Genomic DNA, 57671 nt, shown 5'->3' on the forward strand with positions numbered 1-57671 from the left:
ACAAGGTACTGATTTAATTACCTATCACCGAAAGAATATGAAATCTGTGCAACTCTCAATATCAGATGAATATCACTTAAAGCAGCGTAATAAAATAGAGACTTTATTCAGCCTGTTAAAAGGGAAATATCATTTGGTGACGAGTAAAGCGAGAAGCATTGAAGGATACTTAGCTGGAATTTATGCATCTTTATGTGCTTACCCGTTATGCCATCAAAACAAGCCAGTTATTCGAGTAATGGAATTATCGGCTTAAGCAGGATTCAGGTTATTCTATTCAACACTAGAAGTCATGGTTTCTTTATCTGAGTCCGATCATCAACTGATATTACAAATTCAGGATAATGGCATCAGTTTTGACCCGGCAACGGTTGAGCAAGGCCTGCACGTTGGTCTTCATAGTATGTGCACCCGAATTTCCCGTATTGGCGGTGAATTTAAAATTGATTCGGAACCTGGTCACACAACAATCCAGGTGGTTCTCCCCTTAACGGAAAGCAAGCAGATGACAGCCATGGATAGCGTATGCTTACTGCATGAATCAATGCATCATTACAGTATGTCAGCTCTGATTTTCTTTAGCCGTTCAGATAAATCCAGTTTTTTGATTTTCAACAAAACCTGTCAAAAGTTGTGATTGATCTGTGTAATGTCTATATATGGGCTATAGCCTTCGTGCATATGCTAAACCATGTGGTACTGCAATTTTAAAGCTCAGCATATTGAGGTTGCCGGTTTAAATGAAGCAAGCCAGACTTATTGATTGCTATAATCCGCTGTAACTTTGAATTAAAATAAGCATGAGATTATCGCGGCTATCGTTTCTATCTCCCTCTTACGATAGCCAGCTAAAACTAAAAAAATCATAGGCAGCTATATGAATACGAATCACTGGTTGATGTGGGCGATATTATCGGCTTGCTTCGCAGCCTTAACCGCTATTTTTGCTAAAGTCGGTTTGCGCCAGGTAGATTCTGACCTCGCCACATTAATTCGTACCGTGATTATTGTCTTGGTATTAAGTTTAATGGTGTGGGGATTAGGCAAATGGCAGAATCCCTTATTGCTTTCAGGCAAAACCTGGTTGTTTTTGACTTTGTCGGCTTTAGCGACCGGTGCATCATGGCTGTGCTACTTTCGAGCGCTACAACTGGGGCAAGCATCGCAAGTCGCACCGATTGATAAGTTCAGCGTAGTTCTGGTGACGGTATTTGCTGTTATTTTTTTAGGTGAGCGGCCAAGCGTGCAGGAATATCTGGGTATTGTCCTGATTGCTGTTGGCGTACTCACCATTGCTTTAAAATAAGGTATTTTCTGACCCGCGTCGCTTCCATATTTTCTAAGCCAATATTTTACAAAACACACATTACTCTTAATTAAGTCAAAATATCCTTCCACAGCAGAAATTCTTACAGATTGGTACTTCTTACAATAAATAAGGGCACAACAGCTACAAGACACTACTGTCTTTGTTGCATCTTAAAAATGAAAAAGTTTGACTTGTCAGGCTCAGGACTTAAAATACCGCATTCGAATTTTTTACATTTGCCAAAGTTATGTCGAACGATCAATTAGACCAGCAAGTCGTAGAGCTGGACAACTTGAATGAACATCGTGAAATTGTCACTTTTATGCGTCGTTCATCTCCGCTGAATACCTCTCAACGTACTGCGCTTGAACAATATGGTCACCTAATTTTGGAATATCCGGTGGGTGACTTACGTCAGCAGTTTGAGCACCCTGAACGTCCACTCACCGTTGAAATTGGTTTTGGTATGGGTCGCTCTCTGGTACTCATGGCAAAAGCCAACCCTGAGCGTAACTATGTCGGTATTGAAGTACACGTACCCGGTATTGCGCAATGTGTGTATGAAGCCGGTATGGCGGGTCTAACCAACTTACGCTTGCTTGATGCTGATGCCATTCAGGTACTTCGCGAAATGCCAGATAACAGCATTAATGCCGTACAGCTGTATTTCCCTGATCCTTGGCAAAAGAAACGCCATTTCAAACGTCGCTTTGTATCACACGATCGTATGCCACTGGTTGAACAAAAACTGGAAATGGGCGGTACTTTCCACTCGGCGACCGATTGGGAACCGTATGCTGAATGGATGCTCGACGTTTTAGACAATCGTCCAAAGCTTGAAAATATGGCAGGCAAAGGCAACAGCTACCCTCGCCCGGACTGGCGTCCGCAAACCAAATTTGAGCGTCGTGGCTTAGAGGAAGGTCATAAAATTAATGACTTCCTGTTTAAAAAAATTGGCTGATTTCGCCTAGACTAGAAATATTACAACCAAAAAAAGCGCTCAACTGAGCGCTTTTTTATTGGGTCATTAGCGTATAAATAAGCAATAAATCAGCTGTTGAATCCACGTTCTATAAGGTGGATAAATCAATTTCATCAAGCTGAATTTTGGCCGAACAAAAACCGACTTGGCATGACTAAAGGTCTTAAAGCCTTCATGACCATGATAATGCCCCATGCCTGAAGCGCCAATGCCGCCAAATGGCATATCTTCCATTCCGGCGGTCATGAGGGTTTCATTCAAACAGACACCGCCACTATGGGTTTCATGCAGCACTTTCTGCTGTTCAGCCTTGTTATAGCCAAAGTAATACAAAGCCAACGGACGCTCACGTGCATTGATATACTCAATCGCTTCATCTATATGCTCATAGCAGACTATCGGCAAAATAGGCCCAAAGATTTCATTCTGCATCAATTGCATATCGTCATTTACATCTGTAACGATTGCATGTGGCATGCGTCTGCCATCCGCTTCCGGCTCAATCTGGATCAACTGTGCGCCTTTCTGCTGTGCATCCAGTAAATAATGCTGTAAACGCGCGAACTGACGCTCATTGACGATGGCGGTGTAATCTGGATTGGCATGAATGCTGTCCGGATAAAACTGCTGAATCACGTCAAAATAGGCTTTGATGAATTCATCCTGCTGACTGCGATGCACCAAGGCATAATCCGGCGCCACACAGGTTTGACCTGCATTCATGGTTTTGCCAAAAGCGATACGGCGCGCGCTTTCTTTTAAGTCTGCATCCTGAGCCACAATGACTGGAGATTTGCCGCCCAGCTCTAACGTGACTGGAGTCAAATGCTCAGCTGCCGCATGCAGTACATGTGATGCAATTGAAGTTGCACCGGTAAACAGCAAGTGATCGAATGGCAGTCGGGTGAACTCTTGTGCGATTTGTGCATCTCCTGTAATGACATTGACATGACTTTGTGCAAAGTTTTCAGCAATCAGCTTTTTAAACAGTACAGAAAACGCAGGCGTGTACTCGCTCATTTTCAGTATCACGTTATTTCCTGCTGCCAAAGCCTGTGCCAATGGCCCGATTGCTAAAAACAAAGGATAGTTCCACGGTACAATTACGCCGATAACCCCTAAAGGCTGATACATGACATAGCCGCTGGCGGGCTGGAACAGAATGCCGACTTCCCGCTTGCTCGGCTTCATCCATTTTTTTAAATGCTTCAGACTGTGCTTGATGCCATTCAAGCTGGTCATCACTTCAAACAGACGGGTTTCATCGGCACTGCGGTTTGAAAAATCACGACTGATGGCTTCAGCAATTTCATCCTGATGCTGTGCGACCATTTGATATAGGGTTTGCAAATGCTGCTTGCGTTGTTCAAAACTAGGATAAGTCTGTGCCTTAAATGCCTGCTTCTGCAGTTCAAAGACCTGCTGTAACTGCCCTTCTGCTGTGTCAGAATCTTCTACCCCAAACTCATCGAGGCTTTCAAAAAGCTGATGCTGTTCCATCGCCATAATCTTTTTTCCTATTTTTCTTGTTTTACAACATAGATGAAACTTAAGCTGATGTCAGTACAATGTCTTGTCTATTCAAGCCACATACTGCGAAAGCGCATTTTGACGGATCAAATCAGCCGCTTTTTCCGCAATCATGATTGCCGGCGCATTAGTATTGCCATTCACAACAGTCGGCATAATGGATGCATCCACCACACGTAAATTCTGTATGCCGTAAACCCGTAATTGCGGGTCAACCACCGCCATATCATCTACACCCATTTTACAACTGCCAACTGGATGATAAACCGTGTCTGTTCGCTCACGCAAAATCTGGCGAATATCATCATCGGTTTTGACATGCTCGGTAAACAGGTCACGTTTATAAATTTCAGATAATGAAGGCGAATGCATCAGTTTTCGCGTGAGCTTAAAGCCTTGCACCAGGTCTTCCAAATCCTGTTCATCTGCCAAAAAGTTAGGATCAATTTTTAATGGATCAGAAATCTTGTTGCCGCTGAGCTGAACCGAACCGCGGCTGCGTGGATTTAACAGGCAAACGTGACAGGAAACCCCATGGCTGGCATGAAATTTACGAGCATGATCGTCGACCAGCGCCACCACAAAATGCAGCTGCAAATTTGGAATAGAGAGTGATGGATGGCTTTTTAAAAAACCGCCACATTCGGCAAAGTTTGAAGCAATCATGCCACGGCGTTCTTTCCGATAACGCCCTACCTGCTTAAATATATCCAGCGAACCTGGGATGGATATGCCAAAAGTCCCCTGAATATCCTTAACGCTATAGCCAAAAATAAAGTCGGGATGATCATGAAAATTTTTACCTACACCGGGTAAATGATGCTGCACTTCAATCTGATACGCTTTCAGCTCAGCCTGATCCCCAATGCCAGACAGCATCAAAATTTGCGGTGACTGGATTGCGCCAGCGCTGAGCAATATCTCTTTGCGGGCACGTAGCTGCTTGATTTGCCCGGCATGCTGCACTTCTACGCCTATAGCCGTTTTCTGTTCAATCAGAATCTTCTGCGTCAGCGCCTGGGTCAAAACCATCAGATTTGGCCGCTGTAAATGTGGATATAAATAGGCACGGGCTGCGCTGCAACGCTCTCCATTGACATGGGTGACCTGATAAACGCCTAGCCCTTCCTGTTCCGCGCCATTAAAGTCATCCAGTATTTTGTAGCCTTGTTCCTTCGCAGCAGCTATATAGCGCTGATGCAGCGGATTGTCGGTGCGTACATCAGAAACTGAAAGCGGCCCTGAATTGCCATGATATTCATTCTGCAGGCGTTCATTATTTTCGGATTTGATAAAATACGGCAATACCTCTTGATAAGACCATCCTGTATTGCCTAAAGAAGCCCAATGATCATAGTCTGCCTGATTACCACGTATATAAATCATGGCATTGATATTGGAAGAACCACCCAGACCTTTGCCGCGAGGCTGATAGCCTTTGCGCCCATTCAGCCCTGCCTGCGGTACAGTTTCAAAAGCCCAGTTATTAATTTTGCTTGGTAAACTGACTACAGCTGCGGCAGGAATATTCACGGTCCAATTTTCCCCATTGCCCCCTGCCTCCAAAAGGCATACCGAAATGTTTGGATCTTCAGTTAAACGGCTGGCTAAAACACTGCCGGCACTGCCTCCACCAATGATGATGTAATCGAATTCCTGTTGCATCGTTCTTGTTCCTTAACATTATTTTTATTTATTCGTTTTATCGTGTCTTTTAATAGCATAGAACTGGATGCAACAGCAGTATCTTCCATCCAAATTAAATAAATATATAAATGTGCAGCAATTCCATAACCATGACCACAGCTTTTTAAACTTGAGCAATGAAGCCCTGATAGCAGAGAATTTGGGTAAAGCGTTCTACCGAATCAAAACCACAACCTTTAAGCTGTTCAAATGTTTCCTGTTCCGAGAGTGAATAAAAATCATCGTCTAAACGATCCACCATTGCCGCAGCCTGCGAAGTGGTTAAGCCGTTTGCCTCACATAGATATTTGAGCGCTTGCAACTCCTGATCGGACTTGATTCTGGTCAAGTCAAAAGTTATGAAGATTCCTTGAGATTTTAAACGCGAAGAAATGGCTTTAAAGAATTGGGGCTTATCTGCATAGTCCACAAAATGCGTAACCAGAATAGAAAGTGCCGCATCATAAGATTGGCCTGTTTTTAACTGATCCAGATTGCCCAATACAAACTCCACCCGATGCGATGCATTTAAAGCATGGATATGATGTTTGGCTTTATCCAGCATGGTTTCCGACAACTCGGTTGCAGTAAAGGTCCAGTCAGGGAATGATTGGACCAGATGCCCCAGCTCATAGCCTGTTCCACAACCGACAATCAGCACATGTGCATATTCATCTACATGCGTTTTTAATAAAGCCCTGATCTGTTGATGTACAACTTCATAGCCGGGAATTAATTTACGGATATGTTCATCATAGCCATCCACAACATACTGGCTTTTAAAATCCTTGGCCATACGCCTCTCCTTTTGCAATATATGAGCTAAATCTATTTAAGTTTAAGTCACGCTTTAGCCTGATGCGATTGCAGAATCTGTTGACTCATCAGGTTATATACATTTTTCAAATCTTCCCGATCAACATCATCTAACATCTGCTGATGCATATTCAAGATATTTTGATCCCCTCGCATTGCAGGTCCTGTTTGCACCTGTTTAGGGTCATGCTGTACAGCTTTATGGGCTGTTTCCAAAATCAACGGATAAAGCAGTGAGAAATCGACCTGCTTGGCATCGACAATCTGTTTCGCCATGTCATAACAATAATTGCTAAAATTACAGGCAAACACTGCAGCAAGATGCAGACTTAAACGCTGTGCCGATGTATAGGCATAGACCCGTGAACTTAGGCTATTTGCTAACTGGGTCAATCGCTCCAGATCATGCGGCTGAGTAGCTTCCACAAACAAGGGGGTTGCCTGCCAATCCACCTCACGCTCCAAACTAAAAGTCTGTAAAGGATAAAACACCCCGGCACGTGTATGAACCCCTGCCAGAACTTGAATATCGGTACTACCCGAGGTATGTACAATCAAAACATCTGCCAATTGTGCATGCGCCTGTTGAATGACCTCAGCAATGGCCTGATCACTGACTGCAATAATCACCAAATCCACATCCGGTTCAAGTTCTGCAATATTGGTCGTAGCCCTTGCAGATATCTGAGCAGCCAAAGTCTGGGCATGTTCTAAAGAGCGGCTATAAATCTGTACAATTTGATGATTTTGGCTTAGAACAACAGCAAGATGATGAGCCACCCGCCCCGCACCAATAAAACTAATTCGCATAGCAAGTTCACGTTTTACAATTCAGCATAAGCATGCCAATAAAAAAAGGACGAATCAATTCGTCCTTTTATTTAATTGCTATTCAACAAGTATTATTAAGCCTACTGTTTTTAAATAGGAGCTATTTCTTAGTTCACTCCCTTACTGTTTATTTACACCCTGCTCATCCACTTCACGCACCACGCCTGTTTCGGTATTTAACACTTCAAACTCAATCCGGCGATTTTTAAACTGGCCTTCTGCTGTAGCATTGTCGGCAATCGGCTGTTCCGAACCATAGCCCACTGCTTGTAACTGAGCCGGATCTACGCCTTGTTTGACAAGGTAATCCACAATGGCTTGAGCACGTTTTTGTGACAATACCTTATTTTTTTCAGCACTCCCTACAGCATCTGTATGTCCTTTAACGGTTAAATGTATTTGCGGTGCCCGCTTAATCAGCGCAGCAGCCTGATCTAAAATCGATTTATTGGCATCAGGAATCTCTGTACTGGCTGTCGCAAAATTAATAATTTGCAAATTCAATGCCGTGGCAATATCAAGTGCGCGAATCTGATCAGGCTTAATTTCTGCCAAGGCTTTTTCTGCATTGCTATTGCCTGTAGTAATCGCCGTATTGGTATCTACAGCTGCTGATGCACTCTCCATTCCAGCCGGAGTCAGTACAGTCATGTTTTTTACCAAGGGACGAATTTTAGCTGCAAGCTGTTCAGCATCAGCCGGATTAGCAGTCTGAATAGAGAGCTGATCTCCCATCCAGGTTAATGAAGCATTTGGCACACCTTTAACCATTTTCAATACACTTGGAATGACATCCTGATCGATAAATTCCGAGTGATAACGCGCATTATTTTCTACGCCGCAACCGATAGGATGATTAAAAATCTGTTTAATTTCATTTTGCAGAATATCAATGTAATTTGCATTGCCAGAATAGAGCTGACAGCTGGTTAAATCCCCGGTAGCACCTGTACTAATTTGCAATTTAGCAGGCTCGCTACTTGTAGTCGTGGCAGGTATTCCACTGGCTGTAGCGGTTTCCTGCTTATCTGAACACGACTTAAAAATAAATGCCAATAGTGCAGCTAAAATAAGGAAAACAATCAAGGGAATTAAAAAACCTGATTTCCTTTTTTCCTCGGGTACCCGATAAGGATCAACTGGGGGAGCTTGATGTAAAGTTTGCCCTGATGCAGTATTTATCCCCAAAGCACTGAGTAGTGCGGGAGCCCAATGCGGCAAGGCACTCGTTACTGCAGGCCATTGGGTTTCAATCAGATGTATGATCGCACTGGGCTCGGAAGATCCAGCCTCATCTTCCAGTACGCCCAAGGTGGGTGCTATAGCACGATTGAGAGTTGATTCGATTGTTTCGGTCGGCACCGTGCCGGAAATCTGTTGCAAAAACTCCTGCTTTAAAGTGGGGTTAATGTTGAAGATATCACCCAGTCGCGGATTTAATTGATGCTGTAAATTGGTAATAAGATCGGGTTTAGATTTTAAGATAGCTAATAGAATAGGCAAAAAACTGCTGAGTGCCTGATTTTTTTCACTTAGATGGGTAGTTTCTCCCTCCAGAACCATTGCAGATACTTTCTGCTTTAATAAATCTATCAAATTCATGTTCATTCTTTATTCCTCTTATTCTCTTTTTAGCCGCTTTTTTTAGTCTATTAGCTCATTTTTTAAACAGTGTAATAAATTGTATTATTTGAATACTATTATTTTTGAACAATAAAAAAGCCAGCCGAAGCTGACTTTTTAAAATTTACAAAAAAGAATTACGTCATTTAAACCGCGAAAGTTTTTACTACTTTACCCACCACTTTTTGGTTAATCAGTGGGGTATTTTTACCTTGAGAGATAATGCTCTCTTTGCTGACTGTCCACTCAAGTTCAGGATCGACCAACGCCCAACCAGCTTCTTCAGTCCAGCGTTCCAACAGATTGGCTACTTTTGCCGGGGTAACAGTCACTTTTTCCACCCACTCCAAAGGCTCAAACAAACCTTCATTAATCAGTTGAATGCCAAAAGGTACAAATGTATCAAATGCTGTAAAACCTGGTTGAGTTTCAGCAAATGGCGCCATTTTTGCAGAACTGCTCAGCGGTTCATGGTGAGTGGTAATTGCATCAATGATGCCATCTTTCACACCTTGACGCAGCAAGTTCTTGTCTTGCTCGGAACGTAAAGGCGGACGTACATGTGCAAGTGAATTGAAACCATCAATCAGCTGATCGGTCAGATGTAACTGGTGCATAGCCACATCACAAGTTACTGGCAAACCTTTTTCTTTGGCGATACGAATCAGTTCTACTGAAGCACCGCAAGACAACAAGCCGAAGTGAGCACGGACTTTAGTCGCTTCAATCATCAACAAATATTTGGCAATCGCAATGGTTTCTGCCAAGGCTGGAATCATCGGCAAGCCCTGACGTGAAGCGATAAAGCCTTCATGTACACAACCATCTTTGGCAATTTGTGGTTCTTCTGCGTAGAACACCACGGTCATGTTTAGACCTGCCGCATATTCCAGGGTACGAATCACCACATCGTCGTCGGCAAATGGTGCATTGGCATTGGAAACCGCAGTACAGCCACCTTTTTTCAGGCCAGCCATATTGGCAGGTTGATTACCTTTCAGACCTTGAGTTTGTGCACCAATGACTTGCAAATAAATGCCGCCATCTAGCATAGCTTTTTCAACCAGGCCGTGGATTAAGGCACCATTATCTTGCACAATCGGTTTTGAGTCGGGCGGGGTAAAAACATGCAAAATACCGTTTTCACGTGCCGCCTTCCCTTCAGATTTTAATGTCCCATGTTGTTGCTGACCCGGTTCACGCAAACGGGCACACAAGTCTACCATGGTGGGCATTAACCATTTGCCTTGCCCGTCAATCGTTTCAGTCACGTTGGCAGTTTCAGCAACCAGCTTGCCATTTTCAAGATAAACCGTTTGTACGCTGTCGGTTTTTTTGATTGGGTCTAAGACACGGACATTTTCAATTTTTACAATACTCATGACTTTCCCTTATCCCGCAATCGCTTCTAACAAACCTTTTTCCTGCAACTGACCTTGCATTGCCAGTGCCAACACCGCCATACGAACCGCAATACCATTGGTCACCTGATTTAAAATCACCGACTGTGTTCCATCGGCAATGCTGGAATCGATTTCTACACCACGGTTCATTGGACCAGGATGCATCACGATGCAATCCGGTTTAGCCAAAGCCAGACGCTCTTTATTCAAGCCGTACATTTTGTAGAATTCAGCTTGGGAAGAGAGTGCTGGGGAATCAATACGTTCGTTTTGAATACGCAGGGTGATGATCACATCACAATCTTTAATGCCATCTTCCATGTTGTTAAATAGACGAACATCTTCACCGTATTCAGCAAAACCATAAGGCAGCAAAGTATTCGGTGCAATCACACGGATATCTTTACAGCCTAAGGTTTGCAATGCCGCAACATCAGAACGCGCAACGCGAGAGTGTTTGATATCGCCAATAATGGCAATGCTGATATCTTCAAAATTCTTTTTGGTTTCACGGCGAATGGTCAGCATATCCAGCATGGCTTGAGTCGGATGTGCATGACGACCATCGCCGGCATTAATAATGGCGACATTGGGACAGACATCTTTGGCAATAAAATGCGGCGCACCTGAAGATGAATGACGTACCACAAAAATGTCCGTTGCCATCGCTTCCAGGTTCCAGAGCGTGTCGCGAAGCGTTTCACCTTTGGAGGTACTTGAACGGGCAATATCAATGTTCAACACATTGGCGGAAAGACGCTTTGCAGCTGCCTCAAAAGTGGTACGGGTACGGGTAGAGTTTTCAAAAAACAGGTTCATTACCGTACGGCCTTCAAGCAGGTTATTGGTAATCAGCTGATTTTGGTCATTAAAAAAGGACTGCGCAGTGTCCAATATTTTTGTGAGGGTTTCTTTAGAAAGGCCTTCGATGGTGAGGAAGTGTTTTAAGTTACCATCTTGGTTGAGTTGAATCTGGCTCGGAGTATGCAATGCCGCCAAGTGCATAAGAGATTCCTTATACGTTAAGTCAACGTATTATACAGAGTTTAATCGATTTAAATAGTTCAGCTTGATCTTACTTGTCTAAAAAGCAGCTCGGTATTTGAAATAAAAAATATAATTCCTATTTAATTTCTCAATAACATAATTTAACCATTTAATAATTTATCCATCTGATTTTAAAAATAAAAACAGGTAACTCAGCCTGATTCCGAGTTACCCTAGGCAACTAACGTAGAGCCCCAATGTAACGGTTTGCCCCTTGTGCACGCTCTATATCTTCTTGAGTGGGTTCAACCGAAATTAAGTCTTCATGCTGCGTGAACTGAATTTCATTTATCGGCTCTTCATCAGTTTTTAGTCCCAGCCCTTTAGTCAAACGTTCAACCAGGCGAAGTAATTCAGGGTCTTGTGTCTGTTTCGCCATTGCCATCACATGCTCGGCATATTCGACGTTCTCTGTAAGATAGCTTGCATCAATCACGCGCCCTGATACCCGTCTTAACCGTGCATAAATGAGAGTTGCCACTGAAAAAACTTCATTTGTAATGATTACACTTTCTGACATTTGTAATTCCCATCTCTAAAAAAGAAAGCGAGGCATCAAGCACTCTCCTTGATCAAGCTGCCTCACTGGGCTATGTAGCAATATCTGTACCAATATAAAAAAAGCTCATATGATTTAACATATGAGCTCTCTTAAAATTATGTTTTTATTCTATTTTAGAATAGGCTAAAACTTACATGACCTTCGTCAAGAGCTTTTTTATTGGTGTTATTTTCCTTCGAAAGAAGAATCTGTTGGTCTTCTGCATTTATAAGCTCATGATCTTCTTGCAAGTCTAAAAGAGCTCGCAGACGTTCCACATAGCCCGCAAGCTCTGGATCTTTTGTCTCAAGTGCAAGTGTGACCACATAATGTGCATAGGAACGATCCTGCATTAAATACATGACATCAATAACCCGGCTGTTCACTTTCCTTAAGCGTGCATACAACAATGTCGCAACTGAAAAAATATCATCCTTTTTTGCTGTAATATTCATACTTTACCCTACATAAAATCCATTGATTAAATTTTAAAATTCATTTTTAAGCCCAGTGTAATTTTACATATCCCCTGAATTTTTAATTGGCTTTTTATTCCAACATTTAGAGCTTTTTATAATTAATACACTGACCTAAGTTGCTTGAAGTTTTCAAAATATAAAAATTTTTCGGCACTAAAATAAGTTAAACTTATACAAGTTTTTATTTTATTTTTTCGGTCTCTCTATTTTATGAATACCTCTTCACGTTTAAGCAATTACTGGGTCACCTGTGCAGATGGACTTGAAACCTTACTCCGCGAGGAAATTGAAGGTTTAGGTGTTCAAAATATTGAACAGTTACCGGGTCGTTTGATTTTCAAAGGTACATTGGCAGATGCATACCGTGTTTGCATGTGGTCACGTTTAGCTTCACGTGTTTTAACCCCTATTCATGTTCATGAACTTGAATTTACCCATGACGCACGTGATGTGGCAGAAGAGCTCTATGAAGGTGCAATCAACTTTGACTGGTCGCTCATTTTCGCACCACAAAGTACATTTGCTATTCGTTTACATGTAGAACGTGAAATTAAGGTCAATACCCAATTCGCAACTTTACGGGTAAAAGATGGTGTGGTGGATTCCTTTATGGAAGCGGTGGGCAAACGTCCAAGCATCGACATCAAACAGCCAGAAATTACGCTATATGTGCTTGCTGGCAAAACTGCGCATACTTATTGTCTGGACTTATCCGGTGATTCTTTACATAAACGTGGCTATCGTCATTACATGACCGATGCGCCGATTAAAGAAAACCTCGCAGCAGCCATTCTGCAAAAAGCCCAATTAAAACAACGTAATCCCGATATTATTCTGGATCCAATGTGTGGTTCAGGGACTTTTATCATTGAATCACTGATGATGCTGACGGATCGTGCGCCAGGTCTGGTTCGCCGTTTTGGCTTCAATGGCTGGAATGGACATGACCATGAATTATGGATGTCGATTAAAGCTGAAGCAGCAGAACGTTATAAAGCAGCTTTAGAGCAGCCTTTACCGCAATTCTACGCTTATGATGCCGACTGGGAAGCTGTTAAAGCCACCAAACAGAATATTATTGCTGCAGGCTTTGAAGCATTGCTTGACCATATCAAAATTGAAGAGCGTACGCTGGCGGATTGGCCGGATTTCAAGGCTGAAGGAAAAACTTCATTTATTGTGACTAACCCGCCTTATGGTGAGCGTTTAGGTGATAAAGCCTCTAACCGTGCATTATATTTAGGTTTATCTGCCCTGTTGCAAAAGAATTTTCCAAATCAATATGCAGCCGTGATTGCTGCACAGGTTGAACAGGCCGATGTACTGGCCTTTAATGAGCCACAAATTCTACGTTTGATGAATGGTAAACTGCCTATTTACGTGCGTTTCGGCATCATCAAACCTGCAGCTGTGTCAGAACCATTTTTAGCACATTGGCAGCCACAGCAGTTCGAGCCAATTGAAGGTGCACAGGACTTTACCAACCGTTTGCAAAAGAACATGCAAAACCTGAAAAAATGGGCAGTGAAAGAAAATATCTACTGCTTGCGTTTATACGATGCCGACTTGCCAGATTTTAATGTTGCGGTGGATTTATACGGCGATCGCTTGCATGTACAAGAATATGCGCCACCAAAAACCATTGATCCGGAAAAAGCCAAAAAGCGTTTTAATCTCGCGTTGCAGGCCATTCGTTCGGTGACCGGTTTGGGACGTGATGCGATCTTTATTAAGACACGTGCCCGTCAGGAAGGTAAAAGCCAGTACACCAAACAAAGCACCGCCTCTAAACGCTTTATTGTGCAAGAAGGCAAAGCCAAGATTTTAGTCAACCTGACAGACTATCTGGATACTGGCCTGTTCCTTGACCATCGTCAAATGCGTTTACGTATTGCGGCTGAAGCCAAAGGCAAGCACTTCCTGAATTTATACAGTTACACCTCAACTGCGAGTTTACATGCCGCTTTAGGTGGTGCTGCAAGTACTACCAGTGTCGATTTATCCAATACCTACTTAAACTGGTCTAAAGAAAACTTTGTCTTGAATGGTTTGACTGTGGATCATGCCGATGAACAGCACCAGTTCTTTGCCAGCGACTGTTTTGAATGGTTGAAAGAAGGCCATGAACAATATGACCTGATCTTTATCGATCCGCCAACTTTCTCCAATTCGAAAAAGTTTTATGGCACATTCGATGTGCAACGTGACCACCTGTCACTCCTTAAACGTGCCATGAACCGCTTAACCACGGAAGGTACTTTGTACTTCTCCAACAACTATCGTGGTTTTGAGATGGATGAGGAAATTCTGGCATTCTTTGATGTTCAGGAAATTACCAATGAAACCATTGGCCCGGACTTTAAACGTAATACCAAAATTCACCGTGCCTGGAAAATTCAACATCCACAAAATGGCTAATATATTTTAGATACTGCACTAAAAAAAGGCTGCCTATCTGGCAGCCTTTTTTTTTACATATATTAATTTAAAAATTTCTTTTCACCGTATTTATATTCAATACCGATTTTTAAGATATCGCCCTCGCGTTTAGCTTGCAGAGACTGCTGCATACCATTCAGCATTTGCTCAAGTTCCTGGTCAGATAAGGTTTTACCGCCCTGTTGCAGATAGTTTTTCATGATCGTTTTCATGATTTTTTTGTCATATTCAACATTGGCCTGATATTCGACCAGATTCGGTGCCATTTTAACCAAACTTTCAAAAGAGGATTGATGCCCCGGCATGACCTTTCCTGTCAGGCTGGCTTTGGCATAACCCTCACCTACCTTAATTTGATTATTCTGCGATTCAAAAGCAAAACCGTCATTTACAATCGCCAGGAAACTGCTTACCACATCCTGATTGAGTTCTTCTTTTGCTATACATGCTGCACTACTTTTTTCCAATAAATCAAAAAAATTCTGCACTTTTTGTCGATTAAGAGCCGCCAGCTTAAAGTTAATTTCAAAATCATGAAAACTAGGGGTTTTATACATGGTCATTTCATCAATTTTGACCTGAGTATCAAAAGCAACCTTGTTTTTATCGAGCTGAGTATTTACCCGCAAAGCAAAGCCTTTTAATTCACCACTGCCAAACTGCTGTACATTTCGGTCCGTACGCTGAATTGAAGCAATATTTAAGCGAGTTTCCCCCTCATTCAGGGCCGTGTTTAAACCCTGATTGGTCTCAAACCCTAAATCGCGTATCTGCATCTGACCCAATTTATCATTCACAGTCATATTCGGAATTTGAAACTTTACATTCAACACATCGAATCGATCATCTTTTGATTTGGCAAGCATTGTAAAAGTCATAGGATCAATGCGGGTTTGTATCTCTGCCTCATTTTTCTCATACACAGGAGTGACGAGTGAAGTACGCATTTTTCCCAACCAATCAATTTTGGTTTGAGCGGTTAAAGGCTGTTTCATTAATGCCTGAAAGACCCCATTGCCTTGCTTTAAATGAATGAGTGATTCAATGTGATAACCATTCCAACTGCGTTTAATGGCATCAGTTCCGCTCAGGATTAAAACATCTTTAGGTTTGCAGGGATCAAGAGTGAATTCGGCCGTCCAGTCGGCAGAACCCTGCATAGCGCCCATATTAAAATTTTTATACTGAATCGACATGAAATTTGATTTTTTATACTGCTGATAATAGGAAGTTAAACTTTTGTCTGCATATAAATTCCCTCCTATGACCGCTGTTACCAATCCCACAATGCTTCCCACACCCCAGGTTAATTTTGACATAGTATGTGCTCTAGATTTATGTGTTTTTATTAAATAAAAGTATAAGTAAATTTTTTAATAAAAGATAATTATTTTTTAAAATTAATAACTTATAAACATAAAGAACCAAAAAACCTTAAAAATTATGTCAATTTTTTACCTAAAATTTCACTTTTTCGACTGAAATTGTCAGGCATAAAAAAACCCGGCCGGAGCCAGGTTTTTTCTATTTACAGCAAATTAACTTAATTTCATTTTTTCAAATTCAAGATGACCATTTTCCGCTTTTACGAAAATAGTATCTCCTGGCAGAAAATCACCACTCAGGATTTTTTGCGCCAATGTATTTTCTACTTGTTGCTGGATAGCACGCTTTAATGGACGAGCACCATACACAGGGTCAAAACCGGCATCAATCAACTGATCAAATGCAGTATCATCCACTGAAAGTCGCATATCTTTTTCGCTTAAACGTGCACGTAAACGATCTAGCTGAATATCGGCAATACCACGAATTTGGGCTTTTTTCAGTGAATGGAATACCACCAACTCATCAATACGGTTAATGAATTCCGGACGGAAGTGTTGAGATACCGCGCTCATCACCACCGTACGAACCTCATCATCAGTTGCGTGTTCACCCAGTTCACGTACATCCTGTGAACCGAGGTTTGAAGTCAACACAATAACCGTATTTTTGAAGTCCACCACACGACCCTGTGAGTCGGTCAAACGGCCATCATCCAGCACTTGCAGCAAGATATTAAATACATCTGGATGGGCTTTCTCGACCTCGTCGAACAGCACCACACTATAAGGTTTACGGCGTACTGCTTCAGTCAAAATACCGCCTTCTTCATAACCCACGTATCCCGGAGGTGCACCCACCAGACGGCTGACGGAATGTTTCTCCATGAACTCGCTCATATCGATACGTACCATGGCATCATCACTGTCGAACAGGAAATTAGCCAATGCTTTGGTCAATTCAGTTTTACCCACCCCGGTAGGACCCAAGAACAGGAATGAGCCACTAGGACGGTTTGGGTCAGACAAGCCTGCACGTGAGCGACGCACTGCATTCGATACAGCCACTACGGCTTCATCTTGCCCCACGACACGGTTATGCAAGAATTCTTCCATATTTAGCAGTTTCTCGCGTTCACCTTGCAGCATTTTAGCGACAGGGATACCGGTTGCAGCACTGACCACTTCAGCAATTTCATTTTCAGTGACTTTGGTACGAATCAGTTTAGGCTCTTCGTTATTTTCTTCAGCCACTTCTTCTGCATCCAGACGTTTTTGCAGCTCGGGAATGACGCCATATTGCAAACGGCTGGCTTCAGCCAAGTCACCTTCACGTTGGGCTTTTTCAAAAGCGGTACGAGCTTTGTCCAATTCGGTTTGAGCCTGACTGGTACCTTGAACCAAGGCTTTTTCGGCACGCCACACTTCTTCCAGATCGTTATATTCACGCTGAACTTCTTCAATCTGTTTTTCCAGATGGGTCACTTCAGCCTTACTCACTGAATCGGCATCCTGTTTGACTGCTTCCAGTTGCATTTTCAGCTGAATCAAACGGCGGTCCAAACGGTCGAGTGGCTCAGGTTTTGAGTCAATTTCCATTTTGATCCGCGAAGCTGCTTCATCAATCAGGTCAATGGCCTTATCCGGCAATTGACGATCGGTAATATAACGATGCGACATCTTCGCAGCCGCAATAATGGCCGAATCCAGAATTTGCACCCCATGATGGGTGGCGTACTTTTCTTTCAAGCCACGCAAAATCGCAATGGTATCTTCAACGCTGGGTTCATCCACCAATACTTTCTGGAAACGGCGTTCCAGTGCTGCATCTTTTTCAATATATTGACGATATTCATCCAGTGTTGTTGCACCGACACAGCGCAGCTCACCACGAGCTAATGCAGGTTTCAACATGTTGCCGGCGTCCATGGCACCATCGCCTTTACCTGCACCCACCAGTGTATGCAATTCATCAATGAACAGAATGATTTGCCCTTCATATTTGGCCAAATCTTTGAGCACTGCTTTTAAACGCTCTTCAAACTCACCACGATATTTTGCACCAGCAAGCAATGAGCCCAAGTCCAAAGATAGCACCCGTTTACCTTTCAAACCTTCCGGCACTTCATTATTAACAATACGCTGTGCCAAGCCTTCTACAATCGCAGTTTTACCCACCCCTGGCTCACCAATCAGAACCGGGTTGTTTTTGGTACGGCGTGACAACACCTGAATGGTACGACGGATTTCTTCATCGCGGCCTATCACAGGATCGAGCTTGCCATTCAGGGCACGTTCAGTTAAATCAATGGTGTATTTATTGAGTGAATCACGTTGATCTTCGTGGGTATTACTCATGACTTGTTCGCCGCCTCGAATATTTTCAATTGCTTTGCGTAAGCCTTCAGTGGTTAGGCCTACATTATTTAATAAAGTTTTGGTTGCCCCGGTTTCCGCTAAGGCTAACAGCACCCAATCGGTAGACAGAAACTCATCCCCAGCTTTTTGTGCATAGCTGTCCGCCAGATTTAATGCACGTACTGCTTCGGGATTTAGGTTAATGTCTCCAGTAGGATTGGCAATGGTCGGTGCATCTTGAAGCGCTTGCTGCAATTTAGTTTGAAGATCACGCAGATTTGCCCCGGCTTGTTGTAACAAGCTGATATTGGCCGGTTCTTCTAAGAGCACCGATAAAATATGAATACCTGATATTGCGGTATGGTCTTTACCCATGGCCAAGGACTGAGCATCTGATAAAGCTTGCTGCAAGCGGTTTGTAAATTTTTCAAAACGCATTCTTATTTTCCTCACAACAAATTTTGTACTTGGATAATAGATGGGAATGGTTTGATATTTTTCAATAAAATTTCTTAAAAAATATTTTAATTTTCAACAACTAATATAATTAAGTTAAAAAAGTAAACCTTAATTATAATATGGGTATTCGGGCTATTTTTTTCAAGTCAATTTCACGACTTATCTATAAAATTCTATTCAACATATATTCTAGACATGATTAGTGGGGGTGTGGATTCAGGAGAAAAAATCTTGAGATGTATTTTGGCTAGATGCGTACTGCTTAAAAATGAGATCAGATGACAATTAAATGTTAAGGATAAAAATCTAGATGCGAAATTGAAATCAAATAGAATCCGGACAATAAAATCAGGTAAATTTTTAATCCAGACAAGAATTAAGTCTGAACTTCTTTATATTCAACAATATGAGTTTTGTATGTTTGATTAAAAATGGCAATTCACCAATGAATTGCCATCTAGATTTTTATTATGCTGTTTCAATAATTTCAAAATCGTGGGTAATTTCTACCCCACCGTCTGATAGCATTTTGCTTGCAGAACAGTATTTTTCAGCTGAAAGTTCAACTGCTTTAGCGACCTGTTTTTCTTTCACGGCTTTACCGGTCACCACAAAGTGTAAATGGATTTTGGTAAATACCGCAGGAATGCTGTCAGCACGCTCAGCTTTTAACTGACATACAACATCCGTCACATCCTGGCGAGATTTCTTTAAAATAGTCACAATATCAAAGGAAGCACAGCCACCAAGTCCCATTAATATCAACTCCATGGGACGTGGTCCACGGTTTTCACCACCGTAGGCCTCCGCACCATCCATCACAATTTTGTGACCACTTTCCGATTTTGCTTCAAAAGCAACATTCTCTAGCCAATGAACGCTTGTTTGCATTGCAACTACCTGAAAAAAACTATAAATTTACGATGTACCTGTACACTAACATAAATTGAGTTGATAAGGAATTTCAGCTCTTCTATGTGACAAGTTCATTTTAGGTCTTGTGCGATCTATTAATTATCCATATTCGGAACCGTTAGCATGACTTCAAACTTTTCACAACTTAGCACTGATGCGCTGTCTCCTGGTCAACTCCCGGAGTCAGTAAAAGCATTATTAAAACGTGCATATATAAATCGTTATCCAAAACGCACTGCAATTGTAGATGCAGGCTCAGAATCAAAATCGCTTTATTTGATTTTAAAAGGTTCAGTTTCCATTATTTTACGTGAAGATGATGAGCGTGAAATTGTGGTTGCTTATTTGAATGCTGGGGACTTTTTTGGGGAAATGGGCCTATTTGAAGCAAATCCACAACGTACCGCAGAAGTACGCACACGTGACGTATGTGAGATTGCTGAAATTACCTATGAAAACTTCCACGAATTAAGCAAGCAATATCCAGATCTGAGCTATGCTGTATTTGCCCAACTGGTTCGTCGCTTAAAAAATACGACACGCAAAGTGACTGACCTGGCATTTATTGACGTATCGGGTCGTATTGCGCGTTGTCTGATCGATCTTTCTTCTCAACCAGAAGCCATGATTTTACCAAATGGGCGTCAAATCCGTATTACCCGTCAAGAAATTGGCCGTATTGTAGGATGCTCGCGTGAAATGGTCGGTCGTGTTTTAAAAACACTAGAAGAACAAGGCATGATCCAGACCGATGGTAAAGCCATCCTGATTTTCGATGTTGCAACTGCGGATGCCGAAACATCTTTAGATGAGCTCGATGACGAAGAATAAGTTTTATGCTATACAAGATAAAAGCAAATCTTAGGATTTGCTTTTTTTTATGGCTGCATTTTTAGACTGGTCTTTTTTAAATTTTATGACAAGGTTAATACTATTGATGATTTAACTCTGCGAAAAAAATAAGTTAGCCTTATGAGCTATTTTAAAACCTCATGATAAAAAATTAAGGATGGATCTGCATGCAACTCAAACCTTTAGCAAACACCGGGATTCTGGTTCCTGAAATTTGTTTGGGCACCATGACCTTTGGTGAACAAAATACCCAAGCAGAGGCTTTCCAACAACTTGAATATGCTTTAGATCAGGGTTTGTTTTTTTGGGATACTGCAGAAATGTATCCCGTGCCACCAAAACCTGAAACCCAGGGTGCAACTGAGACCATACTAGGGAACTGGATTACACAGCGCGGCCAACGTGAAAAACTGTTTATTGCATCAAAAATTGCTGGCCCTTCACAAGGTGGCAGTCACATTCGTGACGGGAAAACGCGCTTTACCGCGCCGGAGATTGCTTCTGCTATTGATGGTTCCTTAAAACGCCTGCAAAGCGATTATATCGACCTGTATCAACTACATTGGCCCCAACGTCCAGCCAACTTCTTTGGCAAACTGGGTTATAGTAATGCTGAAGCCCAAAATGAGCAGGAAGTTACCGCGTTAGAAGAAACCCTGACTGCGCTGAGTGATGAAATTAAAAAAGGACGTATTCGTTCTATTGGGCTGTCTAATGAAACTCCATGGGGCACTTTAAAGTTTTTACATCTGGCAGAAAAATTAGGCCTGGAAAAATTTGTCAGTGTGCAAAACCCGTATAGCCTGCTCAACCGGACTTATGAAATTGGCATGTCTGAAATTGCTCACTATGAGAATGTCGGACTACTGGCTTACTCGCCTCTAGCTTTCGGTTATTTAACAGGTAAATTCCGTCATGGCGCTCGCCCGGCAAATGCACGCGTGACTTTATTCTCACGTTTTAGCCGTTATAGCAATCTACAAAGTGAATGGGCAACCGAACAGTATGCCCAACTTGCAGAACAGCATGGCTTAACCCTGACTCAACTGGCATTGGCATTTATTAAGCAGCAGTTCTTTGTCACCAGTACTATTATTGGGGCAACCAATCTGGATCAGCTTAAAGAAAATATCCAGGCCTTTGATATTGATTTATCGGCAGAAGTTTTACAGGGTATTGAAGATATTCACCGTAAACAACCTAATCCAGCTCCATAGATATTTCGCCGCAACTCATTAAGGTGAAGCACTGCTTCACCTGCGGAAAATAATTTATATTTTTTAAAATCAAAAACTTTGCATTAAAAAAGGATGCTTAGTGCATCCTTTTTTAATGAGCTACAAACAATTAACGTCTGTTATAAACTGCTTGAGCTGCTGGCAAGTTTTTACGCATTGCATCAATACGCTGTGCATTTGACGGGTGAGTAGACAAGAATGATGCACCACCTGCACCTTCCAACTTGTTCATTTTTTCCCAAAGCGTAATTGCCGCTTGCGGATTATAACCTGCACGCGCCATGAGCATTAAACCACCTTGGTCAGCACGGCTTTCAAGACTGCGTGAATATGGCAAGCCCACACCCACCTGTGCACCTAACTGTGCTGCTGCAGCACCGAGCTGTCCTACGTTATTGCCCGCATAGCCTAGACCAATATTTAAAGCCAAATCCGTTAACGCCTGTGCACCAATTTTCTGTTTAGAATGCTCTTCTAAAGCATGCACCATCTCGTGACCCATCACCGCAGCAATTTCTGCATCAGTCAGGTTGAGTTTATTCACGATACCGGTATAAAACACGACCTTACCGCCTGGTGCTACATATGCATTAATTTGATCTGACTTTAGAACTGCCAGTTGCCAGTCAAACTTCTGACCTGTCTGGTTAATTTGGTCACCATAAGATTTTAGACGTAAAAATACCGAATTGATGCGTTTATACGTAGATGATGACGTATCCAAGGTTTTATTTGCGTTTGCTTCCTGAACAGTTTTATTAAAGCCTTGAGCAGCCGTCACATTTAATGTGGATGAATCTGCCCCAGCCATATCTGCTACAGTAGTACAACCCGAGAAAGTGATTACACTAGCTGCACACAAACTTAACATCAGCTTGCTGTTCATTATAATAATCTCCACCTTAAAAATAGATATCTCTTTTCTAAAGATTATATGGAATAGTCAATAATCTTTAAATTAATATTCTCTCCACAATCATATCATTTATGTAAACAGGCTTATTTAAGAAATTGAAAACTAAGCCAATAAATTAGACATAAAATATTCAGTCCCAAATATATCTGGCAAAGTGGTTTAATTTTCTGTTCCAGTTGTTCGTTTTTACGCTTCAAAAATAAAATTGCATTTTGGATCAGTACAATCGGAACCAAAATACAGGCAATAATGACGCTTAATCCAATAAAAGCCGCATTAATAATGGCCGGATCTTGAGTTTGTGCCTGTATCACCAGCATGGCAATGGTCGGAGCCCCACCCATTGCAAACAGTAATGAATAAAACATCGTTGCTGATATATTTTTATGCATCATGCATAACCTTGGATTTATTTTATATTTTTTATTCTAACAAGAGCCCCTAAATTAAACAGTATGCACGGATGCAACTTTAGTCTGGCGAAAATTATCTCCACGCCCTTCTATTTTATATTTTTCAAATCAAATTCCATAAAAAAGCCCCGCATATAGCGAGGCTTTTCAATCAATTTAATGCTTGAAATTAAGCATCAAATGGGTGGCGAAGAACGATCGTTTCTTCACGGTCTGGACCAGTTGAAATGATGTCGATTGGACATTCAATCAGTTGCTCAAGACGTTTCACATAGTTAATTGCAGCTTGTGGCAATTGATCGAGTGATTTAGCACCGAAAGTAGATTCAGACCAGCCTGGCATAGTTTCATAGATCGGTTTTAAAGTTTCGAATGCAAGCGCATCAGAAGAACCTACACAACCAGAATCAGCTGCTTCGTAACCTACACAGATTTTCACTTCTTCCAAACCGTCAAGAACGTCAAGTTTAGTTAAGCAAATACCAGAAAGTGAGTTTACTTCTACAGAACGGCGTAGAATTTCAGCATCGAACCAACCACAACGACGTTGACGACCTGTAGATGCACCAAATTCTGAACCAACAGTACCAAGGTGTTTACCAATTGCATCACCAACATCGTTAGCAGCATCGTATACAAGTTCAGTTGGGAATGGACCAGCACCTACACGAGTTGTGTACGCTTTAGTAATACCCAATACATAGTCAAGGTGCAATGGACCAAGACCAGAACCAGAGCTTACGCCACCAGCAGTTGTGTTTGAAGATGTTACATACGGGTATGTACCATGGTCAACGTCAAGAAGTGAACCTTGCGCGCCTTCAAACATGATTTTTTTGCCGGCTTTACGGTATGCGTGAAGTTCGCCAGTCACGTCGATTACCATAGGTGCTACAACTTTGCGCCATTCGTCGCATAGTGCAAGAACATCTTCAACGTTAACTGCTTCAACGCCGAAGAATTGAGTCAACTGGAAGTTGTGGTATTCAAGAAGCTCTTCAAGTTGAGCTTTAAGATGTTCACCACCACGTACAAGATCAGCAACACGAATTGCGCGACGTGCAACTTTATCTTCGTATGCAGGACCGATACCACGACCAGTCGTACCGATTTTCGCATTACCACGCTTGATTTCACGTGCCTGGTCAAGTGCGATGTGGTGTGGAAGAATTAATGGACAGTTTGGGGAAATACGTAAACGTTCACGTACTGGCACGCCTTCTTTTTCAAGAATGTCCATCTCTTTGATTAAAGCTTCAGGTGAAAGAACAACACCGTTACCAATTAAGCAAAGTACGTTTTCACGTAAAATACCAGATGGAATGAGGTGTAATACAGTTTTCTTACCACCAACCACAAGAGTATGGCCTGCGTTGTGTCCGCCTTGATAACGAACTACCGCTGCCGCTTGATCTGTGAGCAGGTCGACGATCTTGCCTTTGCCTTCGTCGCCCCATTGGGTACCAAGTACCACAACATTCTTGCCCATAATAGCCTCATTACATCATGCTGTTAAAATAGAAAACTAAATGGCGTGACATGAACACACCATCTAGCGATTAAATTTTTTCGACAGTCCACTCGCCCGCAGCATTCACCAATTGGTGAGTCGCAAACGGAATTGAGTTTAAATCATCATTACCTAATAACTGGATAACACTTAAGCCTTGTGCACGCATAGCAGCAATCGCGTCAAGCAATGCTTTGTCTGTACCTTTAGGTGCAACAACCTTCTGAACCTGCTGAAACTGGCCTGCACTGAGTGCATACAAGTCACAAGAGAAGCCCGTTGCAGGACGTGCACGACCAAAGTGTTCACCAATACCGTCATAACGACCACCTTGAGCCAGTGGTGCTGCACGGTTCGGCGCATATACCGCATACATTAAACCAGTGTGGTAGTGATATGAACGAAGTTCTACAACATCAATACCAATATGTAAGTTTGGCCAGCGTGCCTGAATTTCAGATCGTGTGGTTTTTACTGCATCAAATGCCTGTTTAAATGCCGGGTCTGCAATAACTTCAGCACTCAGGTTAGCTTCTAAAGCATCCAAATCACTTGAATAACGACCTAATGCGTAAAAATCTGCACCAAATTTTAATTCTTGTGTAAATTCAGCCAGTTCAGGCAATGCTTTGCGTTGATAAAGATCCGAAAGCTGACTTTCTTCCGCTTTGGTTAAACCAGCATGTTTAACCAAACTACGGAATAAACCGACATGACCTAAATCCAGATGGATGCCATCCACAAAGCTTGCAGTTTTTAATAAGTTGAGCATCACGTCAATCATTTCGACGTCAGCATCAATACTGTCTGAACCAAAAAGTTCCGCACCCAATTGCAGCGGTGCACGCGTGGTATTAAAACCTTGAGGTTTGGTGTGTAAAACCGTGCCAGCATAGCAATAACGCGCTACGCCTTCGACTGGATGTACATGCGCATCGATACGGGCCACTTGTGGTGTCATATCGGCACGCACACCAAGCAAACGGCCAGAGAGTTGGTCGATTACTTTAAAAGTGGCTAAGTCTAAATCTTGATTCGATTCTGAGAGAGAAGAAAGAGATTCGATGTATTCGATAAATGGCGTGTACACCAGCTGATAACCTCGAGATGCGAGGAAATCTAATGCTTCACGGCGCAAAGCTTCAATTACTTGCGCTTGTTCTGGTAATACATCAGCTACACCATCAGGTAATAACCATGTCTCTGAAATGGGCATGTTGTAAACCTAAATACTTGTCAGCGCGGAAGTAATCCGCATAAAAAAATCGGGAGCACACCCGATTTCTCCTAGTCTAGCACGATCACTTTAGCAGTGCACATGACTTTTTGCAGATTTGTTCGATTTTTACCAACTAATTAATAGCGTTTGAAAACTGAATAACCAGAATCATTACCGATTGATGAACTGGCATGCAAATTCGGTGGTGACCATGAGTTTTCTGAAATATAGAATGATTCTGTAACTGCAATGCAAAATGCCATTAGCCCAAAGGTAATTTAGTGGTTTGCTTGACGCTTTGTAAAGGAATTTCAGTTTTAACATTCTGAATACCTGAAATTTTATTCAAGTGATTGATTTGGAATTTACGATAAGCTTCCAAGTCAGACACCACAATCCTTAAAAAGAAGTCACAATCCCCTGCCATCAGCTGGCATTCAACAATTTCCGGATTATCCATAATGGCATCGATAAATTGATTAACCGTTGCTTCATCCTGACCTTTTAACCAGATCCGGGCAAAAACCGTTAAACCCAGCTGCATCTTTTGCAGATTCAGCAAGGCCACATACTTTTCAATAATACCATCATTTTCCAGCTGCTTTACCCGACGTAAACAAGGTGATGGCGACAAACCAACAATCTGTGCCAATTCATTATTTTGTAGCTTTCCATTGCGCTGTAAAGCTTGAAGTATGCGTTTATCTGTTTGATTCATTTTACTCTTAGCATTTAATGCTGTATATCCTAATAATCTAGCAATTTTATAGCAAATTAAACACATATCAGGCTAAATTGAACGCCAAATTCCACAACTTTCTTTCTAAAATACTTTTTTTCAGTTTTGACCATACGGACAAAGTCATGTTGATGTTTAGAAATACCACGACAGACACAGCCTCATCGCAAAATGCTGTTGAATTTAAACGTGGTGTCAAAACATCAGTGCCCCTGTTGCTGGGAATTATCCCTTTTGCCTTAGTCTTGGGGGCACAGGCAACGCAAAAAGGCTTTTCTACTCTCGAAGTGCCTTTACTGACCGGTCTGAATTTTGCCGGCGGTTCCGAATTTGCCATATTAGAAATGTGGAGCAATCCCCCTAACATTCTCATACTGATGTTCATTACCTTTTTAGTAAATAGCCGGCATTTACTGATGGGTGCGAGTCTTGTTCCTTATTTGCGTCATTTGCCCAACAAAACCGTTTTTCCAGCCCTGTTTTTTATGGTGGATGAAAGCTGGGCTGTAAGTTTGGCAGATGCACAAAAAAAACAAAGCCAGTTGGGATATCAGCGTGCATTTAGCATGATGTTTTATGCCGGACTTTGTTTTGCCCTCTACCTGATGTGGGTCGGCTTTACCTCATTAGGTGCAGTTATTGGGCCAGTATTGGGTGACATTAGCCGTTTCGGTTTCGACATGGCCTTTCCTGCGGTTTTTTTAGTGTTATTACGTAGCATGTGGAAAGGCATTCGGGCTGCACGCCCATGGTTGGTGAGCTTAATCACTGCCGCACTGGCTCATTTATATTTGCCTTCAGGCTGGTATGTCCCCATAGGTGCAATCTGCGGCATTGTTTCAGCCTTCTTTTTAATCGGAGATGAAGCATGATTGATTCAGCCACTTTCATTGCCATCCTCTTTATTGCTGCAACCACCTATCTGACGCGTATTCTAGGCTATGTTTTACTCAAGAATAGAACGCTCACAAATAAGCAACGCCAAATTATGCAGGTTGTGCCTGGCTGCGTGCTGATCTCGGTCATTGCACCGTATTTTGTTAAAGACAACCCTGCAGATATGATTGCAATTGTCATTACCCTGCTTGCAGCATCGCGTTTTTCTTTATTGCCTACGGTGGCGATAAGCATGGCATCTGCCGCAGTTTTAAGAATGCTGCTGATATAAAGTAAATTCGTAAGAAATTATAGCTATAGCAAGGGTTTATCGGCAGAACTGACTTTTGCCAATATCCCGACCAATTCAGCATTTTGTGATTCAACCTGACTCAGTTTAGTCGTGGTCTTCTCAATCACTTCTTGCTGAATATGCATTTTCTTTGCCAGATCCTGCATAATTTCCAGGGTTTTTTTAAGATTTTCTTCCAGATGAATCACTTTTGTTTCCAATTGCTGATTCAACTGAATTTCACTGAGAGCAGCACCTTGATTGGTAAATTGTGCCCAAATCAAAAAGATCACCGCTACGGCTAAAAGGAAAATGAATCCCCATATAAATATCAACATAAGTGTGCTGCCCGTGTTAGTGATTCATGACTGATTCTTGCCGTGAATCAATGAGTTAAATTTAAAAAAGCTTATAATTTTCAAAAAGATTATAAAATTAACCGTACTGGAATTGTATTTATTATAAGCATTATTATGCGTCGACTTCGAGTCGCTAATCTACTGCCACTTCTCAATAATCTGATAATAAATGAAACTCCATGGCAGTCTATTCATCCTACTCAAGGCAAGATCTTTACTCAACAATAAATCGACCATTCGAACAAATTAATAATAATTGAGTTACAGGTCTCACTATTTACACCCACACACTATGCAATTCGATCACTTTTAAAAGTAGCAAGATGAAAAAACTCATCTCACTCACAATCATCTTTAAATAAAGGCTTGGATTATTTATCGGGTAAATGACTCACATAAATCCAGCAAGCGATTGGCATAACCCCATTCGTTGTCATACCAGGCAAAAACTTTGGCCTGATGTCCAACCACCATGGTTTGGCTCAAATCCACAATCAACGAATAAGGCGAATGATTAAAATCGGATGAAACCAGCGGTTCATCAGTGACATCCATAATTTCCGCATACTCCTGACGCGCCGACTTGATCAATATCTCATTAATTTTATGGGCGGTAATATGCGACTGTGCAACAAAAGTGAGGTCAATGGCAGCAACATTAATAGTCGGTACACGTATGGAATATCCATCTATCCGTTCTTCCATTTTCGGCATCACCCGTTTTAATGCAGCCAGTGCCGAAGATGTGGTAGGGATAATATTGTGACCTGAAGCACGGGCACGACGTAAATCACGGTGTGCATGATCCAATACCGATTGATCTGCCGTCACTGCATGGATTTCTGTCATTAGTGCTGTATCAATGCCAAAAGCATCATCAATAATTTTAACTAAAGGAACCAAGGCTTGTGTGGTACAGGATACACTGGAAATAATCTGGTCTGTGGCTTTAACTTCGTGATGGTTTACCCCATACACAATGGCCGCATCCACACTGTCAAAAGGTGCAGCGCCAATAATAACCCGTTTTGCGCCTGCGCTAATATGGCCTGTTGCTGCTGCACGCGAACGGAATAAACCGGTACACTCCAGCACCACGTCAATATTCAAATCATTCCAAGGCAGGCTTTCAGGCTGTTGCTGACAAAAGACCTGTACTTTTAATTGCGCCAGTCCGGCCGAAATATGTAAAAAAATCTGCTCATCTTGCAAAAGTACTTCGACCTTGCCCTTAAAGCGGCCATGCGTGCTGTCGTATTTGAATAAGTGAACCAGCGTCTCTACATCTGCAATATCGTTAATGGCCACGATATCAAAATGAAAATCTTTAGGATTTTCAAACCAAGCCCGTAATACATTGCGACCAATTCGCCCGAAACCATTAATGGCTACTCGTTGCATTAGATATCCTTAACTCTTGGGTAGATGTAAACACCGCTCTATGTTAATGGATTTTAACCAGATACCGATACCATTTCTGCTGGTGTATTTATGAAATATCTAAGCAATAAGGGTTTCAGCCTGCTTATTTTGCCTCAAATTTTATTAAGACCAGTCTACTTCAAAATATTTACTTCACTTTTCATTTATTTTATATCTTATGCCTATACCTGCATTTAGCTTATAAATTGAATGTAAGAAACCTAAATACAGCTTAAATAGAATTGTGATTAATTCGCCTGAAAGTGATTGGTGCATGCGGCTTTTTCCGTTATACTTTAGCGTTTTAAAATTTTAAGCCAGTATCTCAAGCCAGCTTTATAAAAGTAAGACTTGCTTGACATGCTATTAGCCAAATACAAGATTTATGGAGTGACTTGGTTGTGAGTACTCGTTTTATGACATCAGCTGAAATTCGCGAAGCTTTTTTAAGCTATTTTGAATCGCAAGGGCATACACGTGTCGCGTCGAGTTCTCTGGTTCCTGCCAACGACCCAACATTATTGTTCACCAACGCTGGTATGAACCAGTTCAAAGACTGCTTCCTCGGTCTTGAAAAACGTGATTATGTTCGCGCAACATCTTCACAAAAATGTGTACGTGCCGGTGGTAAACACAACGACTTAGACAACGTTGGTTATACTGCACGTCACCATACCTTTTTTGAAATGTTAGGTAACTTCTCTTTTGGTGACTACTTCAAGCGTGATGCCATCAAATTTGCCTGGGATTTCTTAACTGGCGATAAATGGTTAGCGCTGCCTAAAGATAAACTCTATGCCACTGTTTACCACACAGATGATGAAGCATTTGACATCTGGAATAAAGAAATTGGTCTAGATGCTAGCCGCATTATCCGCATTGGCGATAACAAAGGCGAAAAATACGCATCAGATAACTTCTGGGCTATGGGTGACACTGGTCCTTGTGGTCCATGTTCTGAAATTTTCTTTGACCATGGCGAGCACATCTGGGGTGGCTTACCGGGTACTCCTGAAGAAGATGGCGACCGTTTCATTGAAATTTGGAACAACGTATTTATGCAGTTCAACCGTACTGCTGATGGCGTGCTTCACCCTCTTCCAGCGCCTTCTGTAGATACAGGTATGGGCTTAGAACGTATTTCTGCAGTTCTACAACATGTGAACTCAAACTACGAAATCGATCTATTCCAGCATGTATTAAAAGGTGCTGCTGAAATCATTGGTCTAGATACCACTGAAATTGAAGCTGCTGCAAAAGCTGCAAACAAACCAGTGGAATACCCTGCTTCTCTTAAAGTAGTTGCCGATCATGCACGCTCATGCTGCTTCCTGATTGCAGATGGCGTGAACCCTTCTAACGAAGGACGTGGTTATGTGCTACGTCGTATCATCCGCCGCGCAGTTCGTCACGGTAACAAATTGGGTGCGACTGGTTCATTCTTCTACAAAATGTTGCAACCTTTGATTGATGTGATGGGTGCTGCATATCCTGAACTTGCGGCTAACCAGGCACGTATCGAAGCACAGCTTCTGAAAGAAGAAGAACAATTTGCTAAAACACTTGAGCAAGGTTTGAAATTGCTTGAAGGCGAATTGGCGCAATTGAAAGGTTCAATGATTCCGGGCGCAACAGTATTCAAACTGTACGATACTTACGGCTTCCCGACTGACTTGACTGCTGACATCGCACGCGAACGTGACCTCACTATTGATGAAGCTGGTTTTGAAGTTGAAATGGCTGCACAACGTCAACGTGCACGTGATGCAGGTAAATTTACCATCGACTACAACAGCATTGTAAAAGTTGAAGATGAAACCCAGTTTGAAGGTTATGAAGCCACTCAAGCCCAAGGTCAAATTGTTGCAATCTACAAAGATGGCAAACAGGTTGAAGAAGTTCATGAAGGCGACGAAGCGCTGATTGTATTGAACCAAACGCCTTTCTATGCAGAAAGCGGTGGTCAGATCGGTGATACAGGGATCTTCAAAAATGATACCGGTATCTTCGAAGTTCAGGATACCAAGAAATCTGGTGGCGCTTTTGTTCACCAAGGTATCGTGACCATGGGTAGCTTAAAAGCCACTCAATCTGTTGAAGCTATTGTAAAAGCAGACATTCGTGAAGCAACTGCACGCAACCACTCTGCAACTCACTTGTTGCATGCTGCCCTTCGCCAAGTGCTCGGCGCACATGTACAACAAAAAGGCTCATTGGTTGCTTCTGACATCTTACGCTTTGACTTTGCCAATGATCAGCCGGTAACTTTCGAACAGCTACAACAAGTTGAACGTATTGTAAACCGTGAAGTGATTGCCAACACTGCTGTTTCTACTGAACTTTTAGACATCGAAGCTGCCAAAGAAAAAGGCGCGATGATGTTGTTCGGTGAAAAATATGGTGACGAAGTTCGTGTACTTTCTATGGGTTCAATCAAGGAGGAGAAAAACTTCTCGATTGAACTGTGTGGTGGTATTCACGTTAAACGCACCGGTGATATCGGTCTGTTTAAAATCACTTCTGAAGGTGGTGTTGCCGCAGGTGTACGTCGTATTGAAGCGGTAACCGGTACTAAAGCGGTTGAAGTCGTACAAAAAGCGGATAGCGATATTCAGCACATCAACAGCGTGTTAAAAGCACAAAAAGATCAAACGATTGAAAAAGTTGAAGCAATTGTTGAAACTGCACATCAATTGCAAAAACAGATTGAGCAGTTGAACCAAAAATTGGCGAACTTCCAGGCAGCTGAACTTTTAAGCCAAGTTCAAACTATTGCTGGTCGTTCAACACTTATTACCACTGTTCAAGGTATGGATGCAAAATCGCTTCGTAACCTGCATGACGGTGTGAAGTCTAAATTAGACAACGCAGTGATTGTTCTTGCAGCTGTAGAGGGCGACAAAGTTAGCCTTCTTGCTTCTGTAGCAAAAGACTTTACTGCAAATATTAAAGCAGGTGACATCATCAAACACTTGGCTACCGAGCTGGGTGGTAAAGGTGGTGGTAAACCTGATTTGGCACAAGGTGGCGCGCCACTTAACGAGAAGTTTGCAACAGTGATGGCAGATTTAACTGCTTGGCTTGAAGCAAAATAAAACTTCACTTTTTGTGTAACTGATCCTGAAAAGGTAATTCAGGATCATGGCTTTTATGGAACAACTATGGCATTAATCGTTCAAAAATATGGCGGTACCTCAATGGGTACTCCCGAGCGCATTTTAAATGTTGCTCGTCGTGTAAAGCGCTGGCATGACCACGGCCACAAGGTAGTGGTTGTTGTATCAGCAATGAGTGGCGAAACCAATCGTCTGCTTGCTTTAGCGAAGGCCATTACCGAAACCCCTGATCCACGTGAATTAGACCAGATGGTGTCTACAGGTGAACAGGTTACGATTTCTATGTTAGCGATGGCGCTTAACTCCATTGGAGTAGAAGCAAAATCACTCACTGGTCGCCAGGTTGGCATTAAAACCGACAGCGCATTTAATAAAGCCCGCATTGAATCGATTGATACTGACGTATTAACTGAAAACCTCGATGCAGGCCGTGTACTTGTGGTTGCCGGTTTCCAAGGTTTTGACGAATTTGGCAACACAACCACTTTAGGTCGTGGCGGTTCAGATACTTCTGGTGTAGCACTTGCAGCTGCGCTCAAAGCGGATGAATGCCAAATTTATACAGACGTGGATGGTGTTTATACCACCGACCCACGCGTTGCACCAAAAGCGAAAAAAGTTGATCGTATTTCTTTTGAAGAAATGCTGGAAATGGCATCACTTGGTTCTAAAGTCCTGCAAATCCGTTCAGTTGAATTTGCCGGTAAATATCAGGTACCTTTACGCGTACTATCAAGCTTCGATAACGACGATGATGGCGCATTTGACGAAGACTTCAAAAACAACGTCGGAACTCTTATTACTACTGAATTGGAAGACAACATGGAACAGCCAATTATCTCTGGTATCGCGTTTAACCGTGACGAAGCAAAATTGACTATTTTGGGCGTGCCTGACCTGCCTGGCATTGCATCCAAAATCCTGGCGCCAATCGGTGCAGCGAATATCGAAGTCGACATGATCATCCAGAATGTGGAAGAAGATGGTACCACTGACTTCACTTTCACGGTCAACCGTGGTGAGTTCACTAAAGCAAAAACAATTCTGGAGCAAACTGCGAAAGAAATTGGTGCACGTGAAGTTGCGACTCGTTCAGACATCGTTAAAGTATCGATCGTAGGTGTAGGTATGCGCTCGCATGCTGGCGTGGCCAGCAAAATGTTTACTGCTCTAGCTGAAGAAGGCATTAACATCTTGATGATTTCAACTTCAGAAATCAAAATTTCTGTGATCATTGAAGAAAATTATTTAGAACTTGCTGTACGCACTCTTCACACGGCTTTCGGTTTAGACCGTGAATCTGGCGAATCAAGCGCGCGTGCTTAATTTGTAGTAGCAAATTTCTGATCATTGTTGAACAAAATTTGCGAAATACGACAAAAAGAACAGAGCCACTATAGTTTTTTTTATAGTGGCTCTGTTATATTTGAAACCGAGGATTTTAAAATATTAATGAAATGTATCCTGTTAAGCTTTTGAGGGATTCATTCTGTTAATATTTTATTAGTATAAGGTTGTGTTTTTTAAAATTTAAAATCAATTGCACGTTTAGCGTTTTGCAAGGAGATAAACATGCTGATTCTAACCCGACGTGTCGGTGAAACATTAATGATTGGGGATCAAGTCAGTGTAACTGTGCTTGGCGTAAAAGGTAATCAGGTTCGTATTGGCGTAAATGCTCCAAAAGAAGTATCTGTTCATCGTGAAGAAATTTATCAACGAATTCAACATGAGCGCGCTATGCACGAACACCTGCAACACCTTGATCAGGATTATCAGCCTTCTTTTGAAGAAGATAATTTCCCACAGAATACCCAGAATGACTTTAATCGTTAAACATTTTTAAAGATTGTTCTAATAAAGCGGCTATATAGCCGCTTTAAATTTATCTACTCTACGGGTTATTTCTATTCCAGCAAGGCCAAAGCCTTTTTAACCGGTGCATAACTACGGCGATGCTGATCAATCACACCATGTTCAGCAATGGCTTCAAAATGGGCTTTGGTTGGATAACCCTTGTGTTTGGCAAAACCAAAGTGCGGATATTGCTGATCCAGCACCACCATTTCACGGTCACGGGTTACTTTTGCCAGAATACTGGCTGCAGAAATTTCTGCATGCAGCGCATCCCCTCCCACCACCGCATCACAGCTCATCGCTAAGCCTTGTGGGACTTTATTACCATCAACCAGTACATGCTCTGGCTGAAGCTGCAAAGCTTCTACAGCACGGCGCATAGCCAACAAAGATGCCTGGAGAATATTGATCTCATCTATTTCTTCATGACTGGCTTCAGCAATGGCCCAGGCCAAGGCTTTCTCTTGTATTTCTATAAATAATTTTTCACGCTTTTTTTCGCTGAGTTTTTTAGAGTCATTCAAACCTTCAATCGGATTATTGGGATCTAAAATTACCGCAGCCGCAACCACAGAACCAACCAAGGGACCACGCCCCGCTTCATCTACACCCGCAATTTTCATCAACGCTTTACCTACAAAAAAAAGAGGCTGAATAACATCAGCCTCTTTTAATTTTAACACGAATTTAATCTGTATTATTTCACAGCTTCAGCAACACAAGCATTAATGGTTTTAGTCACTGCATTTGAAACAATGGTATTGCGCGCTGCCGGATCAATTGCAGCTGTAGCCAAATCGACTGCTGTTACACTTTGTGGTGCCTTGTCACTGACACAGCCACAAATTTCAGTCTGAATATTTTGTTTTTGAGTAGCAGTCATTAATTTCGTTGCATTCTGCCAAGCAGGAATAGTATTCAACTCAGTCGTACATTTCGCATTAATGGCAATTTTAATTGCAGCAGTGCCGAGCTGCTGAGTTGCTGATTGCGTAGTAGATGTTGTACCTGTAGTTGTATCCGTTGCTACACAAGCAGTTAAAGCCAAAGCGAGAGGTGCAAGTACTGCAATTAATTTTTTCACAGCTTAATCCCTGGGTATAAAATTTGTTGCACATATTTTGCCGAAACTTAGCCAAGGAAGAAATGTATATTTCAACTGAATTTTCCCCACTCATCTTGCTTGATTGAAAAACACGCAATTCTCCAGTGTTGCAAGAAATATACGCTTCGTTCTATATTCATCATTTTTAAGAATGTGTTATTTGATTAGCATACGAAGACTTTTAAAATGACATGTGGGTATATTGGTATAAATAACATGAACAACACATCACAATACTATACGCGTACAGCGCAAATGCTGCATTGGCTCATGGCTGCTATTTTTATTGCCGCATGGGGCATTGGTTTTTATAGCGGAAATTTTTTAAGTTATGAGGTCGATGGCAGCTTTAAAGGTCAGGTCATTAGCTTACATAAGAACATCGCCACCACCATTATCTTTCTGGTCCTGATTCGTATTTTTTGGCGTTATACCCACCCTGTTCCGGCACTGCCCGACAGCATGTCACCTTTTATGAAAGTCTTGGCACATCTGGGACATTTAGCCCTATACATAATGCTACTGGCACTACCGATTACCGGCTGTTTGTTTAGCTGGAGTGCGGGACATCCGGCACCAGTTTTATATTTATTTGAAATTCCACGCTTGGTACAAGAAGACCCTGACCTGTTAGCCATTGTTAAACCTGTACACATTTATTTGTCCTGGTTCGCAGGTTTACTTATCATCGGTCATATTGCAGCAGCATTAAAGCATCATTTTATTGATAAAGATAATATTTTGCGCAGCATGACCCGCCAAGCAAAATAATCTGCTCATGCCCAATAAAAAAAACCGCATTCGTGACACACCAATGCGGTTTTTTTATAGTTAAATTGAGAGCGATCCATTATTTCAAAGCGTCTTGAGCACAGCCTTTCACACTATTTATCACCGCCTGTTTAATCAGGCTATTTTTTGCCGACTCACTCATGGATGCCATAGCCAATTCTTTGGCTGAAATATCCTGCAAGGCATGTTCGCTCACGCAACCACAGATTTGTTTTTGTGCCGAATTTTGCCGTTCTGTACTCATAAAAAAAGCTGCTGATTGCCAGATTTTTGAATCATTTAATTCACTTTTGCAGCCTTGCTCAATCACAGGTTTCAGCATTTTTTGGGTTAATGACTGATTTTTATTCGTTGCAAAAACTGATACCGAACCAATCAATAAACAGATAGCAAATATCCAGCAAAAACTCTTTTTCACATTAGAACCTAATTTTTAACACCTAAGCATTCAACCGCCCCATAAATGAACCGGTTGAATCAAAATCATATTTGAGAAGACTCAATTACACCAAAGCATCAATCTCTTGAGCCCATTTTTGTTTTTCTACATCAGAAATAAAAGATGCTTCAAACGAGTTTTTAGCCAACTGCTTAAGCTCCGCATTGGTTAAATCCAGCGCTTGGGTAATGGCAATGAAATTATCATTCATGTATCCACCAAAATATGAAGGATCATCTGAATTGACTGTCACATGCACGCCTTGTTGCAATAGACGACGGATATTGTGCTGTGCCATATCCTCCACCACACAAAGCTTTAAATTACTTAAAGGACAAACGGTTAACGGCATTTTTTCGGCAATTAAACGTTGCATCAGTTTTGGATCTTCTTCAGAGCGTACCCCATGGTCCACGCGGTTCACATGCAGCAGATCCAGAGCTTGCCATACATATTCAGCAGGTCCTTCTTCACCGGCATGTGCAACCACCAAGAAACCTGCTTCACGCGCTTTGGCAAACACGCGTTCAAATTTAGCCGGTGGATGGCCGACTTCACTTGAATCCAACCCGACAGCGATAATTCGATCTTTAAATGGCAAAGCTTGCGCTAAAGTTTCAAATGCAGCTTCTTCGCTTAAATGACGCAGGAAGCACATAATCAAATGCGAGCTAATACCCAATTTGCTTTGTGCATCATCACAGGCACGTTTTAAACCCTTAATTACAGTTTCAAAAGCAATGCCACGATCGGTATGGGTTTGTGGGTCAAAGAACATTTCGCTATGCACCACTTTATCGGCAGCACATTTTTCAAAATAGGCCCAGGCCAGATCATAAAAATCCTGTTCATGAATCAGTACATTGGCACCGGCATAATAGATGTCGAGGAAAGACTGTAAATTGTGGAAGTTATACGCCTGTTTGACTTCCTCAACAGATTTATACGGAATATTAATATGATTGCGTTGAGCAATCTCGAACATAAGCTCAGGCTCAAAAGTACCTTCAATATGTACGTGTAACTCTGCTTTTGGCATCGCTTGAATCAGCTCGATTTGATTCATATCTTATCCTTATAAAACCTTTCTCTAAAAATAAAAAAGGGTGCAAACCGAGTTTACACCCTATTCTGGATGGGGGTGAATTAGCCGCCAAATACAGCAAATTTCAAGGCCCAAAGTGCAGCAACAATCCAAACCATGTAAGGTACAGTTTTCGCTTTACCTGTTAAAAGCTTGATTAATGCGTAGCTGATAAAGCCCATCGCAATACCATCGGCAATTGAATAGGTAAATGGCATGCAGACGATGGTTAAAAAAGCAGGAACGGCTTCAGTAATATCATCCCATTCAATGTTGACGATACCTTGAATCATTAACACACCCACGAACAACAATGCTGGCGCTGTAGCAAAACCTGGAACCGATTGCGCTAAAGGTGCCAGAAATAAACACAGTACAAATAACACAGCAACGACTACAGCGGTCAAACCGGTACGGCCACCTGCAGCAACACCTGCAGACGATTCAATATAAGGTGTGGTTGAAGATGTACCCAATGCCGCACCCGCCACAATTGCAGTTGAATCCGCAAAAAGTGCTTTTTTCAAGCGCGGTAATTTTCCATCTTTTAACAGGCCGGCACGATGTGAAACACCAACCAAAGTACCAGTCGAATCAAATAGGTCAACCAGGAAGAATACAAAGATGACACCCACCAAGCTCGCAGTGAATAAGCCCTGGAAGTCCATTTGCAAGAAGGTTGGAGCAATCGATGGAATGGCACCCACCACGCCCTTAAACTCGTTCAAGCCCATTGCTGTAGCAATAGCGGTAACGACCAGAATACTAATAATAATGGCACCACGGACTTTAAAATGATGCATCACCACAATCATCAGGAAGCCAAGCAAGGTCAGCAATACTGTCGGCTGTTTCAAGTCACCCAAGCCTACAAGCGTTGCCGGATTATCGACAATAATGCCTGAATTCTTTAATGCAATCAGAGCCAGGAATAAGCCAATACCCCCGCCAATCGCGAATTTCAGCGACATGGGAATGGCATTAACAATCGCTTCACGGATTTTGAACATGCTGATGGCAATAAACACCAGCCCCGAGACAAACACGGCAGCCAGTGCCGTTTGCCAAGGTATCCCCATGCCCATACATACTGAATAGGTAAAGTAAGCATTCAGCCCCATACCCGGTGCGAGCGCAATCGGATAATTTGCAACAAGTCCCATCACCAAACAGCCAATTGCGGCTGCAAGACAGGTTGCAACAAAGACAGCCCCATGATCCATACCGGTTTCGGATAAAATCATTGGATTGACAATAATGATGTAACACATGGTTAAAAAAGTGGTTACACCTGCAAGAACCTCTGTGCGAAAACTGGTTTTGTTTTCGCTAAGCTTAAATAAGCGTTCCAGCATATTCTCTGAAGATGGATTAGGAGTCGTCATGACTTTACCCCTGTAAGTAAACTTTATGCCGTGAGCACGCTATAAAATTAATGATCCGTTTCTCAAATCACCATTAAGTTTATAGATGTCCAAGCAATGGATATGCCAATATTTCCATTCAAAAACAAGTATTTTGCACAAGTTTTCACTGGCGATTAAATAGCCAAATGACAGAAACTGTAAACAAAAAAGCCGCATAACTTTTATGCAGCCTAGTTAGATAAAAAGAATCAGACACTTACAATATAAATATAATGATTCTATTAAAATCTTGGCAAATTATAACACAATGCTTTTTTATTATTTCTAAAATTTATTTTTAATTAAATTTCAATTATTTGTTAATATTTATCAAACATACAGTAAAAACTCAATCGCTAGAACTGCTTGTATTTTACCTGCGAAAGCTCTGAAGAATCTATATCTACAATTTCAACCGAGCCTAAAGCAGCATTATTCGGATTGCTATTCACTATCTTCAATGACTGATGAGCATCCTGAATCAATTGATCTACTTCCTGTCTTTTTTTCATTTGATTGTCGTGATAAACCACACACCCCAGCATAAATACTGCAAAAATAAAGATAGGAATCAATAATTTTTTCATAACAAAATTTTATTATTCAAAAAACTTTGTCTAATACTAAACAAAAGAATACACAAAACATATTGCAAAAAATATCCAAAATTACATTTATTTTTTATAAAAAATCCCGAAAATTCATCGGGATTTTTTTTACTTACTGACTCATTTAGGCGGCTTGCTGTTCATCACGCTTAAAGACCAGCTCCCCCTTCAGTGAACTTTCAGCATCATAATAATAACCATCCAGATTAAACGATTTTAAATCTTCAGCATGGTTCAACCGATTCTCAACAATATAGCGTGCCATCAAGCCACGTGCTTTTTTGGCATAAAAGCTGATCACTTTATATTTGCCATTTTTCTGGTCCAGAAACACTGGCTTAATAATTTGCGCCTTAATTTTGCCTGGTTTTACCGACTTGTAATATTCATCCGAAGCAAGATTCACCAATAGATCTGAGTGCACCTCGGCTAAATCCTGGTTAATCAAATCGGTAATGATATTGTCCCAAAAATCATAAAGATGATGACCACGTGGATTTTTAAGTTTGGTGCCCATTTCCAGACGATACGGCATCATCAAGTCCAAAGGACGTAGCAAACCATAAAGTCCAGACAACATACGCAAATGCTGCTGTGCATATGCAATATCTTGCTCACCAAGCGCATAGGCATCTAAACCTGTATATACATCGCCCTTAAAGGCAAATAAAGCCTGACGTGCATTAGAAAAGTTCAGCTCAGGCTGCCAATCATTAAAACGCTCGACATTCAACTTGGCAATTTTTTCACTCACGCTCATTAAATTGGCGATATCTGCAGCAGAAAGCTTACGACTCACATTTACAAGTTCTTGTGAATGTTCCAGCAATCTTGGCAGTGTATGTGCATCGGTTGGAAGTGCAGATTCGTAATCTAAAGTCTTGGCTGGAGAAATTAAGGCAAGCATGAATAACCTGGTCAAAAAACAATTAAACAGACTATAACAGCAGCGTTGTCTTATTTCCAATTCGTGTTTTAAATGAACATTATCGCTAAAATATCCTATTCTCCCTGTTATTTATCGGTAGTTACATGTCCGAGCAAATTTTCATACAAGGCCCTGCAGGTCAACTGGAAATTTTTGTTGATTATCCTCAAGGGAAAGTGAAAGGATTCGCGGTTGTATGTCACCCTCACCCCTTACAAGGCGGTACTCCACAGCATAAAGTGCCAGCGCTGCTTGCTCAGATGTTTCTTGAGCGCGGTTATGTCGTCTATCGTCCAAGTTTTCGCGGTTCTGGTCAAAGTGCTGGAGTACATGACGAAGGCAATGGTGAAACCAAAGATACTTTGATCGTGATTCAATACGCACGTAACCAACACTCAAACCTGCCATTTTATGCAGCTGGCTTTAGTTTTGGCGCGAATGTAATGACCAAATGCTATGCTTTGCTTCCTGTTGAACAACAACCTGTACAGACCATTTTATGTGGTTTACCGACCACAACAGTTGCAGGTGTTCGCCACTATGTAACCCCACATATTAAGGGTGATATTTTATTTATTCATGGTGAAGCAGATAATGTAACCCTGTTATCTGATCTCATTCAATGGGCTAAACCACAACGCCATTTAATTACTGTTTTACCAGGTGCAAATCATTTCTTTACCGGATATTTAAAGCAATTACGCATTGCTATCTCCCGCTTTCTTGTAGATAAATAAGCTGACAATAGCAGCATAGAGCATCCATTTATATGTGGTTTATGCATGGCTCCAAATAAAAGAGGAGGCTAAGCCCTCCTCTTGGTTTACTCATCGGGTCAAAATAAATATTTAACCTTTCCATGTAAAGCCACTAAAAGATTCATCTTCTTTTAAAGTATTTTCTACTGCTTGGGCCAATTGATTCAATAAACTTTGTTCCGTAATACGATCTAGCCAATCCTGATCTTCAGCTGGGTAAGAAGTAATCTCACAGACCAGATGCCCTTCTGCATCACGACTCTGGCAGGTGACAGATAATGGCAGGGATTGATTGTCTACACTTACCGCAACCTGATCACCACTTTGCGACAAGGTCTGGAAACCGTATTGACCCAGTTCTTTAGACAATAAATCCGCAACATATTCCTGAGTCACATGACAGTCATTCGCTTGCTGTGACACATGATTATGCTTTTCACAGTTTGCAGTAAATTGTAATTTTCTCATCTGTGTATCCAAAGACATTATTGTTGTATGGTTTTAGCATAAGCAATAAAAACAAAACAGCCAAGCAAAAGCTTGGCTGTTGTTTAACAAATACACAAAATTAGACTAATTATTCACTGACCTGAATCGCTAAACCTGCCTGATTGGCTAATTCGGTAAATGTAGGGAAACTAGTTGCTACCGTTTCTGTACCGACAATGTTGATTGCACCTGAAGTCCGTAAGCCAGCCATAGAGAAACTCATGGCAATACGGTGGTCATGATGCGATTCAATTTCACCGCCTGTGAAAATTGCAGACCAGTCACCAGCCTTACCCTTACCCTCAATAATGATGCCATCATCAGTTGGCGTACAGTCAATGCCCATAGTCTGCAAGCCATCTGCCATCACCTGAATGCGGTCAGATTCTTTTACGCGAAGCTCTGCAGCTCCAGTCAAAATGGTTTGACCTTCAGCACAAGCTGCAGCAATAAATAAAGCCGGGAATTCATCAATCGCCAATGGGACCTGATCTTCCGGCATATGAATACCTTTTAGGGTACGAGTTCCGCGAATACGAATGTCTGCAATTGGTTCGCCACCGGCAATACGCTCGTTTTCAACCGTTAAATCAGCACCCATCTGTTTTAGGATTTCAATCACGCCAGTACGCGTCGGGTTAATCCCCACCGCTTCCAGAGTTACATCTGAACCTTCGGTAATGGCAGCACCCACCATAAAGAACGCAGCAGATGAAATATCAGATGGTACCTGAATGTCAGTACCCACCAACTTCCCGCCACCTTGCAGGGAAATACGGTTACCCTCGGTTTTCACTTCATAACCAAAAGCACGTAGCATACGTTCGGAGTGGTCACGGGTCGGTTCAGGTTCAGTGACCGATGTTTCCCCTTCTGCCCAAAGACCAGCCAATAAAATACCTGATTTCACCTGAGCAGAAGCCATAGGCAGGTCGTAATGAATGCCTTTAAGCGCCTGATTGCCGCTAATGGATACTGGCGGTGTACCACGTTCACCTGTAGTCTGAATCTGCGCACCCATTTCACGTAAAGGTTTGGCAATACGTTCCATTGGACGTTTAGACAATGAGGCATCACCGGTCATGACAGAATCAAACTTCTGAGCACACAACATACCCGAAAGCAGACGCATGGAGGTTCCCGAGTTACCCATGTACAGGGCACTTGCAGGAGCTTTTAAGCCATTCATGCCGACGCCATGAATAGTTACCTCACCATTTTTAGGCCCTTCAATACTTACGCCCATATCACGGAAAGCTTGCAAAGTCGCCAAAGCATCTTCACCTTCCAGAAAACCGGTAACATGGGTAGTACCTTCAGCAATCGCACCAAACATAATGGAGCGGTGTGACACAGATTTGTCACCTGGCACGGTAAATTTACCTTTAAATGTCTTATCACCCGGCAAAATGGTAAATTGTTGTGTCACTTTATCGTTCTCCATCAAAGGTTTTTTAGCGAGCATATGATTGAAGTGTTGTCGTGCCGCTTGAGCATGTTCAAGCAATCCGATCAATGCGTTGGAATCTTCATTTTCAATGAGTTTGCGGATTTGAGTTAGTTGCTGCTCAAAGCCATCCACTGCATTTAAAATTGCTTTTTTATTGGCAAAAAAGATGTCATGCCACATTTGCGGGTCACTCGCAGCGATTCGGGAAAAATCACGAAAGCCACCAGCGGCATAACGGAAAATATCCAGATTATCTTCCCGATTCGCCAGCTGCTCAACCAGGTTAAAGGCCATCAAATGCGGAAGATGGCTGGTATGGGCCAGCACTTCATCATGCTTGTCCACATCCATACAAATCACTTCTGCTTTGGCAGCTTGCCACAGTTGAACCAGTTTATCCACGGCCCAGTCAGCACTGCTTGGAAGCGGTGTTAAAATCACTTTATGGTTGGCAAACAAATCGACTTTACCTGCATGCACGCCAGTATGTTCCGCACCCGCAATCGGATGACCCGGAACAAAACCTGCCGGCAGGTTTTCACCATATACGGCTTTGGCTGCATTCACCACATTACCTTTGGTACTGCCCACATCGGTAATGATGGTATTCTCTGACAAATAAGGCTTAATGGTTTCCAGCACTTTTTGCGTTGCACGAACAGGCAAAGCCAACACCACCAAATCCGCACCTTGTACTGCATCGACAGGATTGCTATAGCCTTCCTGAATCAATCCAAGCGCTTTTGCATCTTCCAGCGTTTTTTGCGAACGTGTGGATGCAACAATCTGCTTTGCCAGTTTTTCAGCAATGATGACACGAGCCAGACTTGAGCCAATCAGCCCAAGTCCAATAAAGGCAACTTTTTCAAACAGTGGCTGAGACATGGCTTAAGCTTTTTCCTCTACCACACTGCTGGTCAAATCTAGGACTTTGGCAAGTGCTGTCAGGAACTTCGCATTTTCAGCTTCAGTACCAATCGATACACGCAGATGATTTGCAATACCGACAGGACGCACAATCACGCCTTCTTTCAACAATGCATTGAAGGTCTGTGCAGGATCAGCCTGTACATCCACCAAAATAAAATTAGCACGTGAAGGTACATAATCTAGACCTAATGCTTTAAAGCCAGCTTCCAGCTGAGCCATACCCGCCTTGTTCACTTCACGCGATTGCTCAATAAAGTCTTCATCTTTCAGTGCCGCAACCGCAGCCACCATAGCAAGATGGTTCACGTTAAACGGCTGACGAATACGGTTCAGGTAATCTGTCACTTCTGCCGATGCCAAGGCAAAACCAACACGCAGTGCAGCCAAACCATAACATTTAGACAAGGTACGACTGACAATAATGTTTGGATATTGTTCTAAGAATTTCAGGCTGTTGAAGTTTTCCGGGAAATATTCCACATAAGCTTCATCCAGAACCACAATCACATTGGCCGGTACTTTTTGCATGAAGGCTTCAAATTCAGCTTCTTCAAACCAGGTTCCGGTCGGGTTATTTGGATTGGCAATAAAAACCAGTTTGGTATTGTCTTTAATTGCTGCTGCCATGGCATCCAAGTCGTGAGCAAAACCTTTGGCAGGAACTTCAATGGCTTCTGCATTAATCGCTTGAGTCACCAAAGCATATACGGCAAAAGCATGCTGGCTATATATCACAGAATCTTTTTCTGAAACGAATGCGCGGGCAAACATTTCCAGCAAGTCGTTTGAACCATTACCCAAAGTAATACGGTCAGCAGTTACACCAAATTGTGCCTGAATCTGGTCTTTTAAAATAAAACCGCCACCATCAGGATAACGTCCGATTTCTGCCAGTTCAGCAGCCACGGCTTGTTTTACCTTATCAGAACAACCCAACGGGTTTTCATTCGATGCCAATTTGACAATATCAGTAATCCCTAATTCACGCTCAAGTTCACTAATAGGTTTACCTGGTTGATAAGGCTTTAACTTTGAGATGCCTTCATTGGCAGGGACAAATGACATGTTACTCTTCCGCTATTTCAAGTGATAAAAGGGATCAGCCTAAAATTAAAAAATCAAGCCGATCACCAGAGTGATTTATAAAACTGCAATCGGATAAGAACCCAATACACGAACTTCTTTCACCAAAGGACGAATTTCTTCAATTGCCGCTTTCACGTTTTCCTGATCAACATGACCTTCCAAGTCAATGAAGAAAACATAGGCCCATTTTTCAGGCAATGCAGGACGGGTTTCAATACTGGTTAGACTAATATTGTGTTTTGCAAATGGCGCCAGAATTTCCAGCAAGGCACCGGCACGGTCATGTGCAGAAATCAGCAATGAAGTTTTGTCATTACCACTTGGTGGTACTTTTTCACGGCCAATCACCAAGAAACGTGTGGTGTTTTCCGGATTATCTTCAATATTGCTGTGCAAGATTTCCAGATCATAAATATTGGCAGCCACTTCTGAAGCAATCGCTGCGGAATGCCATTCATTGCGAATACGGCGTGCAGCTTCGGCATTTGAACTGAGGGCAACGCGTTCAACACCCGGATAATGAGCATCTAACCATTTTCGGCATTGTGCCAAGGTCTGCTGATGAGCATAAATCTGTTTAATACTGTCTTTACGGGTATTGGATGACACCAGGAACTGATGATGAATGCGCAGCTCCACTTCACCGATCACGTTTAAATGGGACGATTTGAAACAGTCTAAAGTATGGTTCACCACACCTTCAGATGAGTTTTCTACAGGCACCAGACCATAATGTGCACTACCCGCTTCGACTTCACGGAATACTTCATCGATGGTTGGCAATGGACGGACAATCGCATCCTGACCAAAATGTTTCAGTACTGCTGAATGGGTATAAGTACCGACTGGACCTAAGAAAGCAATACTTTGTGGCGCTTCCAATGCCAGACAGGCAGACATGATTTCACGGAATAAACGCGCCATGGTCACATCAGATAACGGCCCTTCATTACGCTGCATAACATTGCGTAAAACTTGTGCTTCACGTTCAGGACGGTAAAACAAAGGATTCTCTTCAGCAGCAAATTTTGCCTTTGCGACAGCTTCAGCCAATTTTGCTCGTCGATTAATAAGCTGTTGAATCTGTTGATCTACAGAGTCAATATCCTCACGGATTTGAGCAAGGTCAAGAGAAGTCGTTGTGTTTTGATCGTCGTTGATCATTGTTATGTTGCCCTTCAAAAACGTTATGCAAACAGTATAACAATAGTTAGCTTTCAAATGTTACGCAATAAGACTTTGATTGATTCAGTCTTAAAAACATACAGTTGATTTAATCAGCAATTTATTACTCATGTTTTGCCCTGAGTATTTTAAATTGCTGAGCTTTTGCCAATTCGCTAAAAAAAACACCAGGGCTATACATATTCAATTCAGCAACCTGGCTCGCAATTTTATGTCATTTCATTAAATAAATTTATCGGTATTTGCAAATAAGCTCATCGTTAAAAACGCTTAATACTGAGTTATTTTTAGCCGTTTTTCTTGTTTTAAAAGATTCGATTAAGCGATTCTGGTCGAGTATCTTCAAGTTCTGCCAGCAACAATGATCGGGATTATAGATAAACAGATTCAGGAGTCGCTTCAAACATGGATAGCCACGATAGCTTTTCATCTCGCAATGAATAACATCACAAAACGCGGTCAAGTCCATCTGACCGCATACAAAGTTGAAAAATCCACAGCCATTTTGAAATAATTGACAAAACCCATCATCGGAAAATTCTGCATGCTGACCATTTGACACATGTAGAAACAAAAGTTTTTAGTTTAATTTTTTAATATTTACAAATACTTGAAAACACTCATCTAGCTAAATTTACAGATATTTTACAGATGCAAGAGTCCTTTACCAAACTCCATCACAAAAGTTTAATGTTTAATTTATAGTCTGTGAACAAAGCAATTCGGAGAACAATAATGTCCAAAAGAATCGCCGTTCTAGTGACCCATGATTTTGAAGATATCGAATATTCAGAACCCGTGCAAGCCTTTCGTGCAGCACGCCATAGTATTTTAAATATTGAAAACAAAGCAGGCAATATTGTCTATGGTCATAAGCGAAAATCGGCCGTCACTATTGACCAAAGTATAGATGATGTGTCGGTGCAGGATTTTGATGCCTTGCTCATTCCGGGTGGCTATTCTCCAGACCGGCTCCGTGGCGATGACCGCTTCGTGGATTTTGTACGTAAATTTGCCCATGCAGAAAAACCCATTTTAAGCATTTGTTATGGTCCGCAGTTACTGATTACAGCCAAAGTGGTCAAAGGCCGCTTAATGACCACCATTAAAACACTCGCCAAGGATCTGGTGAATGCCGGTGCGGTATATTACGATGTCGGTGTGGTGAATGATAATAATCTGTATATCTCATCACGCTCTCCTGATGATTTACCCGCGTTTATAGAAGAAAGCTTAATGGTGCTCAGTCAATAAAAAACACCCTTTAAAGTCAGACCTGGTGTCCAGCTTTCAGGGTGTTCTTTTTCGACTTCTTTTATTTCATGCTTTGCATTTCAATGCCATCATTAACGGCCCAATAAACTACGCGCCACAATCTCTTTCATAATTTCATTGGTCCCACCGTAAATTCGCTGAATACGCGCATCCACAAAGAAACGTGAAATTGGATATTCCGTCATATAGCCATAACCACCAAACAGCTGTAACAGGTTATCCGCTATTTTCATCTGCATGTCGGTTGCAAAACTTTTTAAGGCTGCAGCTGTTTCCACATCCAGTTTACCTTGCATATAAAGTTCAACATTTTGGTTATAAAATGCAGCAGTCGCCTGTTCATCTATTTTTGCCTGTGCCAAAACAAAACGGGTATTTTGGAACTGGCTAATCGGCTGACCAAAAGCCTGACGTTCTTTGACATAAGCAATAGTGACATCAATCGAACCACGAATGGCGCCAATCGCCGTTGCGGCAATGGCAGTACGCTCACGCGGCAATTCCTGCATTAAATAGGCAAAACCTTGTCCTGCCTGCCCTAGCAACTGATCTTTAGGCACCTTGATATTATCGAAGAACAGTTCTGAAGTATCTTGTGAATGCAAACCAATTTTGTTGAGGTTGGTGCCCTTTTTAAAACCGTCCAGATGCGTATCTAAAAGTAATAAAGACACGCCTTTTGCCCGTGCTTGCGGATCAGTTTTAGCCGCCAATACCACCAGGTCAGCATGTTGACCATTGGAAATAAAGGTTTTGGAACCATTCAGCAGATAGTGATCTCCCTGCAAAATGGCATTGGTACGCATGGCCTGCAAATCCGAACCTGCGCCTGGTTCAGTCATACCAATCGCCCCTACCACTTCACCTGTCACCATTTTTGGCAACCAGTACTGCTTTTGTTCTTCTGTCCCAATATGCAAAATATACGGTGCCGCAATTTCAGAGTGGCAGGAAATTCCGGTGGATAGCGCGCTAAATCCAGCACGGGCAGATTCTTCCACCAGCATCAGTGAATAATGGGTCGGCACCCCATAACCACCATATTCTTCAGGTACATCCACACACAGGAAACCGTTTTCACCCAGCAAATTCCAGACTGAACGCGGCATAATGCCTTCATGTTCCCATTGTTCATAATGTGGAGCAATATGCTCATTCATAAAGCGTTTGAAATTGTCGCGGAATAATTCTAAATCAGCATCATAAGCCAACATATAGCATCCTTATATTGAGTTGTTGTAGTTCTGTCCCTTGCTCATGCTATTCACTTTATAAGTATCTGTCATGTCGTATAAGCTTTATATTTTATGACTTTAGGGTCAATAAAAAAGGAAGCCTTAGCTTCCTTTTTTAAATCTGCATTGGTTAAATGTGTGTTTGAGCCGCTTCTTCCAGCATTTTTTGGTCAACCATTTCCGGATTGTTTAATGCTTCATTTAATTTAACTGTATCTAATTGACCCACCCATTTTGCAACGACAATGGTCGCCAATGAGTTACCGACCAGATTCGTCAAGGCACGTGCTTCAGACATAAAGCGATCAATACCCAGAATCAATGCCAGACCTGCTACAGGGATATTTCCTACAGCAGACAATGTTGCCGCCATGACAATAAAACCAGAACCTGTTACACCTGCCGCACCTTTAGAAGAGATCAACAACACCGCTAAAAGTGTAATTTCATGTGCTAAATCAAGCTGAGTATTTGTTGCCTGTGCAATAAAGATTGCAGCCATGGTTAAATAAATTGAAGTACCATCCAGGTTAAATGAATAACCGGTAGGAATCACCAGACCCACAACTGATTTTTCACACCCGACAATTTCCAGTTTTTTCAACATGCGTGGAAGTACGGATTCAGAAGATGATGTACCCAGTACAATCAGGAGTTCTTCACGAATCATACGAATCATTTTCAGGATACTAAAACCACTGAAACGTGCAATACTGCCCAATACAATGAAGATAAACAGTAAACAGGTAATATAGAAACAGATGATAAGTTGAGCTAACTGAGCCAGTGAACCAATACCATATTTACCAATCGTAAATGCCATCGCACCGAACGCACCAATAGGTGCAAGTTTCATGATCATATTTACGATGTTAAAGAATACATGCGAAATTTGATCGATGAATTTAAGGACCGGTTTACCTGCATCGCCCAATTTATGTAACGCGAAACCAAACAGTAATGCAAACAAAAGGACTTGAAGAATTTCACCTTCGGCAAAGGCACCCACCACCGTATTCGGGATGATGTTCATAAAGAAATCAACGGTCGATTGTGAAGCACCGGATTCCACATACTTAGCGATACCTGAAGTATCTAAAGATGCAGGATCAATGTTCATGCCCACACCCGGTTTTGCAATATTAATCACCAGCAAACCGATAATTAATGCCAGTGTTGAGACAATCTCAAAATAAAGCAGTGCGATACCACCTGTTTTACCCACAGATTTCATGCTTTCCATACCTGCGATACCGCTAACCACAGTACAGAAAATCACCGGTGCAATAATCATTTTGATGAGCTTAATGAAAGCATCACCTAATGGTTTTAATTGCTCGCCCAAGCCTGGAACACTTTGCTTAACGCCGTCAACGATTACAGATGAACTTGGGTAAAAATGCCCAACAATCACACCTAAAATGATGGCAACAATCACTTGAAAATAAAGTGACTTATAAATTGGTTTTTTAGCCATAACATTACTTCTTTAGATATTTCCAGCACTAGAAATATTCAGTTTTTGCCTATTCTTACGAATACACAGCCTTTAATCCTTTTGTATTCATCACAAAAGAACATACAAAAAGTATTGAGTAAGCTCAAATACTGGGATATAAAACAAAAAAATCATAAACTTATCATCACGAATGAATTGAATTTATAAAAAATCCACCTATTCGATTACACATACTGATAAGCAAATCTACATAATTTTACCTAATGTTAAATTTTACCTAATTTTTATTTGTTGATGCAGTCTATATTGTTAAGTTTGTTTAAAATAGCATCGCTACTTATTAGACATTAGTCGAAACGACTAAAGTTACTTTTATTTAAATTAGGCTGAAATATTTACCTTATCTTTATAAACTATTATCCATCCCATTTTCGATTGCCAAGAAATACTCCTTATGCAAACCAAAAGAAATATCTACAAAGATGCTGAACATCCTTTCGCACAATATGTCCGTATTATAGGCAAAGGAAAAAACGGTGCTCGTTCTCTGAGTTTTGACGAAGCCTATCAAGCATTCAACATGATCTTAAAGGATGAAGTGCTGGATGTTCAGCTAGGTGCTTTCTTAATGCTACTGCGTGTTAAAGAGGAATCTGTCGATGAACTGGCCGGTTTTGTACAGGCCACCCGTGATCAATTGAATTTCAAAGCTTTAGATGTGGATCTGGACTGGTCATCTTATGCCGGCAAGCGTAAGCATTACCCATGGTTTTTATTGGCAGCGCTGACCCTGGCACAACACGGCTATAAAGTCGTTATGCATGGTGCATCGGGACATACCATTAACCGCCTTTATACCGAACAGGTATTGGAATACTTCGGCTATCCGATCTGCCAAAATGACAGCGATGTGGAACAGCAGTTGCAACAACGCAATTTTGCCTATATTCCCCTAGAAGCGATCTCACCTATTTTGAGTGATTTGATCTCTCTACGGAATGTGATGGGTTTACGTTCCCCAATCCACACCCTTGCCCGTTTAATTAATCCATTTAATGCCAAAGCCACCATGCAGGCTATTTTCCATCCTGCCTATCGTGCTTCACACCAACAAGCTGCATTTAAGCTGGGCTATCAAAATAGTGCAGTGATTAAGGGTGAAGGTGGTGAATTTGAACGCAATCCGGATGCCAAAACATTAATCTGCGGAATTAAAAATGGCGAGCTGTACGAACATGAATTACCGAAATTGACAGATAACCGCAGTCCTGTTGAAGAAGAGCTGGACTTGGCGGTTTTTAAAGCGGTTTGGGAAGGCAAGCAACATCATGAATATGGTGAAGTTGCAGTAACGGAAACCATGGGAATTGCTTTATACACTATGGGAGCGTGTGCTTCTTATGATGAGGCCATGTTAAAAGCCAAAGCGCTTTGGCAAAATCGAAAAATTGTTTAATAGGTTAAAGGGTCAGGCTCTGCGGAGTCTTATCGCTCATAATCAAATATTGGGAGCTCGTTGTGTTACTTTTTAAAAATGAGTAACACTGTTGCGCAAGAAAACTTTTTCCATTCGCAAAACTCGGCAAATACCACCGAGTATCATCTCTCTCGCAAAAACAGGACTATATGAATATAGTCCTGCCTCGAACAGTTGCGAATGGCTTTTCCGTGTAGCCATAATCAACTTTAATTCAAGTCAGCCACCAATAAAAAAGACACCGCAGTGTCTTTTTTATAAAGAAATACTTAAACAAAACGAATCGGCTTGAATTCTTCGTCTTGCTTTGGATCATGCGAATCGCAGTGTTCATCTTCTTCTTTGGTGCCGCGGTCAATATAGCCACTACGTTCAGTTTCAGGCAAATTTTTTATTTCCCAGGCATAAACCGCTTGCATACAGATTTGACGTTGCTCTTGCGTAAGTGCTACGCCATTCGGCCATTTACCAATTTCCACTGCTGTCTTTAAACGCGCAACAATTTCAGGATCGAGTACGGCCAGCATTTGTTCAATATTCATCATTTAATCCTGCTGTTGAAAAGAGTCAAAATCTTGGTTCCAGCCCAGCTTGGTACGGCAAGCAATATAGAAATCATAGCCGGGTGGATGAAGGAGATTCAATTTAAATGGATGTTTGCGGATATGCAAACTATCCCCAACACTGAGTGAAACACTGTGCTGACCATCGGCACTGACCATCGGTAATACACGGTTTTCACGAATGATAATCTTAATTTCACTATGCCCACCGACCACAATCGGACGGGACGACAAGGTATGTGGATGCATGGGCACCAAAGAGATAGCATCCATACTCGGATGGACAATTGGCCCGCCACCAGAAAGCGCATAAGCGGTAGAACCGGTAGGTGTCGAAACAATCAAACCATCACTATGCTGACGATAGACATATTGACCATCAATATTCAGTTCAAAGTCAATCATATGTACCGACTTGCCTGAATGTAAAACCACATCATTTAAGGCAATCGCATCATAAATACTTTCACCTTTGGAGCGGATTTCCATTTCCAGCAAGAAACGGCGATCGAGCTGAAACTCGCCTTTGAGCACCTGATCCAGCTTAAAAATAACCTCGGTCGGCTTAATATCGGTTAAAAAGCCCAAACGACCACGGTTTACCCCAATCACAGGTGTATTGTGTCGCACCAGGGCACGTGCAGCATGCAGTAAAGAACCATCACCACCCACTACAATGACCAGATCAACCACTTCACCCAGTAAACTGCGGCTCACGGTTTGAGTATTATTATAAGGGACTAAGGCTGCTGTTTCTGAATCAAAAACAGGATGTAAACCTAAACTTAAAAGATGGTCATGAATAAGACTTAAAGTTTCCACGACGGAGGATTTATCTGGACGCCCTATTAATCCAATGTTCCGAAAAGTTTTATGTGAAATTTGCACCTGGATCATCGCTCCGCTACGATTCCTGCCTATCATAGCATTAACCCTGTTCATTTTAAAAAACTTTAACTGCTGATTACACTAACAATCTAACAAATTCAAAGACTCAGCCAGGTTTTTAGCCTGTCATCCAGATCGGTTCACTTTGCATGCAATCAACCACTAAAATCAGGATGATTTTTTATGATAAAAGTCACCCGATCTGTAAGATCATTTTCATCCGCAGACCTGGCATGACTTAAGCCTGTTAACTTGCTTAAAAATTGACAGATAATTCGCAAATACCGTTTTAGAGCTAAAAATAATATCTTTTATAAAATCAAAGACTCATTCCAAATATTTTGTGCACTTTATTGTTAAATTTTATCTTCATTCACAGATTAATTATTGCAAAAAAATGAAAAGCTTCGCATGATTAGCACAATTTATTTGGATCTTATAATAATTGATGAAGTCTGAACGCGGTATCGGTTTACTGGCCCTTATTTTTTCAATATTAGTCATTGGTGTCTTCTTAGTTTTTAGTATCTATTTAATCCGAATGGATAATATTGTACGCAATAAATTTGAAGGACAGCGCTGGGATATTCCGGCAAAAGTTTTTGCTCGTCCTTTAGAAGTTTATACCAATGCACCGGTTAACCAGGCAGACTTCTCTCAAGAGCTTAAACTTCTGGGTTATAAAAGTTCTGACAGCTATGCCCACTCCGGCAGTTATGTAAGCTCCGGCGATGCTCTCTATGTGCATACCCGTGGCTTCGACTTTGGTGACAGCGTTGAACCGGAGCAGGTGTTAAAAGTTACGTTTAGCGGTAATCAGATTGGTGAAGTCAGTGCCACCAAGCCTTCATCTACCGGCATTGCGCGTTTAGAACCTTTACTGATTGGCGGAATTTATCCACAACACAATGAAGATCGCGTGCTGATTAAGCTCAAGAGTGTGCCTAAACCGCTTATTGAAGCACTGATCTCTACCGAAGACCGTAACTTTTATCATCATCATGGGATATCGATACGTGGTACAGCACGTGCTTTAGTCAGCAACGTCACCGGTGGTAAACGTCAGGGCGGTTCAACCCTGACCCAGCAGCTGGTTAAAAATTTCTATTTAAGCCCGGAAAAAACCTTAAAACGTAAGGTCAATGAAGCCCTGATGGCGATGCTGATTGAGCTTCATTACGATAAAGATGAAATTCTGGAAGCTTATTTAAATGAAGTGAATCTGGGACAAAACGGCAATTATTCCATTAACGGCTATGGTCTGGCTTCACAGTTTTATTTTGGCTTGCCGCTACGTGAACTCAATATTGCTCAACAGGCGTATTTAGTCGGTCTGGTGCAAGGGCCTTCGCTGTTTAATCCCTGGAAAAATCCCGAAGGTGCAAAAAAACGCCGTGATATTGTGTTGCACAATATGCTGGTGATGGGATACCTGACTCAAGCACAGTTTGAGCAAGAAGTTGCACGCCCACTGAATGTTATTGCCAAACCAACCCTAGGGCCTGCCCGTTTCCCGGATTTCATGGATATTGTACGTCGACAGTTGCGTACTGAATATCAGGAAAGCGATCTGACCAATCAAGGTCTAAAAATCTTTACCTCGCTGGATCCGATTGCCCAAACCAAAGTACAGGAAGCCTTTAAAGCCTCTGTTTCCCGTTTGACCAATGCCAATCCGAAAAACCTCAGAGATTTGCAAGGTGCTGTTTTAATCTCGCATCCTGAAAATGGCGAACTGGTTGCAGCTGTGGGTTCTACCCAGGACTTTACCGGCTTTAACCGTGCGCTGGATGCAAAACGTCAGGTCGGTTCCTTGCTTAAACCAGTGATTTATTTAAGCGCGATTGAATCTGGACGTTATAACTGGGCAACACCAGTTGAAGACAGTGCCATGAATGTTTATAGCGAAGGCAAAAACTGGACTCCTAAAAATTACAGTGGTGGTGAACACGGCATTGTTCCTATGTCCGAAGCACTGGCAAACTCTTATAACCTTGCAGCCGTGCGTTTGGGACAGGAATTCGGTATTTCGACCTTTAGCAATCACCTGAAAAAATTTGGGGTGACGTCTGATATTCCAAGCTATCCATCCATCTTTCTAGGGGCAATTGATATGTCGCCGATGGAAGTGATGAGCATTTACGGAAACTTTGCAACTGGCGGTTTCAAATATCCAATCAAGTCCATTCGTTCTGTGGTGGACGCTAACGGTCGCCTGCTCGACCGTTATGGTTTAACGGTACAAAAAACCATTGATCCATCGGCAGCTTATATTCTGAATTATGGTCTGCAACAGGTCATGAGCTCGGGTACTGGGCGTGCAGCTTATAGCGCTTTCCCTGCCGATTTAAAATTGGCAGGCAAATCAGGTACCACCAATGATACCCGCGACTCTTGGTTTGCAGGCTATTCAGGCAATTATGTCAGCGTGGTCTGGCTAGGTCTGGATAATAACAAGGTGACTGGCTTGACCGGTTCTTCAGGTGCATTGCCAGTGTGGATTAATGTCATGAAACAGTTGCGGCAAAAATCGGTTAACTTGCGTCAAACTGACAGTGTGCAATGGCAATGGATTGACCGTTCGACGGGTCATCTATCAGCACAAGGCTGTGAAGGTGCGATGTACATTCCGTTACTTCGCAGTAATATGCCACGTCAGGCCACTACCTGCGGTTTACCGAGTTATCAGGTAGAACCTGCTTCCAATCCTGATACTGAAAACAACCAGGCACCTGCCGACCAAAACGATAGTATTGGAAACTATATTCGTGAAAGTGATACTGAAACACAGAACGATGGTTCTACGAATCCGGTCATTTCAAGCGGTAGTTATAACAATTAAGGGTGACAGTTGAGCATGAATGGGCAATTTAAGCAGCATAAACAGTGTCTGATCGCTCTGGGCTTGATCGCTTTGGTGGGCTGTCAAAGCCTGCCTACGCCCGATGAAAACAAGCAGCCAGCAAAACCTGTCCCTACAGAAAAGCGGGACACTAAAGCTGCTTCAGGTGTGGTCATCACGCCTTATGAACGTGAAGAAATTCAACGTAAAAAGATGCAGGTGATCGTTCCTGCTCAACAGCGCAAACAGCAGTTTGATGATGGCCGCCAGCTACCTGCATTTCAAAAGCTCATGCAAAAAACTCAACTCGCCTATAAGCAAGGGCAATGGAATGAAGCTGAAGCTGCGGCATTGCAAGCTCAACGCCTTGCGCCGCAATCCGCTGAAACCTTCTTGTATCTGGCCCTGATTGCCAATAAAAAGAATCAGCCGGCAAATGCTGAAGCACTGGCACAACGCGGACTGAGTTATGCACAAACCAATGCCATGAAGAAACAGCTTTGGCAGGTTATTTTAAAAGCCGCACAACAGCAAAAAGATCCAAAAACCATTCAACAAGCGCAAAAAGCCCTGAACAGCTTATAAAAACCAGAATGTATTGAGATGATAAAGTTGTGGTTCAATACATTCTCTGATTCTGTTTTTATAAAAATCGCATCCCTGCAATGCCATAGCCACCCTGTTCTTTTGCAGTAGCAAGATCTCCAGCTTGCATGCCACCCAAGGCAAAAACCGGTATATCCACTTGTGAAACCCAGGCCTTAAACTGTTCCCAACCCAATGCTACAGCGTCTGGATGGGTTACGGTCGGCAATACCGGACTCAGCAAGATGGCATCACAACCGATCTGCTGTGCCTGTTGCATGGAAGCTAGATCATGACATGCCGCAATGTAACGCTTTCCAAGGGTCAAATCACCCGGTTTTAAAGCCATTAGTTGTGACTGTTTTAAATGAATGGCTGAAATAGCCTGCTGTTGAATCGAGCTTAATTGTTCAAAAATATCGACATTGACAATGAGCCGAGGCAAATGCTCCACACTGCGCCCAGCCAGTTCCGTGAGCTGCTGCTGAATTCCCTCGACACGCCAATATAACAACTGATCCTGTTTTAATTG

The 57671-nt window shown here is 42.0% G+C and carries 52 protein-coding genes and 1 pseudogene (1 of these 53 running past the window's edge); 18 read left to right on the plus strand and 35 right to left on the minus strand.

What is annotated here, in order from left to right; genetic code table 11:
- The 4 genes and pseudogenes from B9T29_RS12920 to trmB form a co-directional block, all read left to right on the plus strand.
- Nucleotides 1-256: pseudogene (locus B9T29_RS12920) on the plus strand (IS982 family transposase); the annotation flags it as partial.
- A 36-nt stretch (nt 257-292) separates the two neighbouring features.
- Complete coding sequence (locus B9T29_RS12925) at nt 293-637, plus strand: sensor histidine kinase (RefSeq protein WP_086176309.1); 345 nt, start codon at nt 293-295, stop codon at nt 635-637.
- 240 nt (nt 638-877) lie between these two features.
- On the plus strand, nt 878-1306 hold the full coding sequence (locus B9T29_RS12930; protein ID WP_086176310.1) for an EamA family transporter: 429 nt from the start codon (nt 878-880) through the stop codon (nt 1304-1306).
- A gap of 250 nt (nt 1307-1556) precedes the next feature.
- The gene (trmB, locus tag B9T29_RS12935; RefSeq protein ID WP_086176311.1) at nt 1557-2273 is read left to right on the plus strand and encodes a tRNA (guanosine(46)-N7)-methyltransferase TrmB; all 717 of its coding nucleotides are present in this window, start codon (nt 1557-1559) and stop codon (nt 2271-2273) included.
- Between the two features lie 66 nt (nt 2274-2339).
- Here the strand turns inward: trmB and B9T29_RS12940 are convergent, their stop codons facing one another.
- The 9 genes from B9T29_RS12940 to B9T29_RS12980 form a co-directional block, all read right to left on the minus strand.
- Nucleotides 2340-3800, minus strand: a complete 1461-nt coding sequence (locus B9T29_RS12940) for a coniferyl aldehyde dehydrogenase (protein WP_228146615.1) — start codon at nt 3798-3800, stop codon at nt 2340-2342.
- Nucleotides 3801-3875: 75 nt separating this feature from the next.
- Nucleotides 3876-5489, minus strand: coding sequence for a GMC family oxidoreductase (locus B9T29_RS12945; RefSeq protein ID WP_086176312.1), 1614 nt, complete (start codon nt 5487-5489; stop codon nt 3876-3878).
- Between the two features lie 145 nt (nt 5490-5634).
- Nucleotides 5635-6306 carry a class I SAM-dependent methyltransferase gene (locus B9T29_RS12950; RefSeq protein ID WP_086176313.1) on the minus strand — a complete coding sequence of 224 codons (672 nt, stop codon included), beginning with the start codon at nt 6304-6306 and terminating at the stop codon, nt 5635-5637.
- 47 nt (nt 6307-6353) lie between these two features.
- On the minus strand, nt 6354-7136 hold the full coding sequence (locus B9T29_RS12955) for a Rossmann-like and DUF2520 domain-containing protein (protein WP_086176314.1): 783 nt from the start codon (nt 7134-7136) through the stop codon (nt 6354-6356).
- Nucleotides 7137-7277: 141 nt separating this feature from the next.
- Entirely contained in the window at nt 7278-8765 is a 1488-nt protein-coding gene (locus B9T29_RS12960) for an OmpA family protein (protein WP_086176315.1), read from the minus strand.
- A gap of 161 nt (nt 8766-8926) precedes the next feature.
- The gene (locus B9T29_RS12965; protein ID WP_086176316.1) at nt 8927-10162 is read right to left on the minus strand and encodes a dihydroorotase; all 1236 of its coding nucleotides are present in this window, start codon (nt 10160-10162) and stop codon (nt 8927-8929) included.
- 9 nt (nt 10163-10171) lie between these two features.
- Entirely contained in the window at nt 10172-11188 is a 1017-nt protein-coding gene (locus B9T29_RS12970; protein WP_086176317.1) for an aspartate carbamoyltransferase catalytic subunit, read from the minus strand.
- 223 nt (nt 11189-11411) lie between these two features.
- Nucleotides 11412-11750, minus strand: coding sequence for a hypothetical protein (locus tag B9T29_RS12975; protein WP_086176318.1), 339 nt, complete (start codon nt 11748-11750; stop codon nt 11412-11414).
- A 155-nt stretch (nt 11751-11905) separates the two neighbouring features.
- Entirely contained in the window at nt 11906-12226 is a 321-nt protein-coding gene (locus B9T29_RS12980; RefSeq protein ID WP_086176319.1) for a hypothetical protein, read from the minus strand.
- A gap of 234 nt (nt 12227-12460) precedes the next feature.
- Between B9T29_RS12980 and rlmKL the strand changes: the two genes are divergently transcribed.
- Nucleotides 12461-14668 carry a bifunctional 23S rRNA (guanine(2069)-N(7))-methyltransferase RlmK/23S rRNA (guanine(2445)-N(2))-methyltransferase RlmL gene (gene rlmKL / locus B9T29_RS12985; protein ID WP_086176320.1) on the plus strand — a complete coding sequence of 736 codons (2208 nt, stop codon included), beginning with the start codon at nt 12461-12463 and terminating at the stop codon, nt 14666-14668.
- Nucleotides 14669-14730: 62 nt separating this feature from the next.
- Here rlmKL and B9T29_RS12990 read toward each other — a convergent pair whose 3' ends face one another.
- The 3 genes from B9T29_RS12990 to B9T29_RS13000 all read right to left on the minus strand — a co-directional run bounded on the left by B9T29_RS12990 (nt 14731) and on the right by B9T29_RS13000 (nt 19722).
- A complete protein-coding gene (locus B9T29_RS12990; protein WP_086176321.1) occupies nt 14731-16008 on the minus strand; it encodes a DUF945 family protein in 1278 nt (425 codons plus the stop codon).
- A 219-nt stretch (nt 16009-16227) separates the two neighbouring features.
- A complete protein-coding gene (gene clpB, locus B9T29_RS12995; protein WP_086176322.1) occupies nt 16228-18810 on the minus strand; it encodes an ATP-dependent chaperone ClpB in 2583 nt (860 codons plus the stop codon).
- Nucleotides 18811-19299: 489 nt separating this feature from the next.
- Nucleotides 19300-19722, minus strand: a complete 423-nt coding sequence (locus tag B9T29_RS13000; RefSeq protein ID WP_086176323.1) for an OsmC family protein — start codon at nt 19720-19722, stop codon at nt 19300-19302.
- Nucleotides 19723-19869: 147 nt separating this feature from the next.
- On the opposite strand from B9T29_RS13000, the gene crp reads away from it, so the two are divergent.
- Nucleotides 19870-20577: a cAMP-activated global transcriptional regulator CRP gene (gene crp / locus B9T29_RS13005; RefSeq protein WP_086176324.1), complete on the plus strand. Its 708-nt coding sequence runs from the start codon at nt 19870-19872 to the stop codon at nt 20575-20577.
- Nucleotides 20578-20765: 188 nt separating this feature from the next.
- Nucleotides 20766-21815 (plus strand): NADP(H)-dependent aldo-keto reductase, encoded by a 1050-nt coding sequence (locus B9T29_RS13010; RefSeq protein ID WP_086176325.1) that lies wholly within the window; start codon nt 20766-20768, stop codon nt 21813-21815.
- A gap of 130 nt (nt 21816-21945) precedes the next feature.
- Here B9T29_RS13010 and B9T29_RS13015 read toward each other — a convergent pair whose 3' ends face one another.
- From B9T29_RS13015 to B9T29_RS13035, 5 genes are all read right to left on the minus strand, one after another.
- Nucleotides 21946-22722: a M48 family metallopeptidase gene (locus tag B9T29_RS13015; protein WP_086176326.1), complete on the minus strand. Its 777-nt coding sequence runs from the start codon at nt 22720-22722 to the stop codon at nt 21946-21948.
- 113 nt (nt 22723-22835) lie between these two features.
- Nucleotides 22836-23144 carry a hypothetical protein gene (locus tag B9T29_RS13020; RefSeq protein ID WP_086176327.1) on the minus strand — a complete coding sequence of 103 codons (309 nt, stop codon included), beginning with the start codon at nt 23142-23144 and terminating at the stop codon, nt 22836-22838.
- 190 nt (nt 23145-23334) lie between these two features.
- On the minus strand, nt 23335-24654 hold the full coding sequence (locus B9T29_RS13025; RefSeq protein ID WP_086176328.1) for an adenylosuccinate synthase: 1320 nt from the start codon (nt 24652-24654) through the stop codon (nt 23335-23337).
- A gap of 70 nt (nt 24655-24724) precedes the next feature.
- Nucleotides 24725-25891 carry an ATP phosphoribosyltransferase regulatory subunit gene (locus tag B9T29_RS13030; protein WP_086176329.1) on the minus strand — a complete coding sequence of 389 codons (1167 nt, stop codon included), beginning with the start codon at nt 25889-25891 and terminating at the stop codon, nt 24725-24727.
- A 265-nt stretch (nt 25892-26156) separates the two neighbouring features.
- Nucleotides 26157-26612 (minus strand): Lrp/AsnC family transcriptional regulator, encoded by a 456-nt coding sequence (locus tag B9T29_RS13035; RefSeq protein WP_086176330.1) that lies wholly within the window; start codon nt 26610-26612, stop codon nt 26157-26159.
- 146 nt (nt 26613-26758) lie between these two features.
- On the opposite strand from B9T29_RS13035, the gene B9T29_RS13040 reads away from it, so the two are divergent.
- Entirely contained in the window at nt 26759-27505 is a 747-nt protein-coding gene (locus tag B9T29_RS13040) for an AzlC family ABC transporter permease (protein ID WP_086176331.1), read from the plus strand.
- On the plus strand, nt 27502-27801 hold the full coding sequence (locus B9T29_RS13045; protein WP_086176332.1) for an AzlD family protein: 300 nt from the start codon (nt 27502-27504) through the stop codon (nt 27799-27801). The genes B9T29_RS13040 and B9T29_RS13045 overlap by 4 nt, the downstream gene beginning before the upstream one ends.
- Nucleotides 27802-27824: 23 nt before the next feature.
- Here B9T29_RS13045 and B9T29_RS13050 read toward each other — a convergent pair whose 3' ends face one another.
- Both B9T29_RS13050 and B9T29_RS13055 read right to left on the minus strand, forming a co-directional pair.
- Nucleotides 27825-28139, minus strand: a complete 315-nt coding sequence (locus tag B9T29_RS13050; RefSeq protein ID WP_086176333.1) for a hypothetical protein — start codon at nt 28137-28139, stop codon at nt 27825-27827.
- Nucleotides 28140-28535: 396 nt separating this feature from the next.
- Nucleotides 28536-29561, minus strand: a complete 1026-nt coding sequence (locus tag B9T29_RS13055) for a type I glyceraldehyde-3-phosphate dehydrogenase (RefSeq protein ID WP_086176334.1) — start codon at nt 29559-29561, stop codon at nt 28536-28538.
- A gap of 422 nt (nt 29562-29983) precedes the next feature.
- Between B9T29_RS13055 and alaS the strand changes: the two genes are divergently transcribed.
- The 3 genes from alaS to csrA all read left to right on the plus strand — a co-directional run bounded on the left by alaS (nt 29984) and on the right by csrA (nt 34534).
- Nucleotides 29984-32677 (plus strand): alanine--tRNA ligase, encoded by a 2694-nt coding sequence (alaS, locus tag B9T29_RS13060; RefSeq protein WP_171264056.1) that lies wholly within the window; start codon nt 29984-29986, stop codon nt 32675-32677.
- Between the two features lie 66 nt (nt 32678-32743).
- A complete protein-coding gene (locus B9T29_RS13065) occupies nt 32744-34024 on the plus strand; it encodes an aspartate kinase (RefSeq protein ID WP_086176336.1) in 1281 nt (426 codons plus the stop codon).
- A 246-nt stretch (nt 34025-34270) separates the two neighbouring features.
- On the plus strand, nt 34271-34534 hold the full coding sequence (gene csrA / locus B9T29_RS13070) for a carbon storage regulator CsrA (RefSeq protein WP_067723263.1): 264 nt from the start codon (nt 34271-34273) through the stop codon (nt 34532-34534).
- A gap of 71 nt (nt 34535-34605) precedes the next feature.
- Here the strand turns inward: csrA and rnhB are convergent, their stop codons facing one another.
- Together rnhB and B9T29_RS13080 are read right to left on the minus strand one after the other, a co-directional pair.
- Complete coding sequence (rnhB, locus tag B9T29_RS13075; protein WP_086176377.1) at nt 34606-35178, minus strand: ribonuclease HII; 573 nt, start codon at nt 35176-35178, stop codon at nt 34606-34608.
- A gap of 74 nt (nt 35179-35252) precedes the next feature.
- Nucleotides 35253-35639: a hypothetical protein gene (locus B9T29_RS13080; RefSeq protein ID WP_086176337.1), complete on the minus strand. Its 387-nt coding sequence runs from the start codon at nt 35637-35639 to the stop codon at nt 35253-35255.
- A 237-nt stretch (nt 35640-35876) separates the two neighbouring features.
- Here B9T29_RS13080 and B9T29_RS13085 point away from each other — a divergent pair, with 237 nt between their 5' ends.
- Entirely contained in the window at nt 35877-36431 is a 555-nt protein-coding gene (locus B9T29_RS13085; protein ID WP_086176338.1) for a cytochrome b, read from the plus strand.
- A gap of 79 nt (nt 36432-36510) precedes the next feature.
- Here the strand turns inward: B9T29_RS13085 and B9T29_RS13090 are convergent, their stop codons facing one another.
- The 5 genes from B9T29_RS13090 to yaaA all read right to left on the minus strand — a co-directional run bounded on the left by B9T29_RS13090 (nt 36511) and on the right by yaaA (nt 40896).
- Nucleotides 36511-36870 (minus strand): hypothetical protein, encoded by a 360-nt coding sequence (locus B9T29_RS13090; RefSeq protein ID WP_086176339.1) that lies wholly within the window; start codon nt 36868-36870, stop codon nt 36511-36513.
- Between the two features lie 85 nt (nt 36871-36955).
- Nucleotides 36956-37957 carry an adenosine deaminase gene (locus B9T29_RS13095; RefSeq protein ID WP_086176340.1) on the minus strand — a complete coding sequence of 334 codons (1002 nt, stop codon included), beginning with the start codon at nt 37955-37957 and terminating at the stop codon, nt 36956-36958.
- Between the two features lie 80 nt (nt 37958-38037).
- Nucleotides 38038-39360: an NCS2 family permease gene (locus B9T29_RS13100; RefSeq protein WP_086176341.1), complete on the minus strand. Its 1323-nt coding sequence runs from the start codon at nt 39358-39360 to the stop codon at nt 38038-38040.
- Between the two features lie 377 nt (nt 39361-39737).
- Complete coding sequence (locus tag B9T29_RS13105; RefSeq protein ID WP_086176342.1) at nt 39738-39968, minus strand: hypothetical protein; 231 nt, start codon at nt 39966-39968, stop codon at nt 39738-39740.
- A 145-nt stretch (nt 39969-40113) separates the two neighbouring features.
- Nucleotides 40114-40896, minus strand: a complete 783-nt coding sequence (gene yaaA / locus B9T29_RS13110; RefSeq protein ID WP_086176343.1) for a peroxide stress protein YaaA — start codon at nt 40894-40896, stop codon at nt 40114-40116.
- A gap of 125 nt (nt 40897-41021) precedes the next feature.
- Between yaaA and B9T29_RS13115 the strand changes: the two genes are divergently transcribed.
- Nucleotides 41022-41654 carry an alpha/beta hydrolase gene (locus tag B9T29_RS13115; protein ID WP_086176344.1) on the plus strand — a complete coding sequence of 211 codons (633 nt, stop codon included), beginning with the start codon at nt 41022-41024 and terminating at the stop codon, nt 41652-41654.
- A 111-nt stretch (nt 41655-41765) separates the two neighbouring features.
- Here the strand turns inward: B9T29_RS13115 and B9T29_RS13120 are convergent, their stop codons facing one another.
- The 4 genes from B9T29_RS13120 to pheA form a co-directional block, all read right to left on the minus strand.
- Nucleotides 41766-42143, minus strand: coding sequence for a hypothetical protein (locus tag B9T29_RS13120; RefSeq protein WP_086176345.1), 378 nt, complete (start codon nt 42141-42143; stop codon nt 41766-41768).
- A 109-nt stretch (nt 42144-42252) separates the two neighbouring features.
- Nucleotides 42253-44499 (minus strand): bifunctional prephenate dehydrogenase/3-phosphoshikimate 1-carboxyvinyltransferase, encoded by a 2247-nt coding sequence (locus B9T29_RS13125; RefSeq protein ID WP_086176346.1) that lies wholly within the window; start codon nt 44497-44499, stop codon nt 42253-42255.
- A gap of 3 nt (nt 44500-44502) precedes the next feature.
- Nucleotides 44503-45609, minus strand: a complete 1107-nt coding sequence (hisC, locus tag B9T29_RS13130) for a histidinol-phosphate transaminase (protein WP_086176347.1) — start codon at nt 45607-45609, stop codon at nt 44503-44505.
- A gap of 75 nt (nt 45610-45684) precedes the next feature.
- Nucleotides 45685-46794: a prephenate dehydratase gene (gene pheA, locus B9T29_RS13135; protein WP_086176348.1), complete on the minus strand. Its 1110-nt coding sequence runs from the start codon at nt 46792-46794 to the stop codon at nt 45685-45687.
- A gap of 756 nt (nt 46795-47550) precedes the next feature.
- On the opposite strand from pheA, the gene B9T29_RS13140 reads away from it, so the two are divergent.
- Nucleotides 47551-48069 carry a type 1 glutamine amidotransferase domain-containing protein gene (locus B9T29_RS13140; RefSeq protein WP_086176349.1) on the plus strand — a complete coding sequence of 173 codons (519 nt, stop codon included), beginning with the start codon at nt 47551-47553 and terminating at the stop codon, nt 48067-48069.
- Between the two features lie 92 nt (nt 48070-48161).
- On the opposite strand, the gene B9T29_RS13145 is transcribed toward B9T29_RS13140, so the two are convergent.
- Nucleotides 48162-49304 (minus strand): acyl-CoA dehydrogenase family protein, encoded by a 1143-nt coding sequence (locus B9T29_RS13145; protein ID WP_086176350.1) that lies wholly within the window; start codon nt 49302-49304, stop codon nt 48162-48164.
- A gap of 151 nt (nt 49305-49455) precedes the next feature.
- On the minus strand, nt 49456-50802 hold the full coding sequence (locus B9T29_RS13150) for a dicarboxylate/amino acid:cation symporter (RefSeq protein WP_086176351.1): 1347 nt from the start codon (nt 50800-50802) through the stop codon (nt 49456-49458).
- Nucleotides 50803-51238: 436 nt separating this feature from the next.
- On the opposite strand from B9T29_RS13150, the gene B9T29_RS13155 reads away from it, so the two are divergent.
- Nucleotides 51239-52240 carry a glycosyl transferase family protein gene (locus B9T29_RS13155; RefSeq protein ID WP_086176352.1) on the plus strand — a complete coding sequence of 334 codons (1002 nt, stop codon included), beginning with the start codon at nt 51239-51241 and terminating at the stop codon, nt 52238-52240.
- Nucleotides 52241-52530: 290 nt separating this feature from the next.
- Here B9T29_RS13155 and B9T29_RS13160 read toward each other — a convergent pair whose 3' ends face one another.
- Both B9T29_RS13160 and B9T29_RS13165 read right to left on the minus strand, forming a co-directional pair.
- Nucleotides 52531-52803, minus strand: a complete 273-nt coding sequence (locus B9T29_RS13160; RefSeq protein ID WP_086176378.1) for a YeaC family protein — start codon at nt 52801-52803, stop codon at nt 52531-52533.
- Between the two features lie 3 nt (nt 52804-52806).
- Complete coding sequence (locus B9T29_RS13165) at nt 52807-53748, minus strand: NAD(+) kinase (protein ID WP_086176353.1); 942 nt, start codon at nt 53746-53748, stop codon at nt 52807-52809.
- Nucleotides 53749-54160: 412 nt separating this feature from the next.
- Here B9T29_RS13165 and mrcB point away from each other — a divergent pair, with 412 nt between their 5' ends.
- Together mrcB and B9T29_RS13175 are read left to right on the plus strand one after the other, a co-directional pair.
- Nucleotides 54161-56554, plus strand: a complete 2394-nt coding sequence (gene mrcB / locus B9T29_RS13170) for a penicillin-binding protein 1B (protein WP_086176354.1) — start codon at nt 54161-54163, stop codon at nt 56552-56554.
- Between the two features lie 15 nt (nt 56555-56569).
- The gene (locus tag B9T29_RS13175) at nt 56570-57139 is read left to right on the plus strand and encodes a hypothetical protein (protein ID WP_086176355.1); all 570 of its coding nucleotides are present in this window, start codon (nt 56570-56572) and stop codon (nt 57137-57139) included.
- A 58-nt stretch (nt 57140-57197) separates the two neighbouring features.
- Here B9T29_RS13175 and B9T29_RS13180 read toward each other — a convergent pair whose 3' ends face one another.
- Nucleotides 57198-57671: the 3' portion of an NUDIX domain-containing protein gene (locus tag B9T29_RS13180; RefSeq protein ID WP_086176356.1), read on the minus strand. 426 nt of this gene lie beyond the right edge of the window; the window shows 474 of its 900 coding nt (coding positions 427-900); its start codon lies beyond the right edge, outside the window; the stop codon is at nt 57198-57200.

The sequence above is a fragment of the Acinetobacter sp. ANC 3903 genome (assembly GCF_002135315.1).
GTDB lineage: Bacteria > Pseudomonadota > Gammaproteobacteria > Pseudomonadales > Moraxellaceae > Acinetobacter.

Bases quoted from the DNA above. Each gene is read 5' to 3' on its own strand.
- B9T29_RS13105 (WP_086176342.1), bottom strand. From the start codon at position 39,968: ATGAAAAAATTATTGATTCCTATCTTTATTTTTGCAGTATTTATGCTG.
- B9T29_RS13140 (WP_086176349.1), top strand. From the start codon at position 47,551: ATGTCCAAAAGAATCGCCGTTCTAGTGACCCATGATTTTGAAGATATC.
- rnhB (WP_086176377.1), bottom strand. From the start codon at position 35,178: ATGAAAATTGCGGGTGTAGATGAAGCGGGGCGTGGTCCCTTGGTTGGT.
- clpB (WP_086176322.1), bottom strand. From the start codon at position 18,810: ATGCGTTTTGAAAAATTTACAAACCGCTTGCAGCAAGCTTTATCAGAT.
- rlmKL (WP_086176320.1), top strand. From the start codon at position 12,461: ATGAATACCTCTTCACGTTTAAGCAATTACTGGGTCACCTGTGCAGAT.
- B9T29_RS12980 (WP_086176319.1), bottom strand. From the start codon at position 12,226: ATGAATATTACAGCAAAAAAGGATGATATTTTTTCAGTTGCGACATTG.
- B9T29_RS12990 (WP_086176321.1), bottom strand. From the start codon at position 16,008: ATGTCAAAATTAACCTGGGGTGTGGGAAGCATTGTGGGATTGGTAACA.
- hisC (WP_086176347.1), bottom strand. From the start codon at position 45,609: ATGTCATTTGTCCCTGCCAATGAAGGCATCTCAAAGTTAAAGCCTTAT.
- crp (WP_086176324.1), top strand. From the start codon at position 19,870: ATGACTTCAAACTTTTCACAACTTAGCACTGATGCGCTGTCTCCTGGT.
- B9T29_RS12960 (WP_086176315.1), bottom strand. From the start codon at position 8,765: ATGAACATGAATTTGATAGATTTATTAAAGCAGAAAGTATCTGCAATG.
- B9T29_RS13160 (WP_086176378.1), bottom strand. From the start codon at position 52,803: ATGAATATTGAACAAATGCTGGCCGTACTCGATCCTGAAATTGTTGCG.
- B9T29_RS13100 (WP_086176341.1), bottom strand. From the start codon at position 39,360: ATGACGACTCCTAATCCATCTTCAGAGAATATGCTGGAACGCTTATTT.
- B9T29_RS13035 (WP_086176330.1), bottom strand. From the start codon at position 26,612: ATGAATCAAACAGATAAACGCATACTTCAAGCTTTACAGCGCAATGGA.
- B9T29_RS13125 (WP_086176346.1), bottom strand. From the start codon at position 44,499: ATGTCTCAGCCACTGTTTGAAAAAGTTGCCTTTATTGGACTTGGGCTG.
- B9T29_RS13055 (WP_086176334.1), bottom strand. From the start codon at position 29,561: ATGCAACGAGTAGCCATTAATGGTTTCGGGCGAATTGGTCGCAATGTA.
- pheA (WP_086176348.1), bottom strand. From the start codon at position 46,794: ATGATCAACGACGATCAAAACACAACGACTTCTCTTGACCTTGCTCAA.
- B9T29_RS12965 (WP_086176316.1), bottom strand. From the start codon at position 10,162: ATGAGTATTGTAAAAATTGAAAATGTCCGTGTCTTAGACCCAATCAAA.
- B9T29_RS13020 (WP_086176327.1), bottom strand. From the start codon at position 23,144: ATGCATAAAAATATATCAGCAACGATGTTTTATTCATTACTGTTTGCA.
- B9T29_RS13065 (WP_086176336.1), top strand. From the start codon at position 32,744: ATGGCATTAATCGTTCAAAAATATGGCGGTACCTCAATGGGTACTCCC.
- B9T29_RS13155 (WP_086176352.1), top strand. From the start codon at position 51,239: ATGCAAACCAAAAGAAATATCTACAAAGATGCTGAACATCCTTTCGCA.
- trmB (WP_086176311.1), top strand. From the start codon at position 1,557: ATGTCGAACGATCAATTAGACCAGCAAGTCGTAGAGCTGGACAACTTG.
- B9T29_RS12975 (WP_086176318.1), bottom strand. From the start codon at position 11,750: ATGTCAGAAAGTGTAATCATTACAAATGAAGTTTTTTCAGTGGCAACT.
- B9T29_RS12930 (WP_086176310.1), top strand. From the start codon at position 878: ATGAATACGAATCACTGGTTGATGTGGGCGATATTATCGGCTTGCTTC.
- B9T29_RS13050 (WP_086176333.1), bottom strand. From the start codon at position 28,139: ATGTTGATATTTATATGGGGATTCATTTTCCTTTTAGCCGTAGCGGTG.
- B9T29_RS13175 (WP_086176355.1), top strand. From the start codon at position 56,570: ATGAATGGGCAATTTAAGCAGCATAAACAGTGTCTGATCGCTCTGGGC.
- B9T29_RS13165 (WP_086176353.1), bottom strand. From the start codon at position 53,748: ATGATAGGCAGGAATCGTAGCGGAGCGATGATCCAGGTGCAAATTTCA.
- B9T29_RS13025 (WP_086176328.1), bottom strand. From the start codon at position 24,654: ATGGGCAAGAATGTTGTGGTACTTGGTACCCAATGGGGCGACGAAGGC.
- B9T29_RS13115 (WP_086176344.1), top strand. From the start codon at position 41,022: ATGTCCGAGCAAATTTTCATACAAGGCCCTGCAGGTCAACTGGAAATT.
- B9T29_RS13085 (WP_086176338.1), top strand. From the start codon at position 35,877: ATGAACAACACATCACAATACTATACGCGTACAGCGCAAATGCTGCAT.
- B9T29_RS13000 (WP_086176323.1), bottom strand. From the start codon at position 19,722: ATGCAAACAAGCGTTCATTGGCTAGAGAATGTTGCTTTTGAAGCAAAA.
- B9T29_RS12945 (WP_086176312.1), bottom strand. From the start codon at position 5,489: ATGCAACAGGAATTCGATTACATCATCATTGGTGGAGGCAGTGCCGGC.
- B9T29_RS13120 (WP_086176345.1), bottom strand. From the start codon at position 42,143: ATGAGAAAATTACAATTTACTGCAAACTGTGAAAAGCATAATCATGTG.
- B9T29_RS12955 (WP_086176314.1), bottom strand. From the start codon at position 7,136: ATGCGAATTAGTTTTATTGGTGCGGGGCGGGTGGCTCATCATCTTGCT.
- B9T29_RS12950 (WP_086176313.1), bottom strand. From the start codon at position 6,306: ATGGCCAAGGATTTTAAAAGCCAGTATGTTGTGGATGGCTATGATGAA.
- B9T29_RS13145 (WP_086176350.1), bottom strand. From the start codon at position 49,304: ATGTTGGCTTATGATGCTGATTTAGAATTATTCCGCGACAATTTCAAA.
- B9T29_RS13095 (WP_086176340.1), bottom strand. From the start codon at position 37,957: ATGAATCAAATCGAGCTGATTCAAGCGATGCCAAAAGCAGAGTTACAC.
- B9T29_RS13150 (WP_086176351.1), bottom strand. From the start codon at position 50,802: ATGGCTAAAAAACCAATTTATAAGTCACTTTATTTTCAAGTGATTGTT.
- csrA (WP_067723263.1), top strand. From the start codon at position 34,271: ATGCTGATTCTAACCCGACGTGTCGGTGAAACATTAATGATTGGGGAT.
- B9T29_RS13040 (WP_086176331.1), top strand. From the start codon at position 26,759: ATGTTGATGTTTAGAAATACCACGACAGACACAGCCTCATCGCAAAAT.
- mrcB (WP_086176354.1), top strand. From the start codon at position 54,161: ATGAAGTCTGAACGCGGTATCGGTTTACTGGCCCTTATTTTTTCAATA.
- B9T29_RS13045 (WP_086176332.1), top strand. From the start codon at position 27,502: ATGATTGATTCAGCCACTTTCATTGCCATCCTCTTTATTGCTGCAACC.
- yaaA (WP_086176343.1), bottom strand. From the start codon at position 40,896: ATGCTTGCCTTAATTTCTCCAGCCAAGACTTTAGATTACGAATCTGCA.
- B9T29_RS13010 (WP_086176325.1), top strand. From the start codon at position 20,766: ATGCAACTCAAACCTTTAGCAAACACCGGGATTCTGGTTCCTGAAATT.
- B9T29_RS12925 (WP_086176309.1), top strand. From the start codon at position 293: ATGGTTTCTTTATCTGAGTCCGATCATCAACTGATATTACAAATTCAG.
- B9T29_RS13030 (WP_086176329.1), bottom strand. From the start codon at position 25,891: ATGCCCATTTCAGAGACATGGTTATTACCTGATGGTGTAGCTGATGTA.
- B9T29_RS12970 (WP_086176317.1), bottom strand. From the start codon at position 11,188: ATGCACTTGGCGGCATTGCATACTCCGAGCCAGATTCAACTCAACCAA.
- B9T29_RS13015 (WP_086176326.1), bottom strand. From the start codon at position 22,722: ATGAACAGCAAGCTGATGTTAAGTTTGTGTGCAGCTAGTGTAATCACT.
- B9T29_RS12940 (WP_228146615.1), bottom strand. From the start codon at position 3,800: ATGGCGATGGAACAGCATCAGCTTTTTGAAAGCCTCGATGAGTTTGGG.